Genomic DNA, 57,671 nt, shown 5'->3' on the forward strand with positions numbered 1-57,671 from the left:
CGGTACTGCCCCATGAGCGACTAAATCTCGGCTATGGTTCCCGGCTCAACGACAGCAGGAGCTGCGCTACGCGACGGCGAGCGCATTGAGCCGCTCTTCCGCAGCGCACATTCAAGGCCTACGCCCGATTGGTGGCGTGTAGTCGACGTGCCAATGCGGCCCGTGGGTTGCATCCGGCTCCGGGCCGACATGCGCGCCCCAACTTTCCAGCGCGCGCTGCACTTCGGTTTGCTGGCGATGATTTCCAAGTGGAATGGAAATATCGCGGGCGCGGTCATCCAGATGGTTGCTAACCGTAGCCCCGCGTGCGCGGGCTCGGTGTATTATCTGTTCGAACGCCTCGGTGGCTTGCGATCGAGTAGCGCGAGGATGTTGAGCGGCCCATTCGTCCATCTCCCGAATGTGCTGGGCCTGACGATATACACTCAGGAACTGCGTACGGTTCGAAAGCCGCCGCTCCGCCATCAATTCAGCTTGGCGGCGGACGGTCCGCATTCCGCCAGTAACGTGTATGTTCATGTGGGGAAATTGCCGCTGCAGTTCTCGAACAAGCGCGTCAAGGGTCGTCGGCGGCGAGACACGTTCCCATGTTTCGAGACTCGGCTGTTGAGCGCCGTGTCGAATATGGCCCCCGCCAAAATCGGGACGAACCTCAACCAGCACACGGGTTGACCCGACCTTGAGAAGAGTTCCCGAAATTCTAAGCATTGATGAAACGGCAGCACGGTTTGATGGCTGCTTATGCTAGCCTTTTGCGTCAGGAAAAACAAATGTCGCATTGCTGTGCTCGATCGCCGAGCGTAGCACCTATCGGGCACGGGTCGCCGCACGAGACATAAGCCGCTCTGGTGCCCACGAGCGACTAGCTAGAAGGCAATCTTTATTCCGAGCTTGGCGCCGATGGTGGAACTGTCGGACGACGCCTTGCCACGGACTTCGCCGTTGACGGTGGTCAACTCCGAGATCTTCAGGTTGAACCCCGCCGTCAGCGCCATGGAAAAATCCGCATCGTCGAAGTCGATCTTTCGGGTACCGATTTCGGTCGTGTTCTTGTAGTCGAAACGCTGCTGCAATTCGCCTCGCGCATAGGGGCTGAACACCATGCCGTTGCTAAGCGTGTAATCGCCATAGATGCCGGGCTCTAACTTGATCGCGCCAAAGGAGAGCTGGCTCTTGCCGAACTCGTTGCCGCCGCTGTCGGTATAGGGATCGCCGCGGAACGAAACGCCAAGCAGTCCGCCACGCAGGTCAAATCGGGTGCGTTCGCCCAGGGTGAAGATATGCCCGACCGATCCCGTGACCGCGTAGCCCCTGGTGTCATAGCTGCCAGTGGTGCCGAGCACGCCGTTGGTCACATCGCTTCCGCCGAAGAAGCCGGAGGCGGAGACTAGCGCGTAGTTGTAGTCCTTGCGAAACAGCGCGTAACCGCCGAACATGCCGGCCTTGTTGGTGCCTTCGCCGATGGCATCAAATCCGTTGAACGCACCGAGGCTGACGTCGGTCGAGGCATAGCCGGCGAAAACGCCGATGTTCAGGCCATACTCCTTGTCGAACTGGAAGTGTTTGGCGGCATTGAAATCCAGGCTGATGGCGGCCGAAAAATCATTGGCATCGAAGCTCGGGCCGGGGCCATTCAAACCACCGCCGCTGATGTTGTAGCCGTCATGCTCAGTATGAGCGAACTGGCCGGAGGCAAAGACGCCGAAGCTAGACGAAACCGGCACCATTCCAGAGCCGCTTGCGGGCGAGAGAGGAAGGTCGGCATCGAGCGCGTCGCGGTTTATGCCATAGACAGCGTCGATTGCCACGTCGACCGCGCCGGCATTGGTGGCGCTGGTGGGCGCCGCGGCAATGCCGAAATTGGCTGGTGTGGCACGCAGGAACAAGCCGCCTGGGCCAGTTACGAGTTGATAGGTAAAAAGCGAACCCGGCGTGCCGGGAATCCCCAGGACATTGAAGGTCCCGGTAACCGGCCCGCTGGCGAAGACGATGATCGGGATATCGGTCGCCTGGGCGAATTGCGGCGTGCCCAGCAGATTGACGAGGATGGTGTTGGTGCCGGTTGCCGAAAACGTGCCGGTGACGATCTTGTCCGCCTGGACCGTCTGCTGATTGATATCGAGCCCAAGCTTGGCATTGTTGAGCGCAAGACCGCCAAGCGTGAATATGTCATCGGCAACGCCGTCGAGCATGGTGATGGTCGACCCAACCACGTTGGCCGTACCGCTCAGACCGGCGTTGCCATCGATGATGAGCGTGGAGCCATCCACCAAATTCAGCAAGTTAATAAAGTTCATGCCCGTGCCGAATTTGATTGTCGAGGGGTCGACGGTGACGCTGTCAAATCCTTCAAACAACTGGGTCTTCGTGCCGCCCGCAGAGAGGTCAGTATTGATAATGGTGGCAACGGCGTTGGTTCCGCTGAAGACGACTCCGTCGCGCAGGCTGACTGGCGCTGGCGAAAGCGGGTCGTTGATGACGAGACTGGACAGACCGGTGATATTGCCACCGATTGCGCCGCCAGTCAGAGTGACCGTTTCGGCCTCGACATCACCGGCGATTGAACCGCCTGACATCGCGACCTGGTCGATACCGCTGCCCCCTGTGACATCGCCGCCGATCGAGCCGCCCGAGACGGTGATCTGGTCGGCGCCATCATTACCCGCGACGAAGGAGTCGATTATGCCGCCGTCGACGGTCAGGGTGTCGTTCCCGTTGCCGCCGCTCACGGCGCTGCCAAGATGACCGCCGGTCATCGTGAATGTGTCGTCGCCGTCTTCAAGTCCGACTGCATCAGGCCCGATCGCGGCACTACCCTGGATGTATGCGGTGCCCGAAATGATCACTGTGTCGTTCTGGCTGCCTGCGAAGATCGAGCCATCGATCGTACCGCCGCTCGCATTGAAAGTGTTGCCACCACCAAGACCAAACACCGATCCCGTAGTCCTGCCGCCCGTTACGCTGACCAAGTCCGGGTTGCCTCCCGAAAGCAGGATATTGCCGCTGATCATACCGCCCATCTGGTTGATAGTGTTGGGGGCGCTCGCCGTCAGATCGATCGCGCTGCCGGCAGTGCCGGTGATCGAGCCTGTGTTGGAGATCGTGACCGCGGCCGCCGTGTTTGCGAGAATACCCGTTGCGCCTGCGATTGAACCGGCGTTGTTCACGCTCGCTGCGCGGCCGGTGCCCGACACAAGCTCGATGCCGACCGTGGTTCCGCTTACTGTCGCGCCGCTTCCCACCGTCACCGTGGTCGTCGAACTGGTGACGGTGGATTCGTTGCGCGCGTAGATGCCCGCGCCGCCATTGCCTGTCACCATGCCAGTGGCGGTGATCGACAGTGAGCCTGTGCCCCCGTTGAGAGCGCGGATGGCATCTATGCCACCGCTCACATTCGCAGCGCTGATCGTGAGATCTGCACCGGAACTGTTGTCGGTAAGAATGCCGATATTTGTCGTGCCTGTCACTGAACCGGTGGCATTGATCGACAAGGCGCCGCTTCCCCTGTTGATTGCGGCAATGCCGTATCCCCCGCTGCCGTAAGAGGTAAAGGGATACCCTACAGCACCCGCACCGCTCACCACGCCAGTGGTGGTGACCGAGAGCGCGCCGCTTCCATTGTTAAGGGCGACGATGCCGGAGGATGCACCGCTCACGTCTACGGCGTTGATCGTCAGATTGGTGCCATCGTTGTTGGCGTAGATGCCGTCTGCCCCAAGTCTGCACTCGCAAGATTCATAGCCCATTCCCTCGCCGCTGACAGCGCCAGTGGCAGTGATCGAAAGCGCACCGCTTCCATTGTTAAGGGCGACGATGCCTGAGGATCCTCCGCTCACATCCGCGACCTTTATCGTAACATTGGTTCCATAGTTGCGAGCGAAAATGCCACTATATGTCGCTCCCTTTACTGCACCGGTGGCCGCGATATACAGCTCCCCGCTCCCGAGATTGTATGCGCTAATGCCGGCGTACCCACCTGTCACCTCCGCCGCTTTGATTGTCAGATCGGTACCGGCCGAGCTGTTGATTGCGAGGAGGCCGGCGCCTGCCGTGCCCATCACTGTGCCCGTTGTCGTGATCGACAACGCGCCACCCCCATTGTTGCGGGCTTCGATACCGTTAAGTTGGCCAACAATAGTGGATGAATAGTTGTCGGTGAACGTCAGGCCACCTGTGCCGGTCAGCGTGAAGGCGTTGCCGCCGCTCCCCTCGCTGGTTAGTCTGGTGTCGATGCTGAATCCAGGGACTGTGGTCACGGTCAGGGGCTGTGGTTCGTCGGGGAGCGCCTGTTCCGCCGTGAGCGTGCCACCGCAGCTGTAGGTACCGCCGAGAAGCGTGCAGTCGGCAGAGGCACGGCGGACATATCCACGGTAGCCGCCCAAGAACGCGCTCGTCGCGAGCGCGCTACCGAGCACAAATCGGTGGCGCAGACTGAGCGCCGGCCCGTCCGTATTTCGCAGTTTCGCACCCTGCCTCATGATTGTCACCCACTCATACCTTGGTCGTTGGCTGCCGAGGGCGGCACGACAGCCGCCGCGACAGAATCGTTCGATGGCAATTGCGGCAGCGCCCCACCCGGCGCATGGCTGACGACGGTTGCCGCGTTGGCCGAGCCCGGGCTCACTGCCATCGGGCAGGCGAAGCCGGGGATCACGGCAAGGTCGTAGAGCTCGGCCACCTGGCCGTCGATGCGGAACCAGTCGACGCAGTTACCCTTCTCAAGGTCGATGACCTGGATGCCGCACCATGGCTCCGAATCGGCTGCCGCAAGGCGGGCGTCGAGCGCCAACCCCTCGAAGCGCCGGTAGCGCGGCTTGGAAAGTCCTACGAATGCGTACTTCCCGCAAAATGCCAGCCCACGCAGGAAGCCCGGGCAGAACGCGACTGGGTCGAAGCGGCCCGTACCGCCATTCTTCGGCAGCTCCACGCATCCGAGCTCGCCGGTGCCGGAGTTGAGCAGCCACAGTGCACCCCGGTGAAGGCGCGGCGAATGCGGCATGGAGAGCCCCTCGCACACGATCGTGCCGGTCCTGACGTCGATCACGACGCCACCGTCGGAGCGCCGGTCGCGCCAGCCGTCGATTGTGTCGGAACGGCTGACAGCCGTGACGTAGGCGGGTTCGCCCTCCTGCATCGCCAAGCCATTCAGGTGGCATCGGTCCTCGTCTACCAGCGTCGAGACGAAAGGCGGCCGCCACACTTCCGCGAAGCTGTAACGGTCTGACAGGACAGCAAGGCAGTTGAAGCGTGTATTGACGAATATCGGTTGGCCGGCCGCCCCTATGCCGACGTCATGCGCGTCGAGTTCCCCGGTCACGTGCACGGTGCGCGGCACGTAGCAGGCGTCAAAGATCTCATTGGCCCGCTGGTGCGCTTCCAGCGCGTTGACAAAGCGCACGAGATGGAAGCCTGCCGCTAGCATGAGCGTCCCGTCGGAGGCATAGGCCAGCCCCATCGGCCGTAGAATCGGCGTCTGGTGAACGTTGAGCCCGCCGGTCATCGGGTTGCGGCCGATGATATAGAACAGGCCGGACTGGTATGAGGTGACCGCGAGCGCAATATCCAGCGCCTTCAGCCGCGCCACCAGCCCAGCCGACATCGAATAGGTGAGATCGGGCGAGGCTTCGGCCGGTTCGCTCTCTTCCGGGAAGGGCCCGCCCGCAGCTTCCCCGCTTGCGCGCGCAGCCATGGTGCCGATCTCCACAAATCAACTAATTAGGAATCTATGATCTCAGCTAACTAGGAATTTAGGAATGCATCATCTCCGGCTAATGTATGATCTCAGCTTCACCCAAAAGGCAAACCTTAAATGGACTGACAGAGATCATGATGCGAGGAACTCTGTCCCCCTGTTGCTCTTCGGCAACGGCAATAATTCTTGAGCAGCGACGTGACAGCGGGGCCTAAGTTCGAAGTTCAGCAGAACGCCTGACAATCATTGGCAGACGTGGACGGTAAAATGGACACGACCGCGAACTCGGTCACAGCATTTAATATAATCCGACTTCTGTTTAGTTCTCGGTATCGAGCGATCATTGCCTGTTTAGACATCTGCGCCGACTGTTTCCGCATCCGAAAAGCTGCCCGCCTCACGCTAATTGTCCGAGAAGATGCTGACGCGTGGGTGATTTCGCCCCTTAGCGAAGCGGGAAACCATGCGGGCTGCGTGGCAGGACATTCGCAAGCCATTGACCCCGCCAACGATCAATAACGGCCAGTGCTCCATCGGGCGTAGCGTTCGCGCAGATGCGCGTTTATGCGCTTGGCTACTCCTTGATCAGGCGCCGGCAAGATCAGATTGGTACGCTCTTACAGCGGACGCATTGTGGTTTAACGCGCCTCCATTCAGCTGAGCAGCAGGGCCCGACGGACTGGCGCCATCGTTGCCGCAGCTAAAACACACCACCAATGCCTATGCCGCCACTGATGTCTGGTGGGGGGGGCGCGGGGCGTCTCGGGGCGGTCTGCGAGCGTTTCGCAGTCTTGCCCCCGGGACTGGGACGCGCGGTGACGGCGTCCGAGGCTACTTTAGCCGGCTTGGGCTTCACGATGACCGGCTGCTTGCAAATCCTGCCCGAGCGCAGAAAGAGATCGCCGAGCAGTCCGACGCTTGGCTCTGCCGTCGTTACGACCTGCTTGGTATTTCTGTAGTAGTCGGTGAGAGCACGGACTGAGCCCTTGCCCCAATCCCCATCGACCTGCATCCGGTAGCAACCCAGGCGACGAAGTTCCGTCTGAATATTGCGCGCCAGATCGCCCGTCTTGTCCTTGTCCGGCTCGCCTGCGGATGCCCCCACGATAAGGGTTTCGAGACCAGAGACGACACTTCGGCGGGCGTCTTCAACTCTTTCGGTTGGAGACAGATTGGCGACCTGAGTGCCAACCGGCTCCGGCAAGACGGCTGACGGTGCCGGAATCTCGACCGAGCGCAACGTCTGTCCAACGATAAGCACGGCGGTTTGCAGGTCATTGGAGGCAAGTTCGACCTGCAATCTCTTCTTTGCTGTGGGGTCTGCCAGGATACGTGAAAGGCTTGCGCTCAACTGTGCTGGATCAAGTACCTGTTGCTCCGTGAAGTAGAACTGCTCGCGCAGGTTCGATTGATCCCACGGCACTTGACGGCCGACCGTCAGCGCTTCGGTTTCGTTGCGCACGCGGATCATCATGTCCGAAATGCTGAGCCCGGGGATCTCGAGGTTCTTCAGCAGAGCAACGGTGAACGGGCTGTTTTCGCCGCCGCCATCGGCCGTGACATTGCCGGGCTGAGTGGCAAAGGCAACGAACGTGTTTTCGCCGACTTCAACTTGCGCCAGACCATTGCCGGACCCGGCGCCGAGCGGATTGTTGCGGCACGCGTCCAGGAATATGAACGTCTGGCGGTCGCGGCGCCCGAATCTTGCGATCACATCATTCAGCTTGATGGCGGCGGCGGTCAGTTTTTCCAGGCTTTCAGGATCGGGCGTATCGACCGGGAGCAGGTAGTTTTCGCCGTTTAACTGCACGCCATGACCGGCGTAGAAAATCAAAACTGCGCTGACCGTAGGCAGCCTTGCATCGGCTTCTCGAAGGAGCTTGGAAAACCCTTCGCTCGAAAGATCGGTGCCCGTCAGGACTTCGAAATTTAGCCGCTTCAAGCTCTCTGATAGCCTTGTGGCGTCGTTCACAGCATTGGGCAGATGCTCAAGTCGGCTGCTTTGATAGTTCGAATTGCCGATGACGATCGCCAACCGGTTGGGCGGCTGCGGCGAGGGGGTCTGCTCAACCGCGGCGCGAGCGCCAGCCGAGCCAAGAAGCAGGAAAAGCAGAAACAGTGGGACACGAAACAGAAGTCTGTTGCAGTGGGTCATGTCAGCATGCTCGCTCCAGCCTGCCTCAATCTTGGTCCAGCAACCTTCCAACCGCACCACAACGCAGGCCACAATTGGGCCTGAGCGCCTGCCCCATGCCGGCGAAGGTCACCAAAATTTATACCAAGAAACCTGTCAAGGATAGGGAAAAGGGATCTGTATGCGCTCGGTGATTGGAGTGAGGAGGACAACATGCCTCTTGCGCGGCCCGATATGGAGCAGCCAACAAAGCGGATTAGGCGATCGCTGTAACCGGGCCACAGACTGGCCAAGCATATCAATCGGGATACTCGCCAACCGAGAGCAAGTGTTCTATTGTGTCTGTGGACGCCGCATGATCGGACGTCGCTACGCCAGCCGGGTTCGGCGGGCAGGGGGTTCCATGTTCGAGATCCTCGGATTTTGGTCGAAAGCACGGCCAAGCTGGCGCGCCACAAAGGCGCTCGGTTTGACCATTGTGCTGTCCGCGGTCATTTTGTCCGGACTGGGAACCGCGAACGCGCAGACAAACTGGACGCTCGATCCGACTGCTTCGGTCCTCACCTATCAGTCGGTCAAGAAGAACACGATCGTCGAAACCAACAAGATCAGGAATATTTCGGGCAGCCTTACTTCGGACGGAGACGCCAAGATCACCTTCGACCTCAACTCAGTCGATACGGGGGTCGACCTGCGCAACGTCCGGATGCGGTTCCTTTTCTTTGAGACCTTCAAGTTTCCAACCGCCGAACTGACGGCGAAAGTGGATCCGGCGGCATTTGCCGACCTTCCCACCAAGCGACGTATGAAGGCAGTTCTCCCATTCCGTCTCAACATGCATGGGGTCGACAAGGATCTTGAGGCCAATGTCGTGGTGACCATGGTCAGCGACAACATGGTTTCGGTCGCCTCGGAGGCCCCTGTCGCGGTGCATGTGGAGGACTTCGGTCTATTGCCCAATGTCGACAAGCTCCAACAGGCGGCCAATGTGACCAATATTGTTCCCACCGCGTCGGTGTCGTTCGACTTTGTTTTCACCGCGGACGGCAGCAAGCCAGCCCTCGCCCAGACCGTTGCGGCAAACACTGAGGTCGGGCCTGTGGCCACCGATGCGGCGAAGACCAACTTCAGCGATGAGGAATGCCTCAACAGGTTTGCGGTGCTGTCCCGCACCGGGGCGATCTATTTTCGCCCCGCGAGCGCGCGGCTCGATACCCAAAGCCGGCCGCTCCTTGCGGAGGTCGTCGGTGTCGTCAGCAAATGCCCGGGCCTAAAGGTCGAAGTTTCCGGATATACCGATGCCGATGGACCGGTTGCAGAGAACAAGCGTTTGTCGGAGCGCAGGGCCCAGGCAGTGGCCGACGCCATTGTTGGGGCGGGCATTCCGCGTACGCAGATCACGGCGACAGGCTACGGCGAGGAGCGCCCAGTCGCGGCCAACGACACGCCGAAGAACAAGGCGCTCAATCGGCGCATCGAGTTTTCCGCCACCAAGCTCGTCAACTGAGGAAGGATTTGTTGTCCCGGTGGGTTTCGATCTAATCGCCCGTCGCAGTGGCCTTGTTCGCGCAATCGGGCTCGCGGCGGTTGCGCTGCTTTTCACCTTGACGGCAGCCAATGCCGAACGCCGTACAGCCCTGGTGCTTGGCAACTCCCAGTATCAGCATGCCCCGGCACTCACCAATCCGGTGCGCGACGCCAAAGCCATGGCCGAAAGCCTGAAAGATCTTGGTTTTGAGGTCGTTTCCGGCTTCGATCTGACCAAGTTGCAGACCCAGACGACAATAGCGCAGTTCGCAAAGCAAGTGCGCGGGGCAGACATCGCGCTTTTCTTCTATGCGGGCCATGGCTTGCAGGTCTCGGGCAGCAATTACCTTCTTCCGGTCGATGCCGCGCTGGAGGACGAGACCTCGCTCGACTTCGAGGCGGTGCCTGTGGATTTTATTTTGCGGCAGATGTCGCGTGAGACCAGCGTAAGGCTGATTTTTCTCGATGCCTGTCGTGACAATCCCCTTGCCGAGGTGTTGGCAAAAACCGCCGGCGTCAAGGGAGCGAAAAGCGGCCTTGCAGAAATCCCGATCGAGAATGGTGGCGCCGGCACGCTTGTCGCGTTCGCCACCAGCCCAAATCAGGTCGCCTATGACGGATCGAGCGAACATTCGCCGTTCACCTCGGCGCTGCTTGCGCATATCGGCGAAACGAATGTGTCCATCAGCGAGGCAATGAACCGTGTTACCGCCGATGTCTTCAGGACAACCGGCGGCAAACAGCGCCCTTGGAGCAATGTCTCGCTGACCACTGAGGTCGTCCTGCACAAGGTCGATCTCAACGCGCCGCTGATTGTGGGCGAGGCGAGTGCCCCGGAAGGCGGCTCGGATATGCGCAACGCCACGGCCAATCCGGCGGGCTCCGCTGACGAGAGCGAACTTGCACTCAATATGCTCCGTCAGAAAATCCCAAAGCTTGCCTCTGACGACCCCATCTTTTTCGACCGTCCGATCAATTTCGGTGATCCCGAAATCGATGGGAAAAGTATTGCGGAACTCATAAAGGGCGAGCCACGCTTTAGTCCGGTGGAGGGCCTCGACAATTCGGTATGGAAAGGCAAGCATTGCAACGGCTGCCACGATTGGAACGAGACCCGGCTGTGTGATCAGGCGAAGAATTTCGCCACCAACGACGTCTCCGTTCTGCGCTTACAGCATCCGCTTGGGACACGTTTCAAGGTGGCGCTCGCCAAGTGGGCTCAAGGTGGCTGCAAGTAGGCGGGGCGGGATGGCATCCGACCAAATTTCCGTCTTGGTGAATGCTCTAATATGCGTCCGCTGATTGGTGCAGTGCCTCGATCTCGGCCATCTGGATGCCCATTTCGACGAACGCCGACAGCACGGAAAAACGGTCGGCGAGCGCGACACGTGCGAGGCCGGTCAGAATTCCGGCACTGATCGCATGGGCAAGAGGAAATGGTTGCAGGGCCGATACCGACGTCGCGTCCATTTCAGCACCGTCTTCATGCGATCCCGCAGCCAAGGCAATCCAGCCGACGGGGGTTGTTGGCGGCCTCGCCGCCGCGGCTATGAGATCTGCTCGATGGCGGGGGCTGTCCGGTTCGCCCACCCAGTCACGAACAAGGGCGAGCAACTCGTGATCGGCCTGATCGAACCGGTCGCTTAGGTGGCTGAGGCATTCGTGGGCCCACCAGACCGCAGCCCGCTCGGGAAGCAGGTAGGCGCAAAATGTAATCGCTTCCTCGGGAATACCCCCGGCGAGGAGGTCACGGCAAAACGCGAGCGAGGGCTGTTCGGTTGGTGGAGTCCGCATCTCCTTGCCAATCGCGGGACACGCCGTGAAAAGGTCCCGTGCCGTTTTGAATCGGAGCCCATTGACCATGAACGCCACGCTTTCATCCAGGAGCTTTGGCCACTCAAGCCTCCGGCGCGGCGCGGGTCAAGTCTCAAGCCGTGCCGCGTCAAAACAGTCGAGCCGATTTCGCCTCCGACGTTTGGCGACAGACAATCGCGCTGGAATTTGGTATGCTGCCGGTCAATTAAAATCGGATGCTCAAAATCGGATACTCAAACAGGAGGAGCGCTATGCTGTGGAAACGTTCAGCCTTTGTGTTGGCGGTCGTGTGTTTCTCGACCCATGCCAGCGCCGACCCGGCTCGGAAATCAGAAGACATCGTGAAGTTTTTTGCCGGTGCAGCTAACCTTGGCAAGTCTCGAGGAATTTGTGTTGGCTCCGAAGAGGAGTGCAAAAGCAAGAGGACGCCAGATGCGCAAAAAGGAGGCAAATCCAACCTCGACATGCTGATCAATTTCGGGTTGGACTCCGCCGAGCTCGACGCGACTGCTCGAGCTGAGCTCGAAGAGTTCGCCAAGGCGTTGAAGGACAACCGGCTGAGCACTTTCAACTTCGTGGTCGAAGGCTACACCGACGCCACCGGCACGGTGCACTACAACCAAGGCTTGTCACAACGAAGAGCGAAATCGGTAGCGGCCTTCCTGACGGCCAGCGGTATTGAGCCCGCGCGCATCAATGCCGTCGGCATGGGCGAAAACAACCCGCGCAATGCCAACCCGTACGATCCTGCGAACCGCCGCGTGGAAATGCGGATAAAGACACAATAGCCGTTCCAAACTGCGCGGCGGCCGTGGGCGACAACAGTCTCGGTGTGAGAGACTTAGGCCGCGACGGGAGGCTCAGAGCGTAGCCTGGATCGAGCCTATGAGGGCCGAAATGGCGTGCTTGTACTTTTCGAACTCCGGCGATGTCTGACGGATTTCGGTGGTGGTGGTTTGCGAGCTGACGTTGGTGGCCAGACGGCTCAGCTTATGGCCCATTTTTCTTTCGGCCCAGTCCACCACATAACTGGCTGTCTTGCCGGTGAGAAAGGGGTTGGCCTGGATGACGGCCGATCCCAGCACAGCGCTCAGTTGCGCCGATCCTGCTGCCGACAGCACCTGATGTGCGCCTTCCATTCCAAGGAAATGACAAAGATAGAGTCGGCCCGCCGTGATCTGGTGACCGCGCTGACGAAGGTAGGCCTCGCCTTCGCGCGCCAGATTGCGCACCATCTCTCGCGAGATCGTGGCGTCGTAGCGCAGAGCGAGCAGGTCGGCGGTCGAAAGGGAGCGGGCAAGCTCCGGGCGATAGGTATTCATCATCCTGATCCACGTCTTCGTTATGAACTGGCCAGCGCCGGTTGCAGAAGAATTAGGATTTTTGGCGCGAGCACTGCCGCCACTCTCGACATGAACGATGCGCTCGGTGAGCGTTTCGACGGCGGAGTCGTCTGAGGCGACGGCGGTAACCGTGCCCAAGGGGTCGATTGCCTCGCCATTTTGATAAAGTTCGAAATGCAAATGAGGTCCGGTCGAAAGCCCGGTGGTGCCGATATAGCCGATGATGTCGCCGGCCTTCACCTTGGTGCCGGCGCCGCCTTCGATCGCAAATTTCTGCATATGGGCATAACGCGTCTCACGGCCGTTTTCGTGCGAGATCTTGACCAGATTGCCATAGCTTCCCCCGTCGCCCTGGAAGGTGATCTCGCCATCGAAGGCGGCTGCGATCGGTGTGCCCACGGGCGCCGCCCAGTCGACGCCCTTGTGGATGCGCACGGTCCCAAGGATGGGGTGCTTGCGTGGCCCGAAGGTGGAGGTCATGACACCATTGACCGGCGTGACCATGCCATTGGTGACTGTCAGCGAGCGAACCTGATCATCACCCGTCACGCACGCAAACTGGCCATCGCTTTGCTGGAAGACGAAACAGTCGAGGCTATTTTCGCTCCCCTGGACGCCCACATAAAGCACCCGCCCCGCCCCCTCGTTCTTGTCGCGTGGCGTCTGCGAATAGATCAGCACCAGACGCTGATCCTCACTTGCAAAGGCGTCCAGGTCCTGTCCTCGCGACAGATACATGATCGCCTCGCCGATCACACTGGTCGGAACACTGTTGCGGGCTGCTGTCGAATAGATGGCGTCGAGCAGACGGTACTGTCGTTTGTGGGTGCCTTCTTCCTGTGCGCCCGAATAGTTGAACAGATCTTCGCGGACCCAAGGATCAACCCCCGAGACGAATGCGCCTGCGGCGTCACGCGTCAGCGTGCCGACAAACACGTTCTTGGCGTAGATCGAAACCTGCATCAGGGACATTGTTGTCGTCTCGCGCGTCGGCCTGAACCCGCGCATGGCAACGACGTAGCCCGCTTCCAGACCGTCCCGGTTGAAAACTGCCTTGAGGGCCTCTCCTGCCAGCTTGGCATCGTCTGCGGAGAAATGCGCGTCCAAGGCTACGCTATCCAGAGTGCGATCGTTGAGGACCTTCACGAACGTGTCTTCAGTCGCCTCGAACCGCTGATACTCATTCGTGACGGCCGCCACGCTCGTATTGTTTTCGATCTGGGTCTTCTGGAATGTCGGTAGGGCTGCATCGCCTGCATCGATCGTCTCACCCCAGCCCGCTTCGGGATCGTCGGCATCCGCCTTTTGATTGGAACTGGCCTCAAGTTTGCTCGTGGCAGGCGACGGCTGAAGATCGTTCTGCAGATCGCTGGATGGCGCGTCAGGCGTGTTCCGTTGTGCCTGGAAGAATGCGAAATCCTCCTGCGTCGACGGTATTGTCGTCATGAATTTTTCGCTGGCGCTCAGCATGACATCGGACAGGACTTCGATCTGGGGCGAAACGCCGGCCTGTTCGAGTTCTGCGGGGCGCGGGAGCACTCTGCCCTTCGTTGCGGCCCCGGCATCTGGCGCAAGGGTTATCCACATCGGGTCCCCCGCCAGGTCGATAATGGCGGGCACGTAGATGGATGCGTCGGCCGGCACATCGTCCGCTCCCTCGACGGCGTGCAACTCCTCGTCTTCGTCGCCGAATGACCAATAGTCGGCTGTAAGGTAGAAACCGGCGGCAACGGAAAGCAGCAAAGCCAGGACCATGCCCGCCGTGAGCCTGCGCCATAGCGTGCGCCGGCGAAGGGCGGCGCGCGCCTGCTTCTTCTGCCTGAAGCTCGTGTCGAGATGGTGCGTCACGGATTGCTTCCGGTTAGGAAGAACGTCCACCGTACTTGTTCGAGCGTATCGACTTCGAGAAATTGCGCGGCGATGTGGCCGCGCTGCCAGCATTCGTCAATGCCACGGATCGAGAAACGTCGCCGATCGATGCACATTTCGGTCGATCCTGTGAGGATGGCGTGACCAAACACGTCCGTTGCATAGATGTAGACGTAACGGTTGGTCAGCTCCTCCCGGATGACGTTCACGCATTGATTTGCTCCAATGGTCCACCAGCCGTCGGTCTGGTCCGCATCGTCGACTTTCTGGCCGACGGCGAGATTGACGACATCGAGTGTCTGATTGCAGACCGTGAACTCGGCTCGCGCTTGGCTGGACGACAGCACGGCCAGCAGTGCGGCGCCCAAGATGACTGCTAGCCTGATGCGCCGGGTCAGGGCAGATAAGGCCCGCACCGGATCATCCTGCTTTCCAGGCAGGGCGGCAGACAAGTGGGACAAACACGAGCAGCGGCGTTCCATCGGCGCCCATGCTATCCGCCGAGCCGAAAATACTTGGCAGTGGCTGAGAACTGAGATCCGTCGGTTTCGATTTCCTCGAGGATTTTCGGCAACAGCTCAGAAGCCGGCGTCGGATTGGAGAACGAAGCCGCCTGAATGTCCTGAGGGCCAGTGATGACGAGTATTATCTGCGGCACGGATTTTCCAGCAGCCTTGTCGGCTGCGCCGAGACCAATCGGGATCCTGAAGGTCGCCTTGTCCGATTCTGCGACGACGCGGTCGTCGAGATTGAACACCATGCCTTTGTGATCGATCAGCAGGAGGCTGGAAATGAGCCCGCCACGCGTCACCAATGTGCCGCTGATTGGCGTGCCGTTCGGCACAGATGTCCGGTCAAGCACAAGCTTCGGCTGGGCGTTCCCAGTCTGCCCAAGAAAGCGCAGAAAATTGGTCACCTCGCATTGGCTTGGTTCAATGAGGCGGACGCTGATGTCGGGTTCGACATGGAATCTTGCCTGGAAATCGGCGAGCATGCGCTCGAATGGCTGGACCGCCGTGCCAAATCCTTCGATCGCGCCGGCTTTGTCGCTAGCAGACGTCACGGCAGCATAAAAACAGTCACCGCCGCCGAAGTGGCGAACCCAGGCAGTTCGTTGCGCGATATCGTCGACGCTGGCGGGCATCGCTGGTTTGGGGACGTTCAACGCCACGACGGGTTGGTCCGGCTGTTTGATTGTCGGCAACCCAGAATTTTGGCTGTCGGCGTTGGCGATGACCGGTGGGGCGGCATTGGATTTGGGTTCCGGTGTTGGGGGTGCCGCCGGCGGATTCGTCCGTAGCTCGGGCGTTTTGGCCTCGACAATCTCTGGCTGAGGCGGCGGTGGTGTTTGGACTGCTTCGGCTGGTGGCAGGGTTGGGGCGGTCGCCTCTGACGGCGACACCGGCGTTTGCCTATCGGGGGCCATCGCATCGGAGCGGATCGGCGACGATGCCTTTTCGGGCGGCTGCGCGTCCGTCGCGGGTGGCTTTGGCGGGACCTCGGTCCGCAAGGGGACGTCGACGGGCTTTGCCGCCTGCGGCTTTTGCGCTGCCACAGCATCTGGCTGGTCCTCGGCGGGCCGTGTGGAGGCCTGCCCTTTCGGCTGCGCAGGCGGAACCGCTTTGGGCGGCGCGGGGGTGTTACCGACAGTGTGCGTCGGAGCGGGCTTCGGCGTTTCGGGCGCGGGCCTTGCTGGCTCGGCAGCGGAAAGCGACGTCGTGCCCACGGTCGGCGTCGCGGGCGTCATGATGCCGTTCAGATAGAGGCCACCTCCAGAGGCGACAGCCAGCGTCGCCAAGGCGGCGAGCGTAATGGTTCGGGTCTTTGTGGATCGGCCAGGCACATCAGCCGTGCCCGCCCCCGAGGCGACGACGGCCGGACCTCGCGGCCCAGACAAAAGCGGGGGCCGCATATGCTCGACAAAGCGCTGCCCGCCTGAACCCGTCGCGGGCACATTGTCATGTCGCTCGACTTTCGGCGGCCGGGCCTCATTCTTGCTTTCCGGAGCAGAGCCTTGCCCTGTGCGCTTCAGCCCCGGCTGTTCGCGGAGCGTGACGGAAGGCGGCCGCATTGTCGCCTCGTCGTCGTCACGGGTCATTATGGCGACTTCCGCCATGCTGACCGGCCGGTCCCGCGGATCCGGTTGCAGCATGGCTTCGACTATGCCGCGAAAATCGTCATCGATATCGGAAAGATCGGGCACAGTCCGGCGCTTTTCGATGACTTCGAACTGCGAGCCGCTCATATCGATCGGCTTGCCGCGCAAAGCGGCGACCAGCACCAGCCCCAGGCTGTAGATGTCGGACTGCTCACTGACGTCGCCGCCGTAGAGCCCGAGTTGCTCGGGTGAAACGTAGTTGTACTTTCCCGCGAACTTTCCGCCGATCAGGGTCTCCCCGCCCACGGTCGCCGAGCGTGCGATACCGAAATCGATGATCTTTGCACGGTCAACCCGGTCTCCCGGCAGGATGATGTTATCTGGCGAGAGGTCGCGGTGTATTGCTCCGGCCTGGTGCACAGCGCTTAGGCCGGACGCGAGGCGGTGGCAGAGCTTGCGTACCTCTGCCGTCGGCATCGCCCCACGCCGCATGATGTCGAACAGCGATGCGCCGTCGACGAATTCCATGGCGAGGTAGGGACGACCGATGCCCGGATCGATCGTGAAGACGTGATAGCGGACGACCGCATCATGCGAGAGGTGATTGAGGATAGTCGCCTCTTTGCGAAACAAGGACAAGATCGTTTGGTCGCGGGCGAACTCTGGCAAAACGATCTTGATGGCGACATGGTCGCCGGTCTGGATGTTGTGGCCCCGGTAGACCTCGCCCATGCCGCCGAATGCGATCCGCTCGTCAAGTTCATAGATGCCACTGAGTTGCGTGCCCACGACGGTATTGGCTGCGCCGGGCGATATCCGCGTCTTGTCGTCCTCGCTCATCAGCGTCGCCCCTCCGCTTTGGACAGATCCGGACGAGGCGATTGTCTAACGTCCCCGCCGCCGATCTTCACAAGCACGACGGTCACATTGTCAGTCCCGCCACGCGCCAGAACCATTTCCAGCAGGTTTTCGCAGGCCGCCTGAGCTGTTGCGGACACGGTCGCTGCCTTGATTTCGGCATCGGTGACATGCGCCGTTAGGCCATCCGTGCTCAACACAAAGACGTCACCCGGCAGGATTTCGCCTTGCTGGAAATCGATGACAACCTCGTCGTTGACGCCGACCGCCTGGGTAATGACATTGCGGCGCGGCCAGGTGAGCGCTTCGGCTTCGGTGAGCATGCCTGTGTCGAGGAGCTCCTGCACTTCGGTATGATCTTTCGAGATCTGCGAGATCTCGGCGTCGCGGATCAGATAGACGCGGCTGTCACCAGCCCAGAGGCAGGCAAACCGCCCGTCCATGACCAGTAGTGCAGCAAAAGTGGAGCCGATTGTTATGCCGCGCGATTCGGATATGCCGCGGATCTCGGCATTGGCCCTGCTCAGCCTGTCCTCGAAGCGCGCCCGAAGATCAGGTGCGGAGCTTGCAATCCCGATCGTTGCAAGGTGATCGACGATACTGGCTGAAGCGACCTCTCCGGCGTCGTGCCCACCCATTCCGTCGGCAACCGCCCACAGGCCAGTTTGGGGCTCGACCAGGTAGTTGTCTTCGTTGAGCTCCCGCACGCAGCCTCTGTGGCTGACGCCGAAGCTTTCAATGGGAAGGGCGACATTGTTCAATTTGCCACCAAACGCTTCTTCAGCGTCCTCCGCGGCGCACCTTCGGGCGCGCGCTCACGCCACTTTGCCATAGGCTCAGCCATTAAAGTATCGAAAACTAAAATATGTTGGCATCTGGTTTTGCGCTTCGGCGGCTTGCTATCCAACATCTCCGTCTCAAAACGCCTTGGGACAGGTGAACCCGGAAAGGGCAGGGAGCAAGAAGGGGTTGGTGCCCGAACCTGTCTGGATCGTATAGGTGACGTCGCGGCCGCCGATCACGAAGCGGGCCTGCTGGCTTCCGTCATTGCCGGTGATGGCAGCCTTGTCCAGAAGCCGCTTCAGGGCCCACGGCCCTTCGAACTGGATGGCGGAATCGCGGCCTGGCATTTCCGGCGTCAGGTTTAGACTGGCGGATCCCGAAGCTGTGCCGATAGGCCAGGCCACCGTGCCTGGTCTGTTGCCCGTTTGGTTGCTCTGGATAGTCTGACCGTCGACATCGAGTATCGCCGTGTCGGCATCGGCATGCAGGGAGAAGGGTGTGAAGGTGATGCTGACGGAGGGCACTGAACCGCCCGATGGAAAAAAGGCATTGCGGATTTCCGCGGCGAGCTGGAAATCCTTCAGGGTCGATTTCGACAGGTCACGTCCAAAGCGCGCATCCTGTTTCCAACTCCAGTCCTGGCCGGTCATGTCTATCAGCGAGGCAAGATATTGTGCGAAGAACCGGTCCATCAGCCCGCCAGGGGCGAACAGTTTCGCGAAATCCTCCACCGCGATATCCTGCGCGCCGTTGCCGTCGAAGGGGTAACGACCGTTGATCACTGCCTCACAGGGCACTGTGACCGCCTGGTCAAGTACCTGGTTCAAGTTTGCCACCGAGGTTTCGGCGACGTTGCCTTCAAACTCATCTGCCGTCGCGTTGACCATCCGGCCGAGCTGCTTGGGCAGACGCGACACATTGGCGCGAAGGGTGGCTACTTGCAGCTGCAAATTGCTATTGACGCGCTCCATCTGCGACGGAACGTCGGCCGCCAGTCGCAGGCTTTGATAGATATCGCTGAAGTTCTGGGTCAGTGCATCGATTGGGCGGTGTCCGGCAGGGCCGTTTACCAAGGTCTGGAAGGATCTGAACCGCGCTTCAATGTTCGCGCCCGGACTCAGGTTTTGTGCGTCAGCGGGCCTTGTGCCGGCGCGACCTTGCGATTTGCCTTTGGCGATGTGTATGCCGATGCGGGCCAGGCCCTTGGCTAAATCAACGGCGCTCCGTTGCTGGTTTGGAGCCGTGCCTGCTTCGGCCTCGGCGCCCGGACTGTCACCTGGATCATGCGTCAGAGCCGTTTCATTGGCGATCGCCGCAAACAGCTGCTTTATTGGCGAGGTAGGGGAAGCAGCGGCTGAAAGGGCTATGTAGTGCGGCTTGTCTGCCAGCATCGTCTTGAATTTCAACTGGTCGAGAACGCTGTTCCACGCTGCGGCGAACTCCTTCCCGTAGCGATCGAGAAGTTCGGGCCCGAGCTCGAGCAATCGCTGATCGATGTCGCCCTGTTCGCCGCCGCCACCGAGGACCCATTGTTCGTCGACAAGCATCTGCGCAAGGCGCGAAAGCTGGGCAAGGTAGAACTTGTTGAAGCCGGCATAGGTGTAGATCCCGGGGACGCGAAGGCCCGACACATCACTGCCGTCGGTGCGCTCGAACAGCAGCTGCGCTTCCGGGCCACCTTTGAAGGAAACGGAAAAGTCATCCAGCGCGGCCGCGTATGCTGCCGACCTGATCAAAGCGGTCGCCCTATCGGCAAGGCTCATGCGACCGAGAGAGCGTTGGGCGGCTTCAACAAGCGGCTGGTTCAGTTCGAAAATGGGATCATAGGCGTCGTCCAATGCAAGCATTGCATGCAGATGCTTTTCGAGGTGACCGCGTCCTTCTCGGTTGTTTTCGCCTGGGTATCGGTTCTGTTCCCAATCCTGCTTCATCCAGGAAACGATCAGCGCGTCATCGACCTTCGGTGCCTGGCCGCCAAGCATCAAGTAGATTTTCAAAGGTTCGTAGAGTGCGACGGGATCGCCCATCTTGGCTTGGATAGTACGCTCCGCCTGAATGAGCAGGCGCGAGCGGAACATGCGTTCCAGCGCTTGCCGATAGGCGGTTTCGGATGCCGAAAGAAGTCTCTCCCGCTGACTGAGGCCGAATGTCTCTCTGACCGGTGTCGGCAAGCCGCCGGTATCGAACCCGGCAGGCAGGTCGCGCAATTGGTCGAGCGGGCCGATGACGTTTTCCAGGTCGACATCGGTCACCGTCGTCGCTTTGAGCAGCGTATCAGCTGTTTCGCGATATTGGGCCACGGCCTGAGCCGTGGAGGCGATGAGCGAGCGGTTGGCCGCGAAGCTCACGGCCAGCGCCCCCAATATGGCGGTTGCGATCAAAGCAATTGCGGCGAGCCCGCAATATCTGACGATCGCCGCCCGCCGGTCAGCTGATCTGTCGGATGAAACCCAACCGGATTCGGCAAAAATGACGTCCGTCAGCAGATCGTGCAGAAAGAAGCTTTTGCCGGTTCCGGAGAGATGAGGTCGGGAGTTGCTGCCGAAATCGCGACCAATGGCGCCCAGCACCTGATCGATCGGCGTTCCTTCTTGCGTGCCTGACGAAAAATAGAATCCGCGCAGGCTGACATTGACCTGGGTGCGCACCGGGTCGAACACGCCGGTTACAAAATTCGCAATTCGGCCCTTGAGGGCGCCGAACTGTGCCGGGAAGCCAAATATGGCGATCCGCGTGACCGGATCGGTTTCTTCCTGGAGGCGGTCGGTCATCTCCTCCGCCAGTCGATTTGCCAGCGCATCGAATTCGGCGGGGGCCTGGCCGGACATGTTCCTGTCGCGCTCTGCGGTCTGGAATGTGGCTCCCCATACTTTGCGTCTGCGTGGCTCATCGAAGCCGCCGAAATAATCCATGAACCCCGAAACCAGATCAGCCTTGGTGAAAAGCAGATACACTGGAAACTGGATTTTGAGCGTCTCGTAGATTTCTCGCAGGCGGCTGCGTATCTGGGTGATGTGCGCATCCAATTGCTGATCGTCGAGGCTGATGAGATCGGCCAGGCTGATGGCCAAGATGACACCGTTTATCGGTTGCCTGGTGCGGTATCTCTTGAGCAGCGACAAGAAGGCGAGCCAGCTCTTGTTGTCGCGTTCAGCGTTGGAATCTTGCGTCGTGTAGCGCCCGGCCGTGTCGATCAGCACGGACTGGTCGGTGAACCACCAGTCGCAGGAGCGAGTGCCCCCAACGCCAGCCACCGGCTGAGCATCCCCCGAACCGGCAAGCGGAAAATTAAGACCCGAATTGACCAGTGCCGTCGTCTTCCCCGCCCCGGGCGGGCCTATGACGACGTACCAGGGGATCTCATAGAGGAAGTTGCGCTTGCCGCTAGATCGCTTGAGGGCAGCCACGGCCTCAACCATGCGCGCTTGAAGCACCCGCGAATCGTCGCTGAGGTCGTCATTATGTGCAACGGCAGTCTCGAGCTTTTTTTGCGCGCTTTTCGCTTGCCAAAAACGCAGCCCATAAAAAACAACGAGTATTGAGGCGATCACACCGATTATGGTCGCGCGCAGCCAGGTAGGTCCCAGAGGACGGACATCGGCGAAGCGGATCAACGGTCCCGCAAACCACACAGCCGCGGCGAAACCGGCCAGCGCCATCATGCTGAATATCCGAACCAGCCACAGCCTCATCGGCGTTGCCAACAGAGGGCCTTCATAATGTCTCTTCCTTGGCGATCATCACGTCGACACGGCGGTTCTTGGCGCGGCCTTCCGCCGTCGCATTGTCGGCGATCGGCTCGTCCTCGCCCTTGCCATCCACCGATAGCCGCGAGGAATCGCTGAATTTCGATGCCATCATCGATTCGACAGCCTTCGCCCGGGCGACGGAAAGGTCGTAGTTGGATTTGAAGGGGCCCGACCTTCGCGGCTTCACATTGTCCGTGTGGCCGACAATCCGGATTGGACCGGGTTCGGGCTCCAAGGCTGCGGCGATATCCGCAGCAATGGGCTGGAAATCCGGCTTCGCCTCGGCCCTGCCGGACTGGAACAGCAGAAGATTGTTGATTTCCACCACGATGAAGTCGCCCTTCGTGCCGACGGTCAGCCCACCGCCTTCGACGTCCTTGGCCAGTGCTGAGCGAATACGATCGATCTGCTTGATTGTCGCCGCGGATGGGGTGACTTTCACCGGCTCAGCCAATAGCGCGACGCTAGCTCGTTCGATGGCGACTGGTGTGGAGGGATTGAGTGCCAGCAGTGTGCCGGCGGTGGCCTCGCCTGCATCGGTGAGGAAGACCCGCAACGCGAAGAATGTCGCCGTCAGCAGAGCCGACGCCGCTGCCGCAAGGACCCAGAGCGGCAGACGGGCGGACGGCTGCGCCATCGTCGCCGCCAGACCCTGCCAGCGCGGCGAGATGTCCTCACCGGCGCGCGCTCTGAAGTAGCGGAGCGTCTCGTAGACGTCGCGTCGAACGCGTTCGAGATTGTTTTCTTCTCGCGTCAGCCCTCGATACTGGCCCTCAAAACCCAGCGACAGGCAGGCATGCATCAGTTCGAGCAGATCGTAGTGCTTTTCGGGATCGGCCAGGATCTTGTTGAGGGCTTCATAGAAGCCTGTTCCAGCCGAGTCGGTGTGAAAGAACTGCGACAGCATGCTGTGCCGCGCCCAGGCATCGTTTTGTGGCCAGGGTAGGTTGCCGATGAGATCGTCGACGGTTTCACACAGGGCAAATTTTGCAATCCGGGCATCTTCTTCGGCAAGCCCTGATTTCGCCAACGTTCTGTCGAACTTATCGATCGCTTCGGTGACATGTTCTGCCAACAGCTCCGCTTGCCTCTTCACCGGGACGAGCCTGAGCTGGCCGACCAGCATCAGCAATGGTGCGGCGGCTGCAAGGATCGGGTTTGCGGCGGAATAACTGACGTTGGCCGCGGCACCGACCAGGGTCTCCTGCCGGATGGCTGGCATCGGAACTGCCACGGAAGCACCGACTTCTGCCGCGCCGGATTGAGCGCCTTGATCAATTACGGTCCCAGATGTCCAGCCAGGCGCATTGCGCAGGCCGATGCCGGGATCGAACACCGTTGATTCCTTCATCCGGGAGGACAGCCCGCCATCCGCGACGGGCTCCGGAGGGGCCGGCTTCGGCTCGCGCCTTGGAGTGGCGCGAATGACGGTCTTGCCCGCGGGGCCGAAAGGATCGTCCTTCGAGCTCATCGCCCACCGTCCCGCAGGCGGCGCCAGAGGGTCGCAAGGTGGATTGTGAACGGACAAAGGAAATTCAGGCGCTGCTGTCCAGGGCTGTGTCCGCAGCAAGGGTGGTTAACAGACGCTGTCCCGCCGTAACATGACATTTGCCGCAGACCCCAGGTTAATCAAACCTTACCCGATTGGCGAACTGTCGCATGTGACTCTAATCTCAGAATTCGTCGATTGGAACCGACGTCTTGTACGGAAGCCACTTTCTTCGCCGACGACCACACCACGGCTAGGTTGCAGCAGTCTATTTTTGCTTTGCGGCTTTGGCGTAGGCCTCACTGAAATAGGCCAGGAATATGTCCAGCATGCCATTTTCGTGTGCTTCCTCCATGGTCCGCCACATCGCGACATAGGCATCCCAGGCCTGGTTCTTCTTCGACGTAAACGAGGTAGGGGGAAGTTTCCTGCCGATCGCCTCAGGCGACAGGTCGTCAAGCAGCCGGGAGAGCGCGGCTTGCATTGCGGCATAGGTGGCAAGTTCGTGCGTCTTGAGATCACGGAATGCGTCTTCAATACTGCGCCTAGCATCAAGATAGCCGGCCCGGCGACGGGCGAACATGATTTCGAGGATGTCGTCGGTTCCTGGGACGAACTTCAGCGGATTGTTGTCGGCGGCGCTGATCATCGTCCGTTGTGGGCTCTTGGCCAGCATTTTCGCGGCCGCGCGCGCTTTCAGCAGCACGCTCAGTTCCTCGACCACCGCCCGCAGCACCGCGCCGATTTCGGCCGCGACTTCATGGCGGTCGCGCGATTGAAGCAATTCCGGCGAGATACCGGCTCCGATGGCGATTTCCCGCAGCACGTCGTCCCTGGTCGAAGGGAGAGGCGCAGGTCGCGACAAGGACGGCGATGCAGGAACGCGCCGGTCGGGCATTTGGTCTCCCGAAGTGACGATTGGCTCATCGGCGAATTCGAACGGCTTATCCGTCGCGACGGGCCTGTCTCGTTGCGTCGAACCGTGGCTTGGATGGCCTGTCGCGGCGCCCTCATCGTCGATGGATACGAAGATGACATAGCGGCCGATCAGCACCCGGTCGCCGTGATCCAGCCGGTGCGTGCCGGTCATGCGCTGGTTTGACCCGTTGATATAGGTCCCGTTGCGCGAGACATCATGCAACCAAAACGCGCCTGACTCGTATCGAACCTCGCAGTGCCGGCCGGAGATGAACTTGTCAGGGTCCGGTAATGTCCAGTCACAGGCCTCCCGGCCGATTTCGAAACCACGATCGCGCGCCGCGTAGCGGGTCGAATTGCCAGCGGGTAGGGCGTCGGCATTGTTGATTTGCAGGCTGATGTACATCCTGGATCGCCGTCGATCGGTTACCGATATTGCGCCATTGTAGCAGTTTGCGCGCACAACGGGACAGCAGCGTTTCGGGATGATGAATCGAGGGGGCAAGCTCCAATGACCATGCGGCCCTTTGGTCAGCGGTATAACGTGTGCTAGTCTCAACACAGTTTGGTGCGGCGGGTCCAAAAGAAGTTCCTCAACGGGTTGCGGGACCTTTAAATCCTCCACACCAGCGGCCGCGTCCAGGAGGGGCACGACCATGCCGAACGAACGTGCCACGGTTGTCCAGACACCGGTTGGCTCCGAGCTGTTGACCTTCACGCATCTTGTCGGGCGCGATGAGATCAGCCGTTGTTTTGCCTACACGGTCGGGTTCGTGAGCACCGACTCCAATGTCGATCCGCTGAAGATGCTGGGTGGCCCGGTCTCGATCGAAGGTGAATCCGATCCGAAGCGCTGGTTCAGTGGCATCGTATCCGAGTTTCGGCTCACCGGGATTGAGGATCGGCTGGCCTACTATGAGGCAGTCATCAGGCCGTGGCTCTGGTTTCTCGGCAACACCAGCGATTGCCGGATCTTCCAGAACAAGAGCGTCGTCGACATCGTCAAGGACATCTTCAAGAAATACAGCGCGGCGGAATTCGATCTGCGCCTCCAGGGGTCCTATCCCCCGCGCGAATACTGCGTGCAGTACGATGAGACGGATTTGGACTTCGTCCAGCGGCTGCTCGAGCATGAGGGCATCTTATATTTCTTCGAGCACGATGACGGCAAGCACACACTTGTCCTGGCTGACGCGATGAGCAAGCTGAAGCCTGCGCCGGGCTACGAGAAAGTGCTCTACAACTTTGAAGGTCAAGGTTCCCGGCGTGATGTCGAGTACATCACCGCGTGGATACCGGGCAGTTCGGTGCGCCCCGGCGCTTATGCCCATACCGACTATGATTTCAAGAAGCCGGGCGCCGACCTCATGGCCAAGTCGGCCCAGCCGTTCAGCCACAAGCTGGCCGCCGGCGAGAACTACCGCCAGCCCGGTGCGCATCTCGAAGTGGGCCGGGGCGACAGCCTGGCCGCGATCCGGCGCGAGGAAATCCAGGCCGTGCACCAGCGCATCGCCGCCGTCGGCACCGTGCGCGGCCTCTATTCGGGCTGCACGTTCAAGCTGGACGGCTTTCCGCGTGACGACCAGAACCAGGAATATCTGGTGGTGAGCGCCGAATACAGGCTGTTCGACCCGGGTTACAGGCCCCATGCCGACGTCGACAGCGAGAACTTCCAGGTGATCCTCGGCGTGGCGCCGACCGCCGTGGCCTATCGCCCGCCACGGATCACGCCACGGCCAATCATGCGGGGGCCGCAGACGGCGACGGTGGTCGGTCCGTCCGGCGAGGAAATATTTACCGACAAATATGCCCGCGTGAAGGTCCAGTTCCATTGGGACCGTCTGGGCAAGAAGGATGAGAACAGTTCCTGCTTCGTGCGCGTATCGCAGACCTGGGCCGGTAGCGGCTGGGGGTTCATCCAGATACCGCGCATCGGTCAGGAGGTGATCGTCGATTTTATCGAGGGAGACCCGGACCTGCCGATCATCACCGGCCGGGTCTACAACGCCTCCCAGATGCCGCCTTACGGCCTGCCGGGCAGTGCCACTCAATCCGGCTGGAAGTCGGACTCCTCCAAAGGCGGCGGCGGCTACAACGAGCTGATGTTCGAGGACAAAGCCGGCTCCGAACTGGTCAACTTCCAGGCGCAGAAGGACCACAACCTTCTGATCAAGCACGACCGCACCAAGCTGGTCCAGCACGACCAGTCCGACCGCATCGACCACGATGCCAAGCACTCTGTCGGCCACAACCTCGACGAGGACGTCGGCAACAACAAGACGGTCAAGATCGGCGTCGACCAGACCACCAACATCGGTAGCAACGACACCGAGACGGTGGGTGCGAACCGTTCACTGACGGTGATGGCCAACGAGACCATCCATGTCGTGTCGAACTCAACCGAGAACATCGATGCCAACCACACGCAGACTGTCGGCATAGTCCAAACGATCACGGTGAAGGCAGCGCGTATCGATTCCGTGCTGGCGGCCGAAACGCGCGAGGTGGGCGGCTTTCAGAAAAATACGATTGGCGCGACCCGTACCATGAAGGTCGCCGTGAGCCAGAGCCACGATGTCGGTACAACCGACAGTTGGGAGATAGGATCAGACCAAACGGTGAAAATTGGCGGCAACCAGAGCTTCACCGTCACCGGCGATCATACTTCGGCGATCAGCAAGGGCCGAACCGCCAAGATCACCGCGGACGATGGCACCCAAATCGATGGAGCGCACTCTCTCAAAGTAGGCAAGGGCAGCGGCATCGACATCACCGAAGACAGTTCGATCAAGGTCGGCAAGAATCTGGTGATCGAAGCCGGCGACTCTATCACGCTCAAATGCGGCGATGCGACGATCAGTATGAAAAAGGATGGCACTATTGCCATCAAGGGCAAGGACATATCGATCAAGGGCAGCGGCAAAATCAACGTCAAGGCTGATGGCGACACCAAGATCGAAGGAAGTAATGTTCACAACAATTGAAGGTGCGCTTCATGGAGGTTCTGGATCGTATCGATGGAGTGGTGATCGGGCTGCTGATCGGGATCGATGATGGGTTTCCGCTTGTCGTGTTTGTCGGCAATAAAAGCGAGACCGCTGTCAAGGCGCGTAGTCTGGCAGCCCTCGAAAATTCGTCTATCGGCTCTGAAGTGGCATTGTTATTCGAAAGCGGGGATCCAGCCCGACCACTGGTGGTTGGACGCATCGTAGAACCCAAGCGCAATCGCCAAGACATGCAAGTGGTTAGCGACGGCGAGACTGTAACAATAAATGCTACTGACCGCATCGAGTTGCGTTGCGGCCTGGCGTCCATCATCCTTGAGAAAGACGGCAGGGTTTCGATTCGCGGCAGCCATTTGTCCAGTCACGCAAGTGGCACAAATCACATACGAGGCGGTGCAGTTCATCTCAACTAGGCGGTTCCCGATGCAGCGCATCGCGACGATCGCGACCATCGTGACGCAGCATGTGGAGGACGCAGCCTTTTTGTGGTCGCGTCGCCGCCGTGAAATCGACGGCCAGATTCTCGGAGAAATCGACATTGGTCGTATTGACCAGCGGCTTGATGCCAATCTGGAAGGCTTGTTCGCTTCAGGAGAAGCTGCCTGGAAACTGGCAGTTGCCCGCTTTTCAGACTATGCCGAACCAGCCGAACTTTTTGTCATGGGCGCGCTTGCCTTCCATTGGGGTGACGGAACGGCCATTTCGGCCACGCTTGAAGCTGCGGCTTCCATCGGGGAGGGCGGCATTCAAGGCCTGTCGGGTGCGATCGCCCGTATGCCGTATGAGCGGCTGCGGCCCCACGTCGGCAAGTGGTTGGATGCTAAGGAACCTCTGCTGCTCAGCCTCGGGCTCAGTGCAGTCTGGCATTGCCGGGTCGATCTGGGAGTGCGGCTCAACGATCTGATAGCCAACGATGACATAGGCGTTCGCACCCGCGCGATCCGTTTGGCTGGCGCAATCAAGCGCCGCGATCTGCTCCCCGCAATCCTGAAAGCGCTGGATGCAAATGACTCCGATGAACGGCTGACGGCAGCTTGCGCCGCATGCGTGCTCGGCGAGGCGCTCAGCGCTTATCCGGCGCTCGACAAACTTGCGCGCCTGGAGCCAGCTATTGCTACCCAAGCCTTCAAGATGCGTTTGCTGGCCACTCCGGGCAAAGCCGGCAAGAGTTGGCTCCAGGAGCGTCTTGATCAGTCTTCGCTGCATGCACAAGCCATCGCGGCAATCGGTCTGTTTGGCGACAGATCGATCATGCCATGGCTGATCGAGAAGATGCGCGAACCTGATCTTGCTTATTCTTCCGGCCTCGCTTTGCGCGATTTGTTTGAAGTGGATTTCAACGACACCGATGTGTTCACAATAGATCCACCGAGCCTCGGCGAGAAATTCCATCAGATCGAAGATTATCCCCTACCGGTCGCGGACAAGGTCGAGACATGGTGGGACAAGGGCCGCGGGCCGGACAAGCATGAACGCTTCCTGTCGATGTGCCGTTTGAAGCTTGACGCCTATCGCGCCGCGCTCGCAAATCCATTCGCACCATTGGTCGACTGGCGGCGGACACGCCAGTTTCCGGCGTGGATGTAGGCTTTCAGTTCTACGCAAAGCTCGGATCAGCGGACGCCGACGCGACTGACTACCGCAGCTGCGCGCAAACCGCCTTCGGAGGCAACCTCGACCATGGCCACCGGCCCCGGTGCATAACCCTTCGTGAGACTATCCGCCGCCACCATGAGCGCCAATGCACCGCTCGCTGCACCGATGTCGCCGACCGTCATAGCAGGATAGGCGGTGGGCAAGATTTCCCGGCGGGTACGATAGAAGCGGGAACGGTAGATAAGCGCCTCGAGCGCGCCGTAGCGTTCTCCATTTCCGTTGGAAACAACGAAGTTGATCTGCGGCTCGGCTGGCCCTGGGCCACTTGCCGCCTTGCGTAGAGCGTCAAGCATTGCCCGACCTTGGCTATAGCGCGTCGTCAAAGCCGCATCGCGCTCGCTGAAGACAGCAACATTGTTAATGGTCGCGGAGTAGGGAGCGTGTTGGTTGGGGCGGAGCGCAAGGTTGACGAATGCAGATCCCTCTCCGGGTACGAGCCCCTGCGCGTTCTCAGCATTCTTTAGCCGTCTGGCCTCGCCCAGTCTCGCAATATCGTACTTATTCACAAGGTTATCGACGCCACCGACAATGACCTGCGCAATTCCAGGGTGGTGAAGCATTTCGGCAGCGATTTCGACAGCATGGATGACCGCCGCCGCGCCACCGTCAATCTGAATAGATGCTGCGTTGAAATCATGCTTGGTTTCGCGAATGACCGATTTCAGGAATGTCGCCCTAGGGTTTGCATCAAATGCAGGATGAGAGCGAAATGACTCAGGAAGAGTCATGATGACGGCTGTTTGCGACGCCGGCTTATTGGTTCCGGCTAATGCGTTCGAAAGCGCGCGGGCTGCAAGATTGCGCAGCCAAGCGAAAGGTGTTTCTGCCTTTGCTGCGTGGGCCGGGATGACTGCAGAGATCTGCACGACGAGTTTATCGTCGAACAATAATGTTTCTTCTAATGCCGAATGGGCAGCTCGAAATGAAGCCAGCGTTTGCCTCGCGTCCAATCCGGCCGCGGTCGTGGCGCCTGCTCCCACGATATGAATCGGCCCGTTCATTGGCTCCACTGTGGGCGGTCATCGGTATGCCGTTCCGCAGCCCCAAGCGGGAGGTGCGTCTTTCTCTTGCGCATCGCCAACAGGTACGCTGGTGTCACGTAGCCAAATACAACAGCGAGAAGCGGCGGTTGAATTCGCTCGATAATGCGACAAAAGCGGGATTTCAGAGTGACGCGGGAAAGGTCAGGTTCGATGATAATGGTGTCCGCGATGAATCTTTCATATTCAACCCTATCCGCATAGACCAGGTGCACAGGAGCGATGACGTGTGGAAGGCGGAAGTCCCAGCGACCGTTTTTCGTCATCCCTACGAGGCTCACCTGATCGTTGCCGACCAAACGCTCCATTTGTTGATCGGCAGGCGCACACAGATTGTACCGTGGGTCAAAGTCTTTGGGGGGAAGAGGCCATTGTGTATCGATCCAGTGCGGATCGTACGTGCCGGCAAGCTTGAGCCGCGGTTGCCACCCACGTCCGATGACTCCGAACCCGGCTGGCCTGGGCTGGCTTGCAAGACTATTGATATTGTCGGTTGGATAAAAAATGTTGGGTGCTTCGCTGGTAACGGTCGTGTCCGGGGAGCGAGCTTTCCCAAAGCCGATGCCAACAGGATTCTTCTCGTATACCCTGCCATCTGCCGTTGCGCCGCCAAAGGCTCTTTCATAGACGATCGCCATCTTGACGAACGGATCCGGCGCGCTGAAGCTGCCCATCGCAAGCGAACGATCGCCTACGACACGAAGAACCTTTCTGACGGATCCAATTCGCAATCCAACCTGCATTTCCTGTACAGGTTTACCACCCGGTGCATAAGCCATGCCATTGACGATGACTTCAACGCCCGGCTTGTGGGAGGCTATGTCGGCTTCGTACCGGTTTGAAGAGAAGGCACCATCCCGGAACGGTTCGTCGCCGAAGATGACAGGGACTTGTTCCTCGGCCACGACGATAGCCCCATCTTCAGACACAGAGAAACTGGCGGACAAGACGACTACAAAGTTCTCTTGCCCGTCCGCATCTAACTGAACAATCGAACCAGCGGTGAAAGATGTCTTATTCTCAATGAGGATGTCAAACGGCATTCATCAACACCAATCACCGTTCCTGTCCAACCCGATCGGCCAATAGGGCAAAGCTGACAATAGCTGGAGGAAGTCTTCGTTTTGCTGATCATAGAACCATTTGATCGCAAAGGTTTCGGGCGGAACCCAAAAATCTGGACGACCGCGGTTTTGTTCGTCGCAAGCGAGCCAATATTTCCGAATGACGCCAGTCAGCATGCGATGATCGGCTGGACCGGCAATCCGGTCGCGCAAAAGTTGGGCGATGGCGTTTTTTTCTGACACGCCAGTTGCTTGGAGGCTATCGATCTTTGCTTCCCAAACGGCGCGCGCGTTGTCGTATGCGTCCTTAAGGTCCCGGCAATAATCAGCGAAAAGCGCCTTGCATTCGGGCGGAGCGTCGTCATACCCGATGCGGGCGGTGGCATAATCACGTTTAGTATAAACATCTTTCGGTGCGTTATGCAGTCGATGGATGCCACTGTAGATATTATGGTCTGTTCTCATCCTTGGCATGTCAGCACAACTCAAGTTTTTCGTTTTCGCCAATTGGAAGATATAAGAATTTTTGCATATAACCCCAAAGATCAGGAGCGTAGCCCTTGATTTCATCGAGGAGCAGCACGTTTGGCGGTACGGGTGTGGGTACAGTTTGCGCCGCAGATGCCTCCTTCGCATCTGTGCCCCAACCTTCGTAGATTAAGTTGTCCGTACGATAATCCTCATATTCGCCAACTGCTTTGTTGAGGTCATGCAGAACGAAGAAGTAGCGCCTGTATATCTCTATGACCCGGGGATGAGGAATAAATCCGCAAGGCCAACGAACATACGTAAGGTTTTCTTCGACTTTCTCAAGTCGATCTTTTGTCGATGCCCACCACTCAAGCAAGTGCGGAATCTCGGCGCGGACCTCCGCGGCCCACATCAGCTGGATCTTCTCATACTCGTGGATCAGATCGTCATTTGTCTTAATGTCGGTCATATTGCTGCACTCGTCGCAGCCTTCATATTTGCCACAACATCCTCATGTGGTAGATGAGACATCTTTCCCCCTTGGCTGCTGCTATGCTCCGGGCAATGAGGAACGACCGTCATCTTCTCGTCCTTCATCGCGTCTTTGAACGCCTGTGGACTTGGGTCCAGGTGGCAGCCGCCCATTTCCCAGCAAACATTCTCCGGAGGCTGGTGATCCGCGCGATGGCGCGGCTTTCCCGTTGCCGCATAATCGTCGAGCTTTTTTTGAATCTGGGCTTTGAGTGGAGGAACGGCAGTTTTTAGATCACGCACGCATTCCCAGCATTTGCTGTCCTTCTTATTGACGGAGTCGCGCTGATTTTCTGTCGTTGCCTGACGATGCTTCTTACCGTCATAGTGAGGGTCGCATTCCTTCTCCAGCGACGTGAGAGAAAGTGTTTTCTTGAAGTTGACCATCGCTTGCGCGTCGATGCAATTTGGCAGGTCGCTTGCGGTATTCTGGGCCATCATGTCGCCATGTCGATCGGCGCCTTTTCCTTCGACCTTCACGACGAAGGACCACAGTTTGAAGACGCCTTTCCCTTGTATCTTGTGAGTGACCACACCCGCTCCAAGCCCTTGTGTCGCAGGCTCGTTTCCCTTGCTGGTCGACACCTCGGAAGCGTTTTCCATAGCGGTTGGATTGCCCTGGATCTTGACGCTTTTGCTACCCTTGGCGAGATCGCCGGCCGAAAGCATGTTTACGTATGGGACTGGAACCGGACCGGCGGGAGGAGATGGAGGGCTGAGGCAGACATCACCCGGCGCAACACCTTGGCCGCTGCTGCCCTTGTGGAAGAACCCCATACTTTCTGCATAGACATTGTTACCCATCCTCAAGATACCTCGCTGGTTGGCCGCTCTGCGCGCATGATCGGCAATGCTTGCTCGGCAAGATCATAAATGTTGGCAAATTTGACTTCCTGGACCTCCCAGTCGATAGACCAGAAAGAAATTTCCGGCGTGGGATCAAGTTCGGCAATCTTCTTAAGCCGGCTCAGATTCTCGATGAGTTCTGGTGTCGTCCAGAAGTCGACCACGGCGGCCCTGACCACCGCGCAAACGGAGTCAAACCACGGGTCAGCTGCCCTAGGCGTACCTCCCACCATTGCAATTACGAACGGATATCTCCTGCCCGCCCGATCCTCACTCATCCGCCACGCTCCGGCGCAAGGCTGGTCGCTGAAGATGCCTTCCGGCACCGTGAAACGCCAGCAGCGCGAGTCCAACTCGCCCTCATCCGGCCGAGCGCGCAGTTCCATTGACATCCAGCGGTCCCAGCGGTCGATGAAGGTGCGCGGCAGGTTCCAGGCGACGAAATCTCCGGTCGCCGGAATCTTGCCGAAGAAGCCGGTGTTCATATCTGCGGCGGACATGTGAACTTCTTGAACATTTCCAGGTTGTAGGGGTTTTCTACGCTGGCGGCCTTGAGTTCGAAATCGGCCCACATGGCTTTCGTCCCGAGCCGCAGGCTATAGACATCGGTCAGCGAAGTGCCGGCGAAACGGCCACCGCGCAGCATCCTGAGCCACGCCCAACTGCCAGTCTCGTTGAGCATGATTTCGGGCGAGCCGTCGATCGGCTGGAATGCGAGTGAAATGACGCCGGTGCCGTCCTTGCCGGGCCACGTCATTGGTTGCGGCCTCGTAGCGTTGTTGTAGTAGACGAGATTCTGGCCATCGAGATTGAGCGTGACACGGGTCACGTTCGGGGAAAGATCCTTCGGTTCCAGCGTGAAGCTCATCACCGGTCCGGTACCCCCGGGAAAGAGGTCGTCGCGGATGTGCCTGGCCTGTTCGAAGGCTGCCAGAGCCGAAGGATCGAGGCCGAAATCGGCGCGCCATTTCCATGGCTGGCCAGTCGTATCGACATAGTTGATCAGGTGATCGTTGATGAAGCCGTCGATCAGTCCGGCCGGTCCGAACAGCCTGGCGAAATCACGCACATTGACGTCGACCGCACTGTCTTCACTGAAGGGATAGCGATCGTTTAGCGCTGCCTGGCAGAAAGGCAGTATGTCGGCGCGCCAGATGGCGTTGAGTTCTGAAGTGACCGCCTTCTGGGTCAAATTGCTGGTGTCGCCGGCAATCCCGCCCAGCCAACTGTTGATGGGGTCGGGCAGGATCTGAGCCTGCCTGGCGACCGCACCGGTGAGTTCGGCAAGGCCGCCCTGCTTCTTGATCGCGTCCTGCGGGTTGGGGTTGGCGGTGACCGTCTGCAGGACGTTCGAAAGCGCGGTCAGCGCTACAACGGCGGCATCCAGTGCCGGCGGCTGGCCTTCGACCTCGGCGATGGTGCTCTTGAGCGATTTGAAATGCTCGGCCACCAGATTTCCGGTGAGATCCACCTGGTCGGCGGAGCCGGCGCGGGGAAGCAGCTTGGCACCTGATGTCGCCAGCTTGCCGAGCTTGCCCAGCTTGCCGAGCAGCTTTGACGCGCCTTTAGTCGCCGCCTTGTTGTCGGCAGGCGCGTCATCGGAGCGCGTCAGTTCGGTCTCCTGGACGACCGCCGTGAGCAGCCGCTTCAGCGCCGAATCCGCGCTCGAAAGGTCTTTCAGATTTTCGCTGGCGACATTGAGATCGGTCAATGGCGCGAGCCTCATGTCCCGCAAGAAGCTGTCCCATTGCGCAATGTAGTCGTCATAGTAGAGCTTTAGAATATCCTCGGACAGCGCCGAAACCGAGGTCTCGGCGTTTTCCGAGCAGCCGCCGGCGAAAACGGCACGATCGAGCGCCGCCTGGGCGGCGACATCGTCGATGCGGTCGAGAATGACGTCGTGGAAGCCGGAATAGGTGAAAGCTCCCGAAATGCCAACGCGAAGTGTCTTGCCGGAACGCCGCGCAAACACCTTGCCCCCGTTTGGGCCGGCGAAATTGGCCGGTATCCATTCCTTCAGCCCGGTCACTGCCGGGTCGGCCAGCAACTGCTTGTAGCCACGTGCCGGCAAGGAAATGGTGCAAACTGTTTTGAGCGCTTCACCAAACAGGGCCTGGTCCGGTGCGATATAACTTTCATCGACGCTCATGCGCCGGATGGCGGCAAGCTGATGTTCTTCGGCATCGGCTGTCGGAAATGGTGCGGCGGCGGCGAATTCGGGCAGGCTGTTCACCCACCAGTTCTGGGCGTAATCGGCATCCATCTGCGACAGGCCGGTCATCATGCGATAGGTCTTGAGCGCACCGAGCATGAAATCCGGATCGCGAATCTGTCGCCACATCGTCGCCTCGAGCAGTGCCAGCATCCGTGGTTCGAGCACGTTACGCAGAGCGTGATCGTAGGTGTCGGCCTGTGCTCTGGCCAGTTCCGCCGAGGCTGATGGGCCTAGCAGATCCTGAGCCGCGCCCGGCGGTGGTGTGCGAGCGTTGGCAACCGCGTCCATCGCCTCGAGCGCCCCATCCATGGCAGGTTGCTCAACCGATGCAGGGTTGGCGGCAATTGCGGTCAGCGGCTCTTGCAGCGCCTCGAACTGGCTCGCCTGGGCCGCTATCGCGTTGCGGTTGTCAAAGTAGGCCCAGGTGAACAGCCCACCAGCCAGTAACGCCGCCGCCGCGCAGCCAGCAGCCGCACCCCGCCAGATCCAGGTGCGGCGGCGTTGCACCAGCGGGTCAAACGTGCCGAGACCTGCTTCCTTGAAGATGACATGGGTGAGCAGGTTCTTCAGGAAGAAGCTGCGCTTCTCGACCCTTGGTGCGGGCAGGGCCCGCCGGGGCGCAAGGCCGAAGGAAGAAGACAGCGCGGCGGTCAGCCGGTCGATGGGCGCCCCTTCCTGCGTCGCCGATGTCAGGTAGAGGCCACGCAGCCAAGCGGCCTCCTCATACCGGCTTTCGCCGAACATCGCTTCGACCAGCACCTGGATCGGTTCGGACAGGCTTGCGAGTTGGGCGGGAAACCGGAAGATCTCGGCACGGGCGGCGAGTTTGTCTTCGTCCTCAAGGCGTGGCACCAGGCGCCGTTCGAGCTCAGTCGCCAGCGTTGAGATTTCGCGTTCGATGGTCTTGGCATCCACACGTGCGTTCAACGCGAAGGTCGTTCCCCATACCTGCTCGCGCGAGGCGGTGGACAAGCTGCCGAAGAAAGCCTCGAAACCCTTGATCAGATCGGCCTTGGTCAGCATTAGATAGACCGGCAGCCGGATTTCGAGCCGGTCGTTGAGCTCGGCCAACCGGCGGCGGATCTTGCGGCCATGCGCCTTGATGGTTTCGTCGCCTTCCGAAAGCACGTCAATCGAAAGCGCGACGATCACACCGTTCAGCGCGCGGCGGCCCCGGTGCTTCTTCAAAAGGTCGAGGAAGCCCAGCCATTCCGCCGCGTCGACATCGGGCTGGCTCTCCTGTTGGACGTAGCGACCGGCAGTATCGATCAAAACCGCGTTCTCGGAAAAGAACCAGTCGCAGTTGCGTGTGCCCCCGACCCCCTGCAAATCGTCGGTAAGGTCGATCGGAAAGTTCAGCCCGGACTGCCGCAAGGCCGTGGTTTTTCCGGTCGCCGGCGGCCCGACGATGACGTACCATGGCATCTCGCGCAGAAACTTGCGCCCGCCCAGCTTGCGACGCTTCAGTTCGGCCATCACATCAGCGAACTTGGCACCGACGGCAGCGACGTTCTCTTCGCCCGGGCTAAGCGGCTTCTCCATCGCCGGCGCGGCAATCTCGGCGACGAACAGGCGGTTGGCACGGATCGCCCGGCGCTGGGTGACGATCAGCCAGACCAACCAGAAAATAACCAGCAGCGCGATGATGACGATGCGCACATTCTCGGAAGCGAAGGGCTCGTAGGGACCGACCCTGACGATCGGACCGAAGATCCAGATAACCAAGGAAAGCAGGGTGAGGCCGAGCAGCGTCCACAGCCAGCGCGAAGTCAGGACCGCCCAGATGAAGCGCAGGATGAACATCTCACAGCCTCTTTTCGACCATCACCTCGACGCGGCGGTTCAAGGCTCGCCCCTCGCGCGTGCTGTCGCTGGCCACGGGATCGGTGGCCGCCCGCCCCTCGGAATGCACCCGGTCCTGCGGCACTCCGTTCTGGACCAGCATGTCGGCGATCGTGCGGGCGCGAGCCTCGGACAGGCGCTGGTTGGTAGACAGCGGATTGGATTTTTGTAGTGGAACGCTGTCAGTATGACCGACCACCGTGATGTTTCCGATCAGGTCCTGATTGGCGAGGATCACCTTGGCGATCGACCCGATCAGGGGCTCGAAGCCGTCGGTCAGTTGTGGCCGCGACGACTGGAACAGTTCGGGATTGGAAGCCTGGATGATCAGCTTGGCAAGCGAAACGCTCTCGGTGCCGGTGAGAGCAGATTTAAGCTCGGCCGGTGCGGCGGCCTGAAATTCCGGCAACAGCGCAAAATCCACCTTCTCCGGTGGCGGGGCATCGACCTTGGGCGACGCACGGCTGATGTCGCCACGCGCAGGCGGGGGCAGGGCGCGAACAAGTGCGGACAGCTCGACCGCCTGGCTGCTCAATCCCATTGACAGCCCGATATGGATCGCTGTGGCAATAACCGCCGCGGCGAGCGCCATAACCCAGATCGGCACGATGAAGCGCTGCGGCTCGTCGGACGCGATGACACCTTTCCAGTTTGGGGCCAGCGGCGCGCCTTCGGCATCGGCATCACGCAGGACGCGGGCGGCCGCCACGCGAACGGCATTGAGCGAGCGGTCGCCTGACCGGCCAGGCACACGATATTTGCCACGGAAGCCCAGCGCCAGGCAATCGTACTGCAGCTCAAGCAATTCGCGATCCCGGTTCGGATGGCGCTCAAGTTCGTCGAGACGCGTGAAGAATTGCGTGCCGGCATCGACATCGCCGCGCAGCATGACCACAAGCGGCTGACGCGGCCAGGCGCTGGCGCCGCCCCATGGCGTGTTCAGGGCCAGGTCGTCGAGCAAGGCCGCCACCAGCCAGGCTGCCTTGTCGGCCCGCTCCATCGAGGAACCCGTTGACATTGCAGTGTCGCGTGCACGAACCAGCTCTTCGAGCAATCGGGTCCGCAATATTTCCGGATTTTCTGGCGGCAGCGCGCTCTCAAGCTCGGGAGCGAACTCGAGCAACGGCGCGAATGCGTTGACGAGCGCATTCGGGTGGGTGCGAGACCGCTTTACTGGCGCGCCCGGCAAAAGGGGCGCCAGGGGCCGCGGCATCGGGGCGCCACTCAATTTTATGCGAGTGCGTTCGCGATCCTCCGCCAGTCCGAAAGGATCATCGGCGCTCATCATCTCACCTGTTCACCGAATAGCAGTCCACCTGCGGCTCGCTTGGCAACACGCCCGAAACGCCGATGACGAAGCCTGGTGCATCGAGCAGCGACGCCCAATGCTCACTTTTCTGGTCCAGCTCGAGGCACAATCGATCGCCATCGTAAGGGATTTCGCGTGGCTGGGAATGAAGCGGTTTCAGCGGAATGCCGGGCAAGCGCGATTTCCACAGGCCCTCGAACTGGTCGGCCGAACCGACGGTTGCCTGATTGACGAAGATCTTTCGCAACGCATCCTCCGACAGCTCAGAACCGACCCGGATGACGATCCGGCTGGCCACCAGCAGTTTCGGGTTGTCGATGCGAACCTTCCAGACATTGGTCGAGTGCCGCATGACAGGCAGGGCGCGCGATTTCGGCTCGATGTAACGCAGGCTGAGAATGAGCGAGCGCAGGGCATCCGCCAGCGCCGAATAAGCAGGGCCGGGCGCCATGTGATCGTAAGCGGGTAACTCTCCCAACCGCCGCGCGCTCGATCCGTAAGTTGCCATCGAACCGGCGAGCCCGGCAAGCTCCAGATAAAGCTCGGCCGGATGGAAGACATCTTGCGCCAGCATGTGAGCCAATCGCGGACGCGCCGCATTGGCGAGATTGAGCATCAACAGATCTTCGACACTGCGCCCAGGCCCGCCCATGACCATCTTGCCATGCGCCTCGGCGATCTGGTCGAGGCCGGTGACAACTTCCTGAAGCAATTGCCGATACCAGGCCACCGCGCCGGTAACCAGTGCCGGTGGCAGGAAGGTCTCGTCCAGAGAGACGCCGCCATCGGCCCGAACTCCCTTGAGATCGGCGATAGGCAAGGCGGTGTAGCCCCCAACCGACTTGCCGGGTGCAAGCAGCAGCGCCTGCGGACGGGCGATTTCGATTTCTTCAGGATCCGAACCGCCCTGGACAGCGTCGCGCACGGAAACGATCCGCCCATGATATCGCGCTCCCGAGGCGGCGGCGTGTGCCGGATCGAAGCCGACACCGCCGGGAGGCTCCAGCGGCAAGGCGACCAGCACCGGCCCTGCGCCCGTGTCGGGGGTGACCGGCAGCGGTCGCGGTGGGTCCATCAAATCTGGAATCGAAAAAGGCGTCCCGTCCGGGAAGATGCCCCGGGCTGACAGGATCGCGATCTGGCCGGCCTCCAGCAATACCTGGTCCAGCGTCAGCTGTCGAAAGCCGAACGTATGCAGTTGTCCGGCCTGCAAGGCGCCGCGCACCGTCGCCTCGAAGAAGCGATCCTGCTGCTGGAAATGCTGGGTTCGCAGGAAAAGTCCTTCGGACCATAGCACCCTGTTTGCATCGCTCATGCCGCTGTTCTCTGCATTGAGCTCCCCTTGCCTTGGCTGCTAGGCGGAGATGCCGCCGCTGCCCAACGTGACATTGATGGTGAATTGCGATCCCGGCGACACCGACTTGGTTGTCCGCCAGTTCCTGCCGCCAGGTTCGCGGATCAGTGCAACGAAGCCCAGAGCCGTCGCGTCCGGCTCGACCGTGATGGTCTTGGATGCGGATTTTCCCGGCGCAACGGCGATCTGGTCGGATCCGATAAGATCTCCTGCGAGTGCGCTGCCGGCATCCCCCTGCAGCGCAAAGTAGTCAGCGGAATTGAATTTGCCGGCGCTTTTCAAGCGCATCACGAGGACCGTCACCGGCCGGTCGCCGCCACCTGGCCCCGGGTTCATCCCGGCCGCGCCGCTCACATTGACGGTGATCACCGACGGCTTTGGCGGACCGCTCTGGCACGCCGCAAGCAGCCCGGTCGCGCCTAGGGCAATCATCAATTCACGTCGGTCGATCATGGCTCACTCCTCCTCATATGCATCTCGAAAATCAGTACCGATTTCCCCAAGGAAGCTTTTTTCCGCGCTCTCGGCAATTTCACGATGGCGTTTCTGATAGAGCTCCCACAGCTTGGCGCCGCGCCCGCCAGAAAGCAGGGTGCCGATCGCCGAATTCGATTTCAGCTCTTCCTCGATCACTGCCGGGTCAAAACGATCAATCATCCGTCGCAAAGCGGCCTGTATGCCTCGCCAGGCGCGCACGTGATGTTGCGCTAGATCGCGAATTGCATCGGCGATTGCCGCCTCACCGGCGAGAAATCCGGGGCTGCGCTCGGCGATAAGCGTCACGATGGCGTCGTCGACCGTGGGCAGAAACTTGAGCGGGTTGACTTCGGAGGCCCCGACCATTGTCTGGGCGACGCGAGCGTTTCCTTTCTCCTCGGTCCGTTTGCGCAGAAGCTGCATGAGGCCTTCCATCATCAGCCGGTATTCGCGGCCGAACTTTTCCATTTCCGCGATGCTGTCGCGCCCGGGGAAATCGGCTTCCTCGACGCCCATGCCGTGCAGGAATGCGGAGCGAAGCGCCATCTCCCCCAGCTGCTCCGTTGCCGCCGGGCGGCCAGGTTCGGAGGCAGCACCTGCGTGCGATGGAGGCAGGACATCGGCTGGTTGCCTGGCCAGATCCCAAGGACTGGCGGATTGCGAGGGTTGGGCGCGCTCGCGCTGTCCGGTCGAGCCGGTGCCGCCTGCCGAACTGGGCGTCGAGATCGGTCCGAAACCAAAATCATCATTGAAATCGCGCAGCTTTCCAGCAGCGGTATCGGCTCCGCGGCTGGGAGAGGAGGGTGGGTCGAGGCTGAACGGGTCCGCCTGGTTCGCCGCGTTATCCGGCTCGAGATAAGCGGCTGCATTATTCGACACCGGCGTTGAAACCGGATCGAGGCTGAACGGGTCATCGAAAGCAGGCGAGTTGCGCTGGCTGGCGCGCTCGAACGCGCCAGGGATCGGCTGCTCGAACGGGTTCGGCAGATCGGCCGGTCGTGGCCGTGGCGGCACTTCCTCGACCTTTGCGGAAAAGAAGTCATCGCCGCCGATGCTCACTGGCGCCCGCGATGCGGGCGGCAGGCGTTCTGCCACCGGCTGGCTGGCCGGGGATGCTTGAGCGGTTGGCGGCTGCTCATCGACATAGACGACATAGTCGCCCAGTCTCAGCCGCATGCCGCTTTGAAGGCGCGTCGACTTGCCCGGACCGAGCGGGCTGTGAGCATCGTTTATGAACAACCCGCTGCTCGACGTGTCGGTAACGAAATATCCGTCTCGCCCGCCTGAGATCTTGCAATGAGCGCGCGAAACGAACATGTCGGGATCGTCGATCTGCCAGCCAGCGTCCGCGCTGCGGCCGATCACCAACTCACCGTCGTCCAAGCGAGTCTGCCGTACCGCCTGGGTGCGTGGCCCTTGCTCCAGCGTCAGCAGCAGACTCATGCCGCGACCCTCGCCATTTCCGGCCGCCATCCGACGATTGTCTGCAGCCGCATATCGTCAGCATCGCCCCTTTCAGCGGGCCGCGCAAGCCAGGCGGTTCGGCCAAGCTGTACCGCTCCGATACGGGGCGGCGGCACGGCATCACGCGCAAGCACGATGCGCAGGTCGACATCGAGCGATTCCCCGACCATTTCGCGAACGGCCTGCTTGAACAGTTGGAGCCGCTGACTGCCAGGCAGGAATGCCTTGAAATCATCATACTTCAGCGGGCCGACCCGCAGTTCGATCCTGCTTTGGCGGCTGAAAACGCGTGGGCCGATCGTCGCCCCCCGGCCGAGCGCTGCATAGGCTTTTGCAAGGCAGGTCTGGAGGCCGGCTGGTATGGTTGTCCAGGCGGCGATGAATTCCTTGATCTGTACTGGTACCTTGAACGCTTCGGCCAGGAACAGCGTCAATCGTTCCGGGCCCTCGACCTGGCTGGCGAGCGAAGCCGCCTGGCGAAGCTTCACCGTATCGAGCTCGATGTTCTGGGTGCCGGGAAGGCCGATCCCAGCCATGGCCGCAAGCATGGCGCGAATGCGCCCACCGACCGCGCGTTCGACCTGTACGGCCGGTTGCGCATCCGCCCACGCCCGATAATAGAGGGCGATCATGCGGTGTTGCAAAATGTTGACGAAGTCCACGAAGGTCGTATCGCTGGTCAGCTGTGCGTCGGCGCCTGCGAACCAGCGCTGCGACAGGCGGTCGAGCACCCAGCGTGTCAGATGCAGCGGCATTGGACCCTCGGGTCCCAACAGACCGAGATTTGCAATCGTGATCCGGGCCGGCTTGCCGTCGTCGGCTCCCCGGAAATGAACCAGATCCCGCGCGGAAAAGGCGAGGCGCACATGCTGGCCAAGCCGTGCCGGCTCACGGTCGAGGCGGCCTGAATGGCCGAAAAGGCCGTTGCCCTGTTCGAGACGGCGCAGCAGTTCGAAAAAGTCGAACCCTTCAAACAGAGCTTCGGCGGTGCTTGGGGTGGGCTTGTCTAGATCAGGTAGCGATTGCCGGGCGTCATCGGCCATGGCACATCCTCCTGCTTCTGCAGCAGCCGCGTGCGGGTCCGCACGAAGCCGTTTATTCCGACATAGCGGGCAAACAGCCGTGCCAGCAAGGCCGAAAGCAGCAAGGTGCTTTGGCCGGCCAGGACCGATTCATCGACGTGCAACGTCACCTCAGTACCGCGTCCGAAGCACATCGGCCCATTGATCTGCAGCCGTTCGACGACGGGCCGGGAGTCGACGCGCACGATCGAATGGACGTTGCGAGCAAGGCTCGGATCGCCGCGGTCGGCGTAGATGTCGAGCAGCGCATGCAACGGGTCGACGCCGCGGCCATCCTTGGCGAGGCTGACGAAGTTGAGCATGAGCTGTGCAATCAATCGCCAGGCTAGGTCGTCGGCGCGCGATTCACCGTCGGCCCCTGTGGGCAGTGCCGCAGGGATCGCCGGCTGCGGTGGACGCAAGGCTCCAAGAAGGCTGACGGTTTCGACCGGGTCGCCGGCCTCCAGCGTCAACGTCGGACTGTCGTCGAGGATCGGCAGGTCACGATTGGTGCAAAGGGCCAGGACATCGAGACGCTTCAGCGGCCGGTTCGCCGGAGTGACAAGCGGCCGCGATACGGCCAGGAAAACATCGTCGCCGGTGTATGACGTGCGGGTCAGCCCATCGCGCCGTTCCTCTTCCGTCGCCCGCCGCGGTCGCCGCTCGGTTGAGTAGACCCAGCCACTGCCGCTGTTCTGCCCCAGGCTGAAGAGTTCGGGAATTTCGGCCTCGTTGCCTTCCGTGTCGGCGTCCTCGACGCGGATGATCCGATAGATTTCAAAGTCGCGCGCGCGCGTTCGGTCTGCATGCAACACCTGGCGTGTCTTGCGCGCATCGACCTCGACCACGTTGCACTCACGTTCGAACAGATTGATGATCGGCGTTGCGAAAAGTTCGAAGTCCGCCGGCGTCAGATCGGCCAACTCGGGCACCGGACGCCTGAACAGGAAAACGATCTCAAGCCCAGTGTCGCATCGACGCACGATGGGCTGTAGCCCCGAAACGCGCACATAGTGGAAGCGCTCGGGCATCATGAAGTATTCGCGCAGCAGGCGGTATCCCTCGAATGTCGGGCGGGTGCGCGGCATCAGGGCTTCGTCGTCGCTGATGCCGACCATGTCTGGTGCCGGCAAGGGCGAGAACGGGTTGGTGTTGCCTTGCGCGCGTGCGCCAACGGTCGAGCAAGTGCCGAAAATCGCGTCGAACAGCAGCGACGCCTTGGTACGCCTGGCAAAATAGAGGTCGAGCCGGTCGAGCGCCAATTCGTGGAGCTTGCCCTTTCCGGTCCGGGCCAGCGTGATGCGGAGCGCCGCCTCGCCGTGCACACCGCCGATCGTGGCTATGCCGCCTGCCGCCAAGGCGCTGCGGTCTTGGAAATAGCTGACTGAATTAATCGCTATCGGCCATAGGGTCACTTCTTGCGCGGTCGAGAAAGTGCAGCGCGTCGACAGGCCGGGCTGCAGGCTGGAAACCAGCCGCGTGTTGCGCTTGACGACATGGCCGTCGAGCATGGTCTGCACCTGCTGGCCCGGCTTTAGCACCACCATCGCCGTTGCTGGCGCCGGCGTGATCAGATCAGGATAAAGGACGTCGAGGACACTGCGCGAGAATCGCGAACGCTCGGCGTCGACCTTCAGCCGGGTGCGCGCGGCAAGGAAAGCTACGCCGTCCAGCAGCCGCTCGACATAGGGGTCCGGACAGGGGACCGTGTCGAGGGAAAGGTTGCGCGCCACCGCCGGGTGCATGTCGGCAAATTCCGCCGCAAGGCCGCGGATATGGGTTAGTTCCTCCTCGTAATATTCGACGAAGACCCTATCCATGTCAGGCGTCCCTGATTTCGGTCCGCGCCAAGCCGTTATCAAGATTAATCGTGGTGCGCAGGCGCATGCGTTCCGGCGCCGGCGTCATGATCAGCACACCGTCAATCTCGATCTTCAGGCCCATGGTCTTGTCGCCAAGGGTGACCGTGACCTTTGTCTCCCTATCCTTGAGGCGCGGCTCGAAAGTGGCGAGTACCGCGCGGATCTCACGCGCCAGCACATCGCGGTCAAAGTCGCGCGACGACCGGCCCGAAAAGGAGGGCACGCCGTAATTGACCACGCTTCGGCGCACCTCCGGAAAGTCGGCAAGCGAAGGTGGCTTGTCCGACACTTGTTCATTTTCCAAATCGGACAGAAGCGGTGTGGCCTCGAATCGCTCGGTGTTGAAGAGCGCCTCGATGTCACGCCGCACCGCTTCCCTGAGCACACGGGCTGATACCACCACGCGACGGCCTTCGATCTCGACGCGGTGCTGGGTCTGAAAGGCAAATCGATGCAGACGGCGTTTCTGGTCCGCTGTCAGTTCCGCATCCGCATCGATGGTCCGTGCACTGCCGGCAACGAGGCTATCGAAACGGTCCGCGCCAAGCTCGTCCCGCAAGACTTGGCGCAGCCCGTCTATCTCCGAGGTCAGGCCTGGCAGGTCATTGACGAGGCGATCCCAAAGCGACGGCTGGACGGCCTCGCTTTTTGCTCGCAAGCTGCCCGTGAGCTGCTGCCTGCCCGTGCCTGGCCGCCGTCCCTCACTTGCCGACATAGACATCCATTTCGGCTTCATCATTGCCGTCATAGACGAACTTGATTTTCTTATAGGCGAAGCTGACAGCTTCCTCGATCAGGTCTTCCTCATCCTCGGCCTGCGACATGTCGTATTCCATGATCGAAGCATCGGTGAGGGTAACGACCAGGTAATCCTTGGTCTCGCCATCGATTGTCCTGCGTGCCGAGAACACCACTTCGTCGAGGGCCTTGTTCTCGAACAAAGCCTTTTTCAGATAGGGCGAGGATTTGTCGTAGTGTTTGATGAACTTGATCATGCCCATGGACACGCGGCCTCGACGTGAGAGCGAATTCGGGTCATAGGGTGCGACCATCTTGTAGTCGACGCCATGGATTTCGATCTCGTCGTCGTGCCCATCGCGGGTGCTGGGGCCTTTGATGTCGGGAACCTTCAGAAAACCGTCAATCTTCACTGGCATTGTCTCTCTCCACCACTTTCAAAACCAAGATGTTGTTGCTGCAGATCAAGTCTTAACGGAGGGCAGTTCCGACACCAGCCGCAGCGAGGCGTTGATGCCCTCTAACTGGTAATGCGGGCGCAAAGCGAAGGTGGCATTGTAGTAGCCCGGCCGCCCCTCCACGCTGTTCACTGTAACCTCCGCGGCAGCAAGCGGACGCTTGGCGCGCGCCTTGTCGTCTGCGAAGGCCGGGTTGGCCAACACGTAGCGGTTGATCCATTCCGTCAGCCATATCTGCATGTCGGAGCGCTCCTTGAACGAGCCGACCTTGTCGCGCGCAATCGCCTTGAGATAGTGCGCAAAGCGTGAAACCGGGAACAGATAGGGCAGATTGGCGCTCAGGCGCTCATTGGCCTGCGCATCGGGGTCGACCAGCCGCCCCGCCCGTGTTTCGTCGTCCTGTAGCGAGTGCGCGCCGATGAAGGCCGCTAGATCGGTATTCTTTCGATGCAGGATCGGCATTAGGCCAAGCTTGGCAAGCTCCGCCTCACGCCGGTCATCGATGGCGACTTCGGTCGGGCATTTCATCGCTACTGACCCATCATCGGTGGGGAAGCTATGCACCGGCAGGTTGAGGACGGTGCCGCCATTCTCGACCCCGCGGATCTGGGTACCCCAGCCAAACAACTTGTGGCTGCGGTTGATGTTGACGCCCATCGGGAAGGCGGCGTTCATCCAGACATATTTGTTGTGGTCGCCGTGCACCTCTTCCTCGAATGTGAAACCCTTTACCGGAACGGTCTCGGTGCCGTAGGGCAGCCGTGCCAGGACGCGGGGCATGGTCAGGCCGATGTAGCGGGCATCCTCACTTTCGCGCAGTGACTGCCACGAGGCATAGGCCGCGTTGGAGACGATCTGCTGCAGGTCTTGCGGGTTCGGCAATTCTTGCCAACTGTCCATACGGAACAGGCGCGGCGAGGCAGCCGCGATAAACGGCGTGTGCGCCGAAGCACAGATGCCGGAGATATTGCGCAGCAGACCCACGTCGCGCGGGTGGTTGGAGAATTCATAGGCACCGATCACACAGCCGATCGGCTCGCCGCCAAGCATCGAATACTCGTCTGTGTAGACTTTCTTGAAGATCGGGCTCTGATCCCACATCTGACCCTCATAGTCTTCGAGCGTGTCGGCCAGTTGCTCCTTGGAAATGTTCATCACCCGAATTTTCAGCTTCTGATCCGTCTCGGTGTTGTTGATAAGATACCAGAGGCCACGCCAAGTGCCTTCCATCTCGCGCACTTCCGGCGCGTGCAGGATCTCGTTGACCTGTGTCGTCAGCACCTTGTCGATGCCGGCGATCAGCGATTTAATCGACTTGATGGCATTGGACGAAATGGTCGTGGTTTCGGAACGCGACTGCGCCGCGAGCGCGAGATTGCGCACGAGTTGCTGCAGCTTCTCGCTGTCGTCCTTCTTGACCTTGAAATCCTTCTCGAGGAGCCCGCTGAATTCTCCAAGGTCTATGGCTTCGGCCTCGGCGGCGACGTCGGCGGTTTTTTGCTGTTCAGCCATGATCTATTCTCCCGTCTTGTCGTCGTCGGCCAGCGCCTGGCCGGCGATCTTGCCAAGAAGCGGCTCGTTGTTCAGCAGCTGCGCAATGCGCTTTTCGGCATCGACGCGGCCATCCATGAAGCCCAGCAATTCCTCGAGTTGACGACGCATCTTGAGGATCTCGGCCAGTTGCGGAACCTGCTCGGCGATCTTGTCGGGGGCGAAATCGCCCATTCTGGTAAAGGTGAGATCGAGCGCCAGTTCCTCGTCGCGCTCCTGGCCTTCGGCCTGCGGCAGCGTGTTCTTCACCCGGGCTTTGACCCGAGGCCCGAGCGCCTCCATGAACTTGGGGAAGCGGTTCGCGTCGGTCTCGACAAAGGAGCGGTCCAGCACCGACTTTGACGCTTCCTTGGTTTGCGAAGCGCCGGAAAGGTCGGCCATCACGCCCATGACAAACGGCAGTTCGATCGTTGTCGGACTGCCATAGGTTTCCACGTCATAGGAGATCTGCACGCGCGGCGCACGATTTCGTTCGATGACCTTGGATTTGCTTTCAGCTGGCATGTGTTGTTACCTTTCATCCTTCTGGGCCGTCTTCTTGACGTCTGGAACGCCGGCAAGAAGCCGGAATTCCTTCAGCCCCGAAGGGGCGAGATCTTCCATCAGTTCAACGAAATCCATATGCACCATTCGGCGCACGCGCCGCGCCAGATGCGGGATCGGGCTGGACGGTTCGGTGCGGTCATAGAAGGCGACCACGAGGTCGAGGCATTTGACGACGTCATCGCGCGACGAGATCCGGTCGGGCAGGCCGCCGCTGACGGACTCTGCGTTGCCTGCCACGCTTGCCATCGTGTCGGCTCCATAACCGTTGCGAACAGCTGTTGCCGGTTCTGCGGGCGCTTGCACCGGTTTGGCCGCGCCATTCCCCGCGGCGGCGGCTGCCGAATTCCGTTCGAGAGTCGTCAGCAAACGTTGCAGAAACCGCTTTAATTCCGGAACGCTAGCGCCACCGCCTCCAAGGCGGGCGTTGAGGGCGCTGTCGACTGCATCGAGGCCGGCGATCGCGGCGCGGGCGTCGGCGAGGAGCGACATCATTTCTGCCGCGGCCTGTTCGATCTGCGCCGCGCACGCGCTGCGCACCCGGTTGACCAACTGCCCGTGCTCGCTTGCGAGTTTCGCCTTTTCTGCCGTGTTCAGTCCCGATGCAGCCTCCTGAAGCATGACCCGCTCGTCGAGCGAACCCTTCTCCAGATCCTCGCCCAGGACAGACCCGATGGAACGCGGCGCAAAGAAGGTCATTTTCCGCAAATCTTTGAGCATGCCATTCTGGCTGTTCTGAAGATCAGTAAGCGCGTTGATGCGGCGCAATGCAGCGTCGCGCGGCGTGGCGCCCGGTCGCAAGGCCGGATGCATGGTCGCCCAATGCTGATCGAAGGTTTGCGCTATGAGGGTCAGGCCGTCAGCTAGACCGGCCAGCCGGTACTCGTTGGCCAGAGCACGCGTGACAATGACGAGAAGGCGCAAATCCCGGCCGTGTGGGCGCAGCTCTTCGGCCTTTGTGAGCACGGCGGGCCAGTCGATCGGAATGTCGACTTCCGTGTTTTTGCTGCCCCGGAACTCGACCTTTTTCTGCTGCTCCGTCAGGCGTTCCAGCTCATGGAAGGCCGGATCGTTGCGCAAATCTTCCCCTGACGGATTTTCACCGTCGAGCGGAGTAAGCCAAAGTGCGACATCAATCACACAGACCCCCAGCGACCGGCCCTCAACGGCACCTAACCCAACGTTACCACACTGACGTGCCGTACGCCAATTAAGCCGCCGCTTAAAAATTAACGAAAGCTGACCAACCGCGTGTTCGCGATGTGGAGGGCTTGGCGAGACTGCCCAACACAGTCGGTAAAATGCCCCCATGGATGCACGAATTCGTCTGCCGCCAGTGGTTCGAGCTTCCAAAGGCTTACGCACCGAACCACTGGCGCGCCCGCATCCATCGGGCGCTTTGTCAAGTGGCGGCTTATGTGGCAGGGTATCCATTGGCAGATTGCAGGAGCACGTTCGATGGAACAGCGCCGGTCGTCACAGAGCTTCAAGCGTAAGGAACTGGTCGGCAAGCTCAATCCTGTCGGGGTGCGTGCCTTCAAGGCAGCTGCGGACACCGCCAAGCTGCGCGGCAATCCTTACGTCGAACTCGTCCACTTCATCGAGCAACTGGTGCTTTCCGATCGCTCGGACGTGCAAATGATCATCGCCGATGCGGGAGTGGATGTCAGCCGGCTCACGGCCGATATGACCCGCGCCGTGGACAAGCTGCCCTACGGCGCCACATCGATCGAGGAATTCTCCGACCACATCTTTCATGCCATCCAGGAGGCCTGGAACCTGGCGACGCTTGAGTTCAACGTCGAGGAAGTCCGCAGCGCGCATATTCTGCTCGCTTGCCTGAAGACGCCGGTGCTAGAAGGCCTGCTGTCGAAGATCAGCGGCGCATTCGACAAGATCGACGCCGACGCGGTGATCGCGCGGTTCGCCGATGTCATGGAGGGCTCACTCGAAGCTGGCACCTCGACCCTGACCTCCGCACCACACGCGCCACGGCGCGTAGCCGGCGGCGATGCGGCGCTGGCGAAATATGCGACCGACCTGACCCAGCGTGCCCGCGACGGCCAAATCGATCCTGTCGTTGGCCGCGACCCGGAGATCCGGCAGATCGTTGATATCCTCATGCGACGGCGGCAAAACAACCCTATCCTGACGGGCGAAGCCGGGGTCGGCAAGACTGCGGTCGTCGAGGGCTTCGCGTTGCGTATTGCCCAGGGCGATGTGCCGCCTATGCTAAAGGGCGTCAGCGTGCGCATGCTCGACATCGGATTGATGCAGGCCGGGGCAAGCCTAAAGGGTGAGTTCGAAAAACGGCTGAAGGCTGTGATCGACGAGGTGCAGTCGTCCGAAACGCCGGTTATACTTTTTATCGATGAGGCCCACACCTTGATCGGCGCAGGCGGCGCTGCTGGAACCGGCGACGCGGCCAATCTTCTGAAGCCGGCGCTGGCACGCGGTGAATTGCGCACCATCGCAGCAACGACCTGGGCTGAATACAAGCAGCACATAGAAAAAGACCCCGCGCTGACCCGCCGTTTCCAGGTGGTAAAGATCGACGAGCCCTCGGAGGCTGTGGCCGTTCTCATGTTGCGCGGGGTGGCCGGCGTTCTCGAACAACACCACCAGGTCCAGATACTGGATGAGGCCATCGAGGCGGCAGTCGGCCTGTCACACCGCTATATCCCGGCGCGGCAATTGCCGGACAAGGCGGTAAGCCTTCTCGACACCGCTAGCGCCAGGGTCGCCATATCGCAGCATGCCACACCGGCCGAGGTCGAGGACATCATGCGGCGTCGCCAAGCGCTGGAGGTCGAGCACGGTATCATCGATCGCGAGGCGGCGATCGGCATCGACGTCACCGAGCGGCAGGCACGGGTCGAAACCGGACTTGACGAAACAGAGGTCACACTGATCGCTGCGCAACAACGTTGGGATCGAGAAAAAGTCCTGGTTGCCGAGATACTCGAATTGCGTGCCCGGATACGGGGCGATGGTATGCCGCTCGATGCGGCAGAAACGCCGGAGTCCGAAACAGCAGATGCCGACGCCTTTGAGGCTGGGCTGTCTGAGACCGAAATGATCAAAGACAAGGTATCCAGGACAAAGCTCGAAATGCCGGCTGTTGCCGAGCAACCTCCACATCCGGTCGCCGATCTTGCCCGTCTGCGCGAACTCATGGCCGAACTTGCGGAGGCACAAGGCGAGGCGCCGCTGATCCTGCCATCGGTTGACCGCAATGCCGTGGCTGCGGTGGTCCAAGACTGGACTGGCATCCCCACCGGCCGGATGCTGTCGAGCCAGACCGAAAAAGCCCTGCGGCTGGCCGTCACTCTGTGCGAGCGCGTCGTCGGCCAAGATCATGCCATGGAGATGATTGCCAAGCGTGTACAGACCAGCCGCGCCGGGCTTGGCGCGCCGGAAAAGCCGGTGGGCGTGTTCCTTCTTTGTGGCCCCTCTGGTGTCGGCAAGACCGAAACGGCACTGGCCCTGGCGGAGACGCTTTATGGTGGCGAGCAGAACCTGATTTCGATCAACATGTCGGAGTTCCAGGAGGCGCATACTGTCTCGACCCTGAAGGGTGCGCCGCCCGGCTACGTCGGATATGGTAAGGGCGGTATCCTGACAGAGGCTGTTCGACGCAAGCCCTATTCGGTGATCCTGCTGGACGAGGTCGAGAAGGCGCATCCCGACGTCCACGAGATCTTCTTCCAGGTTTTTGACAAGGGCATGATGGACGACAGCGAAGGGCGGCGCATCGACTTCAAGAACACGTTGATCCTGCTCACCTCGAACGTCGGCTCTGAAGTCATCATGGACCGGACGAGGAACGGCACGGTTCGGGCCGGACTAGACGATCTGGATAAGGCCTTGCGCGCGCCTTTGCTGAAGGTTTTTCCTGCGGCGTTTCTTGGACGGGTGGTGACCATTCCTTACTACCCGCTGTCTGATTCGATGATCGAGACGATCACTCGTCATCAGTTCGCCAAGATCGCCCGCCGGTTGCGTGCAACCAGTGACGCGGAACTGGTGATCAGCGACGGTGTCATCGATCTGGTCAGGGCACGGTGCACGGAGATCGAATCCGGCGGGCGGATGATCGATACCATCTTAACCAACACACTTCTGCCGGAATTAAGCCGCGGCGTGCTCAACCGGTCGCTGGAGGGTGAGAAGATGACGAAGGTGACGGTCGGAGCCTCCGAGGGCGGCTTTACATATTCTTTCGAATAATGACTGGATTATGGTTTGCGCATTGGACCATCTCTCGCCACAGATTGGCATGGCGCTCGCAAAGGAGTTCTTTTCTTCGACGAGGCGACTAGACCGTCTTGCTTTGTCGCTTTCCATCGTAGTCCCCGGGTGTGCTCATCCTAGCCCCGGGATTATACTGAATGTGAATATGCGGAAACATAGGCCCTTGGTCGTTCACGAGGACTAAATACTTTGCCTTGCCAAGCTCAGAATTAAGTTCCTGCTGTAAGAAGTGCCCCAAAAGGATTGACAATATACCTGTCCCACGATCCGCCAGCTTTCTTGTCCTAATATCGATTGCGTTACCGGAATGATGAAGGGACCAACGAGAGTGATTATACCACTCCTTTCCAGCGGTGAGCTCAAGTTCCAGGTGCCTCGGCGCGTATTGCTTAAAAACACGTCGAATTATCGGAATGGCCTGCTGCATTGGCGGACTTAGCCCGCTTTCGATCGTTCTCTGCCTCATCGCAATCTCCGTGAAAAAGAAAGCGTCATACCTGTACCACAACTACCACAAGCACGCTTGGTCTATGAATGCCCAGGCCCAGAGCGCTCGCATCAGTCCGGCCTGAGCGCACGAACCGGCCGCGGGATCGCCGTTACACTGCTCGGTCGGACGCTGGCTGCGGATGCCCATGTAGGCAGCACGGCGTCCGATGCCGACCCGGACGGTGATGGCTGTCACCGACCGTCCAGATCTCGCCGATATGGGTGGAGACGAACGCCGAGGTCCATGGCCTGGCCGAGACGCGCACAATGTGGTCGGGCAGGTTGCCCTCGCGCCAGCGGGCCAGTGACTGCATTGCAGCCTCGACGTCTTCGGCGCGCCGCAGCCCTTCAAATCCGCCCTTTACAACCTCGGTGAGAGCGCGAATGGTCAACGGCAATACGAAGGTTTGACCTGCCAGTGCTTCGGCGCGGAATAAGAGGTCTAGCAGCTACTCAACTACTCCCATTGCGGTTCTTGCTAGATCTCGGTCGGGCCTGGCGAACAGCTCCTGGAATGACGAAGACTGCGTCGTGCCCTTCGACGTGCGTCCGGTGAGCCCGCGTGCTCCGATCGGCCGAAAGGGAGGAGGAAGCCAAACGAAGAGCATTCGGCCGCCGCCAGGGTTATGATCATCGGATCAAGTCTCTAAGCCGTTTCTTGGCTGACTTCGTCATCCTCTTGAAGGCATTTGCGCGCGCTCTTCAGGTGTCTTCGTGCGGCCTCGAAATCGCTGCCCATCTCTTCCCTGCTCCGGTTTTAAGATACCAGATTCTTGAAGGGGTTCACTCCTTTAAGAAAGTCACCCGAAAGAGCGATCCGGTGGGCAATTGGAGGTAGATGACTGAAACGAAAACCCCGGCGAGGGCTGGGATTTTCAACGTGGTCGGTGCCCTAGCAGCCCCGACCCAAAGGCACTGACGGAAGCAGCGCACACGCCGACGGCTACGATGCCAGTACCTGCGCCGCACCGGCGCCAAACGCGCCGTCTATGGGGTCGATCTTGACGGCGATTTAGCAGCCCTCAGCGTCGACAATTCGCCGAGAGCAACACAGTAGGGGCCAAGCTCGGATTCAGTGTGCGCTGGTAAATCGTGACCTCTCACCGGTACAGACGTCGCGCGCCATGCGAAATGCGCCGTAGCGCAGTGCGTCACCCACTCTTTGGCAAGGAGTTTCAGCTCGCCGGCAAGGCTTGTCATCACCCCCGTTTTTTGGCGAACGCCCAAACCATCAGCGGGTACTCCTCATCGTTGCTGAGGTCGCGCCACAGTTCCTACGCCCGTACCGGGCCGCCGATATGGGCTTTGGCGCATGCCTTATTGCCCCAGCCGAACGCCTGAACATCATCTTCGGCGAAACCGCCTTCAATCATCAACTGTCTCAGCCCCGCCGGTGTCCAGCGGTTATAGTCGTGGGGGGTGCATGCGCCCGGAAGAGGAAGGGCGTGGCCACCATCGCCCAGCCGCCGGGCTTGGTCATGGCGCGGATGTTGGCGGCGGCCGTCATCGGGCGCTACACGTGCTCCAGCACCTGGTCGGCGATGACGATGGAATATTGTTCTTGTGTGCGGTCCTTGCAGATATCGAAGTCCGGAAAGTCGACGGAGCGATAATTGGGGCAGAGCGCCCGCCAGTAGCGGTTCCAGCCCGGCGAAATCTCGATCACGTCCCGCGACTTGCGGTTGGCCTCTTCAAGGAACATGTTGAAAGCTTCGATCTGACGGATGCGCAGCCAGTTGCGGCTGTCGTAGCGAAGCAGCCGCTTTACGGCATGTCGGCTTCGGTTCCTCAGAGCATCGGCAAGGCTTGTCATACTCGACCTCCTCCTGCCCGCTGAGAATCTCCCTATCGCGCAAATCGTACAAAAGAATGACAGCGAGAGGGAGCAGCTCAATCAATAATTACCGTTGTAGTAGCGGTCGTCGCAGGGCGCCGTATAAATGCGGCCGGAGCGATCCTGGTAGCGGCAGAGCTGCTCGCCGCGGCGCTGCGGCGTGGTGGCTGAGCCGACCACGGCACCGAGCAGTGCACCGCTGGCCGCGCCGATCACCGTGCTCTTGGTGTTTCCGCCAATCGCCTGGCCAACGAGCGCGCCGCCGGCGCCGCCGACCAATGCGCCGGTAGTGGCCCGCTGCTGGCCTTCGGTTTGCGTCTCGCATCCGGCGAGCGCCGCGGTCATCAGCACCGCGAGTATGGCCTTTTTGATAAACATCACTCGAACTCCTCTGAAGCCCCGGGTGACAGACAGGCTGGGGCGAACAAGCCCCGGAATGCGGCCGCATTGCGGCGGAACGGCAGCAGAGCCCTCACGAAATGAATCAGGGTTTCCCAGCCGTTGAACGCCTTGGTTGCCAAACGGGAAAGATCCTCTTCGCGAGTGTAACCACCAGGCGTTCAGCTGATCCTCAACGGTACCAGCACACTTCACAACTTGCCGATCCTTCGACGCCGCGGCAGCAGTTCGTTGGCATAGATCCCATGGAGATGGCGGCTATGGAAGCCGAGCTAGCCGACGTGTGCGGCGAGTATAAGACTGCCGCGGCACTCAGTGGCGTCTGGAATCTCGAACTCGTCGCGGCCAGGGGCTACCTGGACAGGATCATGAGGAACGTGCGGGTGATGAAGTACCCGGCTTAGAATTTTCCAGAGCGGTTAGCGCAGTTCCAATCGGTCCTGGAGTCCTCGATTTCATCATCTCCAACATACATGGCGCCAAGGCGGAGAACGCTGAGGATGGCCCGGCATTGCTCAACTGCATGAAGTTGCTTCCGCCTAGAAGCTAATTTGAAAGAATCCTATTTAGCTGGCATGCGTGAGCGCCGAAAAATCGCCCCGACTTCAAAATCAATGGCAGAGTGGCCGTTGTCTGCGGCTGCAACGCTTGGATCGTCAGTACGGGCGAGGGGTATTTTTCTCGAGATCCGCGCCCGCCTTCCGGTGCCCATGAAAAAGTTGCTCCATATCGAATCCCGCGTCCTCACCCTGCGCCTGCCGGAGGGCACGGATGCCGATGTTGGAGCGGCAGCGGCGATTGTGTCCAAAGCCATGCAGGCTATCGAAGACCTGCCGGTAATCCCTCGCGAGGTCGAGGACATCCTGGCGATCTCCTCCGGCGAGCGGCACCGCTGGCTGAAGGACGGTCGCTTGCAGAGCACCGGGACCAGGACGGTCAAACTTCGTGGCCGCGCAAGGAAGATCACCTTTCACGTGTTCGATCCACGCCAGATCGAAGATGTGCTCGATCGCGACCTGGTCACCGTCTGGCGCGAAGAACACGCGGCCACGGCCGCCGAGAACCGGCGACGGGCCGCCGCAAAGTCGGCCCTGAAGCGCACGCAAAAGAGGGGCCGCGGGGTCGCAAATGAAACCGACAACAGCCGCGATGAGGCGACCCGCCCCAAGTTACGCGGATGGGAAGACTTCGATAGCGATGGGCTCTTACGCTAACTGGCTACCCGCAAGGCCGTGTCAGGTGCAGCGGCGTCGAGCCACGCCACCAGGACGAAATTGTTTACAGAACATCCAGTTTGACTGGGGTTCCTGGAAGCTTCGAACTTTGTGTCGTGCTCCTCCAGTCGAATGAAGCTGCGTGTTCAAGAGATTGGGACGTCTGATCACACTTCGGGTCAAACTTGATCATTGGAAAGGTTCGCTCGCCATCGGGGGTTCGAGTCGGGAGAGCGCTACCGCCTTTCCCCCCACCTGGGGAGCATGCGATATTTGCTACAGTGTCGGGCGTGATCGGCCTGTCTCGGTGCTGCAAAGACCGGTAGGGAACGGGAGGGTTTGACCCGAAAGTTATCCAGGACGCGAAAGGCAGCTTTGCGCCCAATGCCGGCCATAGCTTTCGGCTTCGTCGCGTTCTAAGCAGACGCCGTCTGCGATTGCACTGGAGGTCGTGGTTGCGCCACGAACCGGGTTACCGCAATTTGCTGACAGACCGGACCTAGCGGCAGCAGTCGTCGAGCCTCGCGCCGCGATATCGCCATTCAGGAGTGGCGCTGAGAGCGTGGCCAGCGATCCTGTCCGCCATCATATACTTCGAGCCAAGCCGGACTGGGTTTCAATTTGGATCGCAGGTGACTTCGTCCCTGCTGTCGTACGGAATGGAAGTGCGGGCGGCACGATCGCCACCCAAAGCTGCTCGCGACGGTAGCAGTGATCTTCCGCTTCCTGATTGCCCCGCACTTTAGACCAGATATGCAGCGTTCGAGCCGCTCCAACCGCGATTTCAGCGTTTGTAATTGATGGCCGATGTCGTGCAACTTTGCGCGCTTGTTGGGAGCGCGCGCTGCAATCAGCTCTTGTTCAAGCCGGGCGATATGTTCCCTGACCTCTTGGGCATCGACAATTCGCTGTTTCCTGATCCAGCCCCGACCCTTCATCTGTCCAATCCTTTGAGCTCACTTTTTCAAAGATCGGACGCGTAGTGACACATACCAATCAAGGCTATCGGAATGGTGCATTCAGCCTTCCTGTAGCGAGGTCTTATGGCTCGCATGCCCGTTACGAACCGAGTGGCAGGCCCGTCCGAATATGTCGCCGAACGCCAGAGAGGCAACCCCTGTGCTGCACCTTTTCTGAACGTGTCGCTTCGCCAAATGGACGTACTGGAGGCAAGCGGCGGCGCCAAGTACATTAGCTATGCAAAATATTCAACGCGGGCAAATCGGTTCAGCTTGAAAAGCATCGGCCGGCATTCGGTTGTAGCAGCTCTGGCTAATGTTAGATCAGGGAAGCATGAGTCTCAGCTAAAGGTCGAGCTGTGGCGTTATGAATACGCTAACTAAACACACCGCTGTCCGATGGTTTTTTCATTGATATTTAGTTTCTTTGGGGTAACCCTAGGCTAAGCAGTGAATCGGGGAGGCTCATGCGACAGGATGAATCTGCCGTTCGAGCGGGACAACAGTCCCGCGGCAACTCCCGTTCTATCATCGCTCAATACTTGCCCCATCCGGACGGAATGTCGTCCTGTTGATGGCGAGTCAGCAAACATAATTCTCGAATGGAGCCCGTTCTGACCGCGAGGCCATCGGGGGCGGTTGACCATGCAGCAGACGACCAGGCACCAGGCAAGCGGAACCCAGCGCCAGTCGAAAAATGAACGGGAAAGCGAAGCGCCGGGCGGTCGGCCGGCGGCCGCATTTTCGCACCTTCTGCGTG

General features: G+C 60.3%; 40 protein-coding genes and 1 pseudogene (1 of these 41 cut by a window edge). 10 read left to right on the plus strand and 31 right to left on the minus strand.

The features are described from left to right. Positions 1–189 precede the first annotated feature (189 nt). Positions 190–672 carry a hypothetical protein gene (locus tag LB533_RS15195; RefSeq protein WP_224677591.1) on the plus strand — a complete coding sequence of 161 codons (483 nt, stop codon included), beginning with the start codon at positions 190–192 and terminating at the stop codon, positions 670–672. Positions 673–866: 194 nt separating this feature from the next. Here the strand turns inward: LB533_RS15195 and LB533_RS15200 are convergent, their stop codons facing one another. The 3 genes from LB533_RS15200 to LB533_RS15210 form a co-directional block, all read right to left on the minus strand. Next, entirely contained in the window at positions 867–4,478 is a 3,612-nt protein-coding gene (locus tag LB533_RS15200) for an autotransporter (protein ID WP_224677592.1), read from the minus strand. A 5-nt stretch (positions 4,479–4,483) separates the two neighbouring features. Further along, a complete protein-coding gene (locus LB533_RS15205; protein ID WP_224677594.1) occupies positions 4,484–5,689 on the minus strand; it encodes a TIGR03032 family protein in 1,206 nt (401 codons plus the stop codon). A gap of 703 nt (positions 5,690–6,392) precedes the next feature. Beyond that, complete coding sequence (locus LB533_RS15210) at positions 6,393–7,847, minus strand: caspase domain-containing protein (RefSeq protein WP_224677595.1); 1,455 nt, start codon at positions 7,845–7,847, stop codon at positions 6,393–6,395. Between the two features lie 382 nt (positions 7,848–8,229). Here LB533_RS15210 and LB533_RS15215 point away from each other — a divergent pair, with 382 nt between their 5' ends. Next, a complete protein-coding gene (locus LB533_RS15215) occupies positions 8,230–9,333 on the plus strand; it encodes an OmpA family protein (RefSeq protein ID WP_224677596.1) in 1,104 nt (367 codons plus the stop codon). Between the two features lie 19 nt (positions 9,334–9,352). After that, entirely contained in the window at positions 9,353–10,591 is a 1,239-nt protein-coding gene (locus LB533_RS15220) for a caspase domain-containing protein (RefSeq protein WP_224677598.1), read from the plus strand. 46 nt (positions 10,592–10,637) lie between these two features. On the opposite strand, the gene LB533_RS15225 is transcribed toward LB533_RS15220, so the two are convergent. Then, complete coding sequence (locus LB533_RS15225; RefSeq protein ID WP_140552977.1) at positions 10,638–11,216, minus strand: DUF6931 family protein; 579 nt, start codon at positions 11,214–11,216, stop codon at positions 10,638–10,640. A 203-nt stretch (positions 11,217–11,419) separates the two neighbouring features. On the opposite strand from LB533_RS15225, the gene LB533_RS15230 reads away from it, so the two are divergent. After that, a complete protein-coding gene (locus tag LB533_RS15230) occupies positions 11,420–11,956 on the plus strand; it encodes an OmpA family protein (RefSeq protein WP_224677599.1) in 537 nt (178 codons plus the stop codon). 72 nt (positions 11,957–12,028) lie between these two features. On the opposite strand, the gene LB533_RS15235 is transcribed toward LB533_RS15230, so the two are convergent. The 7 genes from LB533_RS15235 to tagH (LB533_RS15265) all read right to left on the minus strand — a co-directional run bounded on the left by LB533_RS15235 (position 12,029) and on the right by tagH (LB533_RS15265) (position 24,681). Beyond that, positions 12,029–14,359 carry a M23 family metallopeptidase gene (locus LB533_RS15235; RefSeq protein ID WP_224677601.1) on the minus strand — a complete coding sequence of 777 codons (2,331 nt, stop codon included), beginning with the start codon at positions 14,357–14,359 and terminating at the stop codon, positions 12,029–12,031. Beyond that, positions 14,356–14,862, minus strand: coding sequence for a DUF1036 domain-containing protein (locus LB533_RS15240; protein ID WP_224628628.1), 507 nt, complete (start codon positions 14,860–14,862; stop codon positions 14,356–14,358). Before LB533_RS15240 ends, LB533_RS15235 begins: the two co-directional genes overlap by 4 nt. An 11-nt stretch (positions 14,863–14,873) precedes the next feature. Further along, positions 14,874–17,318 carry a serine/threonine-protein kinase gene (locus tag LB533_RS15245; RefSeq protein WP_224677603.1) on the minus strand — a complete coding sequence of 815 codons (2,445 nt, stop codon included), beginning with the start codon at positions 17,316–17,318 and terminating at the stop codon, positions 14,874–14,876. Next, positions 17,318–18,097, minus strand: coding sequence for a PP2C family protein-serine/threonine phosphatase (locus LB533_RS15250; protein ID WP_224677604.1), 780 nt, complete (start codon positions 18,095–18,097; stop codon positions 17,318–17,320). Before LB533_RS15250 ends, LB533_RS15245 begins: the two co-directional genes overlap by 1 nt. Positions 18,098–18,253: 156 nt before the next feature. Then, positions 18,254–21,811, minus strand: a complete 3,558-nt coding sequence (gene tssM / locus LB533_RS15255; protein ID WP_224677606.1) for a type VI secretion system membrane subunit TssM — start codon at positions 21,809–21,811, stop codon at positions 18,254–18,256. Between the two features lie 22 nt (positions 21,812–21,833). After that, positions 21,834–23,204 (minus strand): type VI secretion system protein TssL, long form, encoded by a 1,371-nt coding sequence (gene tssL, locus LB533_RS15260; protein WP_318012500.1) that lies wholly within the window; start codon positions 23,202–23,204, stop codon positions 21,834–21,836. 421 nt (positions 23,205–23,625) lie between these two features. Next, positions 23,626–24,681, minus strand: coding sequence for a type VI secretion system-associated FHA domain protein TagH (gene tagH / locus LB533_RS15265; protein WP_224677610.1), 1,056 nt, complete (start codon positions 24,679–24,681; stop codon positions 23,626–23,628). Positions 24,682–24,931: 250 nt separating this feature from the next. Here tagH (LB533_RS15265) and tssI point away from each other — a divergent pair, with 250 nt between their 5' ends. Genes tssI through LB533_RS15280 form a run of 3 tightly spaced genes read left to right on the plus strand, consistent with a single transcriptional unit; the run spans position 24,932 to position 28,867 of the window. Then, positions 24,932–27,259, plus strand: a complete 2,328-nt coding sequence (gene tssI, locus LB533_RS15270; RefSeq protein ID WP_224677612.1) for a type VI secretion system tip protein VgrG — start codon at positions 24,932–24,934, stop codon at positions 27,257–27,259. Between the two features lie 11 nt (positions 27,260–27,270). Continuing rightward, complete coding sequence (locus LB533_RS15275) at positions 27,271–27,693, plus strand: DUF6484 domain-containing protein (protein WP_224677614.1); 423 nt, start codon at positions 27,271–27,273, stop codon at positions 27,691–27,693. 10 nt (positions 27,694–27,703) lie between these two features. Continuing rightward, a complete protein-coding gene (locus LB533_RS15280; protein ID WP_224677616.1) occupies positions 27,704–28,867 on the plus strand; it encodes a hypothetical protein in 1,164 nt (387 codons plus the stop codon). A 26-nt stretch (positions 28,868–28,893) separates the two neighbouring features. Here the strand turns inward: LB533_RS15280 and LB533_RS15285 are convergent, their stop codons facing one another. The 18 genes from LB533_RS15285 to tssA are packed head-to-tail and all read right to left on the minus strand — an operon-like array spanning position 28,894 to position 48,902. After that, positions 28,894–29,937 carry a beta-ketoacyl synthase N-terminal-like domain-containing protein gene (locus tag LB533_RS15285; protein WP_224677618.1) on the minus strand — a complete coding sequence of 348 codons (1,044 nt, stop codon included), beginning with the start codon at positions 29,935–29,937 and terminating at the stop codon, positions 28,894–28,896. Further along, on the minus strand, positions 29,934–31,019 hold the full coding sequence (locus tag LB533_RS15290) for a DUF2169 domain-containing protein (protein ID WP_224677620.1): 1,086 nt from the start codon (positions 31,017–31,019) through the stop codon (positions 29,934–29,936). Before LB533_RS15290 ends, LB533_RS15285 begins: the two co-directional genes overlap by 4 nt. A 3-nt stretch (positions 31,020–31,022) precedes the next feature. Next, the gene (locus tag LB533_RS15295; RefSeq protein WP_224677622.1) at positions 31,023–31,505 is read right to left on the minus strand and encodes a hypothetical protein; all 483 of its coding nucleotides are present in this window, start codon (positions 31,503–31,505) and stop codon (positions 31,023–31,025) included. Positions 31,506–31,515: 10 nt separating this feature from the next. Continuing rightward, positions 31,516–31,980, minus strand: coding sequence for a hypothetical protein (locus LB533_RS15300; protein ID WP_224677624.1), 465 nt, complete (start codon positions 31,978–31,980; stop codon positions 31,516–31,518). Further along, a complete protein-coding gene (locus LB533_RS15305; RefSeq protein WP_224677626.1) occupies positions 31,977–32,846 on the minus strand; it encodes a PAAR-like domain-containing protein in 870 nt (289 codons plus the stop codon). The genes LB533_RS15300 and LB533_RS15305 overlap by 4 nt, the downstream gene beginning before the upstream one ends. Positions 32,847–32,848: 2 nt before the next feature. Next, positions 32,849–33,388, minus strand: coding sequence for a type VI secretion system-associated protein TagF (gene tagF, locus LB533_RS15310; RefSeq protein WP_224677628.1), 540 nt, complete (start codon positions 33,386–33,388; stop codon positions 32,849–32,851). Continuing rightward, a complete protein-coding gene (gene tssM / locus LB533_RS15315; RefSeq protein WP_224677629.1) occupies positions 33,370–36,906 on the minus strand; it encodes a type VI secretion system membrane subunit TssM in 3,537 nt (1,178 codons plus the stop codon). The genes tagF and tssM (LB533_RS15315) overlap by 19 nt, the downstream gene beginning before the upstream one ends. A 1-nt stretch (position 36,907) precedes the next feature. After that, positions 36,908–38,230 carry a type IVB secretion system protein IcmH/DotU gene (gene icmH / locus LB533_RS15320; protein WP_224677630.1) on the minus strand — a complete coding sequence of 441 codons (1,323 nt, stop codon included), beginning with the start codon at positions 38,228–38,230 and terminating at the stop codon, positions 36,908–36,910. Positions 38,231–38,234: 4 nt separating this feature from the next. Beyond that, entirely contained in the window at positions 38,235–39,569 is a 1,335-nt protein-coding gene (gene tssK, locus LB533_RS15325) for a type VI secretion system baseplate subunit TssK (RefSeq protein ID WP_224677631.1), read from the minus strand. 39 nt (positions 39,570–39,608) lie between these two features. Further along, positions 39,609–40,061, minus strand: a complete 453-nt coding sequence (tssJ, locus tag LB533_RS15330; protein ID WP_224677632.1) for a type VI secretion system lipoprotein TssJ — start codon at positions 40,059–40,061, stop codon at positions 39,609–39,611. A 3-nt stretch (positions 40,062–40,064) separates the two neighbouring features. Next, positions 40,065–41,528 carry a type VI secretion system-associated FHA domain protein TagH gene (gene tagH / locus LB533_RS15335; RefSeq protein WP_224677633.1) on the minus strand — a complete coding sequence of 488 codons (1,464 nt, stop codon included), beginning with the start codon at positions 41,526–41,528 and terminating at the stop codon, positions 40,065–40,067. After that, positions 41,525–42,592: a type VI secretion system baseplate subunit TssG gene (gene tssG, locus LB533_RS15340; protein ID WP_224677634.1), complete on the minus strand. Its 1,068-nt coding sequence runs from the start codon at positions 42,590–42,592 to the stop codon at positions 41,525–41,527. Before tssG ends, tagH (LB533_RS15335) begins: the two co-directional genes overlap by 4 nt. Further along, on the minus strand, positions 42,556–44,430 hold the full coding sequence (gene tssF, locus LB533_RS15345; protein WP_224677635.1) for a type VI secretion system baseplate subunit TssF: 1,875 nt from the start codon (positions 44,428–44,430) through the stop codon (positions 42,556–42,558). The genes tssG and tssF overlap by 37 nt, the downstream gene beginning before the upstream one ends. A gap of 1 nt (position 44,431) precedes the next feature. Beyond that, entirely contained in the window at positions 44,432–45,187 is a 756-nt protein-coding gene (tssE, locus tag LB533_RS15350) for a type VI secretion system baseplate subunit TssE (RefSeq protein WP_224677655.1), read from the minus strand. Next, a complete protein-coding gene (locus LB533_RS15355) occupies positions 45,174–45,629 on the minus strand; it encodes an Hcp family type VI secretion system effector (protein WP_140552897.1) in 456 nt (151 codons plus the stop codon). Before LB533_RS15355 ends, tssE begins: the two co-directional genes overlap by 14 nt. Positions 45,630–45,674: 45 nt before the next feature. Then, positions 45,675–47,180 (minus strand): type VI secretion system contractile sheath large subunit, encoded by a 1,506-nt coding sequence (tssC, locus tag LB533_RS15360; RefSeq protein WP_140552898.1) that lies wholly within the window; start codon positions 47,178–47,180, stop codon positions 45,675–45,677. A 3-nt stretch (positions 47,181–47,183) separates the two neighbouring features. Beyond that, entirely contained in the window at positions 47,184–47,723 is a 540-nt protein-coding gene (gene tssB, locus LB533_RS15365) for a type VI secretion system contractile sheath small subunit (protein ID WP_140640641.1), read from the minus strand. A 6-nt stretch (positions 47,724–47,729) separates the two neighbouring features. Further along, entirely contained in the window at positions 47,730–48,902 is a 1,173-nt protein-coding gene (gene tssA / locus LB533_RS15370; protein WP_224677636.1) for a type VI secretion system protein TssA, read from the minus strand. Between the two features lie 318 nt (positions 48,903–49,220). Between tssA and tssH the strand changes: the two genes are divergently transcribed. Next, the gene (gene tssH / locus LB533_RS15375; protein ID WP_224677637.1) at positions 49,221–51,992 is read left to right on the plus strand and encodes a type VI secretion system ATPase TssH; all 2,772 of its coding nucleotides are present in this window, start codon (positions 49,221–49,223) and stop codon (positions 51,990–51,992) included. Between the two features lie 1,712 nt (positions 51,993–53,704). Here the strand turns inward: tssH and LB533_RS15380 are convergent. Continuing rightward, positions 53,705–54,318: pseudogene (locus LB533_RS15380) on the minus strand (class I SAM-dependent methyltransferase). Between the two features lie 81 nt (positions 54,319–54,399). Beyond that, entirely contained in the window at positions 54,400–54,717 is a 318-nt protein-coding gene (locus tag LB533_RS15385; protein WP_140644158.1) for a YMGG-like glycine zipper-containing protein, read from the minus strand. 596 nt (positions 54,718–55,313) lie between these two features. On the opposite strand from LB533_RS15385, the gene LB533_RS15390 reads away from it, so the two are divergent. Beyond that, positions 55,314–55,952, plus strand: coding sequence for a hypothetical protein (locus LB533_RS15390; protein ID WP_411970892.1), 639 nt, complete (start codon positions 55,314–55,316; stop codon positions 55,950–55,952). Between the two features lie 1,604 nt (positions 55,953–57,556). After that, the coding region annotated (locus LB533_RS15395) for a beta strand repeat-containing protein (protein WP_224677638.1) crosses the window boundary (this coding region is incomplete at its 3' end): on the plus strand, positions 57,557–57,671 show 115 of its 9,263 nt. Its footprint extends 9,148 nt past the window's final position.

It is taken from the genome of Mesorhizobium sp. BR1-1-13, assembly GCF_020165515.1.
In the GTDB taxonomy this organism is placed as follows: domain Bacteria; phylum Pseudomonadota; class Alphaproteobacteria; order Rhizobiales; family Rhizobiaceae; genus Mesorhizobium.

Bases quoted from the DNA above. Each gene is read 5' to 3' on its own strand.
- tssM (WP_224677629.1), bottom strand. From the start codon at position 36,906: ATGTTCATCCTGCGCTTCATCTGGGCGGTCCTGACTTCGCGCTGGCTG.
- LB533_RS15305 (WP_224677626.1), bottom strand. From the start codon at position 32,846: ATGGGTAACAATGTCTATGCAGAAAGTATGGGGTTCTTCCACAAGGGC.
- LB533_RS15355 (WP_140552897.1), bottom strand. From the start codon at position 45,629: ATGCCAGTGAAGATTGACGGTTTTCTGAAGGTTCCCGACATCAAAGGC.
- LB533_RS15285 (WP_224677618.1), bottom strand. From the start codon at position 29,937: ATGAACGGGCCGATTCATATCGTGGGAGCAGGCGCCACGACCGCGGCC.
- LB533_RS15385 (WP_140644158.1), bottom strand. From the start codon at position 54,717: ATGTTTATCAAAAAGGCCATACTCGCGGTGCTGATGACCGCGGCGCTC.
- LB533_RS15290 (WP_224677620.1), bottom strand. From the start codon at position 31,019: ATGCCGTTTGACATCCTCATTGAGAATAAGACATCTTTCACCGCTGGT.
- tssK (WP_224677631.1), bottom strand. From the start codon at position 39,569: ATGAGCGATGCAAACAGGGTGCTATGGTCCGAAGGACTTTTCCTGCGA.
- LB533_RS15300 (WP_224677624.1), bottom strand. From the start codon at position 31,980: ATGACCGACATTAAGACAAATGACGATCTGATCCACGAGTATGAGAAG.
- icmH (WP_224677630.1), bottom strand. From the start codon at position 38,230: ATGAGCGCCGATGATCCTTTCGGACTGGCGGAGGATCGCGAACGCACT.
- tssI (WP_224677612.1), top strand. From the start codon at position 24,932: ATGCCGAACGAACGTGCCACGGTTGTCCAGACACCGGTTGGCTCCGAG.
- tssE (WP_224677655.1), bottom strand. From the start codon at position 45,187: ATGTCGGCAAGTGAGGGACGGCGGCCAGGCACGGGCAGGCAGCAGCTC.
- tagH (WP_224677610.1), bottom strand. From the start codon at position 24,681: ATGTACATCAGCCTGCAAATCAACAATGCCGACGCCCTACCCGCTGGC.
- tagF (WP_224677628.1), bottom strand. From the start codon at position 33,388: ATGTCCGCCGCAGATATGAACACCGGCTTCTTCGGCAAGATTCCGGCG.
- tssG (WP_224677634.1), bottom strand. From the start codon at position 42,592: ATGGCCGATGACGCCCGGCAATCGCTACCTGATCTAGACAAGCCCACC.
- LB533_RS15240 (WP_224628628.1), bottom strand. From the start codon at position 14,862: ATGGAACGCCGCTGCTCGTGTTTGTCCCACTTGTCTGCCGCCCTGCCT.
- LB533_RS15230 (WP_224677599.1), top strand. From the start codon at position 11,420: ATGCTGTGGAAACGTTCAGCCTTTGTGTTGGCGGTCGTGTGTTTCTCG.
- LB533_RS15295 (WP_224677622.1), bottom strand. From the start codon at position 31,505: ATGAGAACAGACCATAATATCTACAGTGGCATCCATCGACTGCATAAC.
- tagH (WP_224677633.1), bottom strand. From the start codon at position 41,528: ATGAGTCTGCTGCTGACGCTGGAGCAAGGGCCACGCACCCAGGCGGTA.
- LB533_RS15275 (WP_224677614.1), top strand. From the start codon at position 27,271: ATGGAGGTTCTGGATCGTATCGATGGAGTGGTGATCGGGCTGCTGATC.
- LB533_RS15225 (WP_140552977.1), bottom strand. From the start codon at position 11,216: ATGGTCAATGGGCTCCGATTCAAAACGGCACGGGACCTTTTCACGGCG.
- tssH (WP_224677637.1), top strand. From the start codon at position 49,221: ATGGAACAGCGCCGGTCGTCACAGAGCTTCAAGCGTAAGGAACTGGTC.
- tssM (WP_224677606.1), bottom strand. From the start codon at position 21,811: ATGAGGCTGTGGCTGGTTCGGATATTCAGCATGATGGCGCTGGCCGGT.
- LB533_RS15195 (WP_224677591.1), top strand. From the start codon at position 190: ATGCGCGCCCCAACTTTCCAGCGCGCGCTGCACTTCGGTTTGCTGGCG.
- LB533_RS15280 (WP_224677616.1), top strand. From the start codon at position 27,704: ATGCAGCGCATCGCGACGATCGCGACCATCGTGACGCAGCATGTGGAG.
- tssC (WP_140552898.1), bottom strand. From the start codon at position 47,180: ATGGCTGAACAGCAAAAAACCGCCGACGTCGCCGCCGAGGCCGAAGCC.
- LB533_RS15205 (WP_224677594.1), bottom strand. From the start codon at position 5,689: ATGGCTGCGCGCGCAAGCGGGGAAGCTGCGGGCGGGCCCTTCCCGGAA.
- LB533_RS15245 (WP_224677603.1), bottom strand. From the start codon at position 17,318: ATGAGCGAGGACGACAAGACGCGGATATCGCCCGGCGCAGCCAATACC.
- LB533_RS15200 (WP_224677592.1), bottom strand. From the start codon at position 4,478: ATGAGGCAGGGTGCGAAACTGCGAAATACGGACGGGCCGGCGCTCAGT.
- tssF (WP_224677635.1), bottom strand. From the start codon at position 44,430: ATGGATAGGGTCTTCGTCGAATATTACGAGGAGGAACTAACCCATATC.
- tssB (WP_140640641.1), bottom strand. From the start codon at position 47,723: ATGCCAGCTGAAAGCAAATCCAAGGTCATCGAACGAAATCGTGCGCCG.
- LB533_RS15210 (WP_224677595.1), bottom strand. From the start codon at position 7,847: ATGACCCACTGCAACAGACTTCTGTTTCGTGTCCCACTGTTTCTGCTT.
- LB533_RS15390 (WP_411970892.1), top strand. From the start codon at position 55,314: ATGCGTGAGCGCCGAAAAATCGCCCCGACTTCAAAATCAATGGCAGAG.
- LB533_RS15215 (WP_224677596.1), top strand. From the start codon at position 8,230: ATGTTCGAGATCCTCGGATTTTGGTCGAAAGCACGGCCAAGCTGGCGC.
- tssJ (WP_224677632.1), bottom strand. From the start codon at position 40,061: ATGATCGACCGACGTGAATTGATGATTGCCCTAGGCGCGACCGGGCTG.